The organism is Embleya sp. NPDC056575, assembly GCF_042793325.1.
Classification (GTDB): Bacteria; Actinomycetota; Actinomycetes; order Streptomycetales; family Streptomycetaceae; genus Embleya.
In genome coordinates this window covers 57672-114083 of record NZ_JBHTVA010000019.1, presented here as the reverse complement: position 1 = coordinate 114083, position 56412 = coordinate 57672, and the positions used below count along the sequence as shown (strand labels likewise).

General features: G+C 70.6%; 56 protein-coding genes and 1 pseudogene (2 of these 57 running past the window's edge). 37 read left to right on the top strand and 20 right to left on the bottom strand.

What is annotated here, in order from left to right; all coding sequences use genetic code 11:
* From ACFRCG_RS17535 to ACFRCG_RS17510, 6 genes are all read right to left on the bottom strand, one after another.
* Positions 1-439, bottom strand: partial view of a sensor histidine kinase gene (locus ACFRCG_RS17535; protein ID WP_380032416.1) — the 5' portion only. 812 nt of this gene lie to the left of the window's left edge; only the first 439 of its 1251 coding nucleotides appear in the window; its start codon is at positions 437-439; its stop codon lies beyond the left edge, outside the window.
* A gap of 186 nt (positions 440-625) precedes the next feature.
* Entirely contained in the window at positions 626-1201 is a 576-nt protein-coding gene (locus ACFRCG_RS17530) for a hypothetical protein (RefSeq protein WP_380032415.1), read from the bottom strand.
* A 298-nt stretch (positions 1202-1499) separates the two neighbouring features.
* Complete coding sequence (locus tag ACFRCG_RS17525) at positions 1500-2849, bottom strand: hypothetical protein (RefSeq protein WP_380032413.1); 1350 nt, start codon at positions 2847-2849, stop codon at positions 1500-1502.
* Positions 2850-3293: 444 nt separating this feature from the next.
* Positions 3294-3899: a transcriptional regulator gene (locus tag ACFRCG_RS17520; protein WP_380032478.1), complete on the bottom strand. Its 606-nt coding sequence runs from the start codon at positions 3897-3899 to the stop codon at positions 3294-3296.
* Between the two features lie 126 nt (positions 3900-4025).
* On the bottom strand, positions 4026-5186 hold the full coding sequence (locus tag ACFRCG_RS17515) for a pyridoxal-phosphate dependent enzyme (RefSeq protein WP_380032411.1): 1161 nt from the start codon (positions 5184-5186) through the stop codon (positions 4026-4028).
* Positions 5187-5907: 721 nt separating this feature from the next.
* Positions 5908-6993 carry an ArsR family transcriptional regulator gene (locus tag ACFRCG_RS17510; protein ID WP_380032409.1) on the bottom strand — a complete coding sequence of 362 codons (1086 nt, stop codon included), beginning with the start codon at positions 6991-6993 and terminating at the stop codon, positions 5908-5910.
* A 458-nt stretch (positions 6994-7451) separates the two neighbouring features.
* Here ACFRCG_RS17510 and ACFRCG_RS17505 point away from each other — a divergent pair, with 458 nt between their 5' ends.
* From ACFRCG_RS17505 to ACFRCG_RS17480, 6 genes are all read left to right on the top strand, one after another.
* Entirely contained in the window at positions 7452-8453 is a 1002-nt protein-coding gene (locus ACFRCG_RS17505) for a helix-turn-helix domain-containing protein (protein WP_380032407.1), read from the top strand.
* Positions 8454-8676: 223 nt separating this feature from the next.
* The gene (locus ACFRCG_RS17500; protein ID WP_380032406.1) at positions 8677-8856 is read left to right on the top strand and encodes a hypothetical protein; all 180 of its coding nucleotides are present in this window, start codon (positions 8677-8679) and stop codon (positions 8854-8856) included.
* A 101-nt stretch (positions 8857-8957) separates the two neighbouring features.
* Complete coding sequence (locus tag ACFRCG_RS17495; protein WP_380032404.1) at positions 8958-9509, top strand: MauE/DoxX family redox-associated membrane protein; 552 nt, start codon at positions 8958-8960, stop codon at positions 9507-9509.
* A gap of 22 nt (positions 9510-9531) precedes the next feature.
* Positions 9532-10068, top strand: coding sequence for a hypothetical protein (locus tag ACFRCG_RS17490; RefSeq protein WP_380032402.1), 537 nt, complete (start codon positions 9532-9534; stop codon positions 10066-10068).
* The gene (locus tag ACFRCG_RS17485) at positions 10065-11927 is read left to right on the top strand and encodes an ABC transporter ATP-binding protein (protein WP_380032400.1); all 1863 of its coding nucleotides are present in this window, start codon (positions 10065-10067) and stop codon (positions 11925-11927) included. Before ACFRCG_RS17490 ends, ACFRCG_RS17485 begins: the two co-directional genes overlap by 4 nt.
* Entirely contained in the window at positions 11924-12391 is a 468-nt protein-coding gene (locus ACFRCG_RS17480) for a S26 family signal peptidase (protein ID WP_380032398.1), read from the top strand. Before ACFRCG_RS17485 ends, ACFRCG_RS17480 begins: the two co-directional genes overlap by 4 nt.
* 89 nt (positions 12392-12480) lie before the next feature.
* Here ACFRCG_RS17480 and ACFRCG_RS17475 read toward each other — a convergent pair whose 3' ends face one another.
* Together ACFRCG_RS17475 and ACFRCG_RS17470 are read right to left on the bottom strand one after the other, a co-directional pair.
* Positions 12481-13053, bottom strand: a complete 573-nt coding sequence (locus ACFRCG_RS17475) for a dihydrofolate reductase family protein (protein ID WP_380032396.1) — start codon at positions 13051-13053, stop codon at positions 12481-12483.
* Between the two features lie 221 nt (positions 13054-13274).
* Positions 13275-14081 carry an alpha/beta fold hydrolase gene (locus ACFRCG_RS17470; RefSeq protein ID WP_380032394.1) on the bottom strand — a complete coding sequence of 269 codons (807 nt, stop codon included), beginning with the start codon at positions 14079-14081 and terminating at the stop codon, positions 13275-13277.
* Positions 14082-14236: 155 nt separating this feature from the next.
* On the opposite strand from ACFRCG_RS17470, the gene ACFRCG_RS17465 reads away from it, so the two are divergent.
* A complete protein-coding gene (locus tag ACFRCG_RS17465; RefSeq protein WP_380032392.1) occupies positions 14237-14941 on the top strand; it encodes a TetR/AcrR family transcriptional regulator in 705 nt (234 codons plus the stop codon).
* A 146-nt stretch (positions 14942-15087) separates the two neighbouring features.
* The gene (locus tag ACFRCG_RS17460) at positions 15088-15396 is read left to right on the top strand and encodes a chaplin (protein WP_380032390.1); all 309 of its coding nucleotides are present in this window, start codon (positions 15088-15090) and stop codon (positions 15394-15396) included.
* A gap of 558 nt (positions 15397-15954) precedes the next feature.
* Here ACFRCG_RS17460 and ACFRCG_RS17455 read toward each other — a convergent pair.
* Positions 15955-17022, bottom strand: coding sequence for a hypothetical protein (locus ACFRCG_RS17455; RefSeq protein ID WP_380032388.1), 1068 nt, complete (start codon positions 17020-17022; stop codon positions 15955-15957).
* Between the two features lie 555 nt (positions 17023-17577).
* Here ACFRCG_RS17455 and ACFRCG_RS17450 point away from each other — a divergent pair.
* The 3 genes from ACFRCG_RS17450 to ACFRCG_RS17440 all read left to right on the top strand — a co-directional run bounded on the left by ACFRCG_RS17450 (position 17578) and on the right by ACFRCG_RS17440 (position 20427).
* Entirely contained in the window at positions 17578-17886 is a 309-nt protein-coding gene (locus tag ACFRCG_RS17450) for a helix-turn-helix domain-containing protein (protein ID WP_380032386.1), read from the top strand.
* A gap of 900 nt (positions 17887-18786) precedes the next feature.
* Positions 18787-19740 (top strand): hypothetical protein, encoded by a 954-nt coding sequence (locus ACFRCG_RS17445; protein ID WP_380032384.1) that lies wholly within the window; start codon positions 18787-18789, stop codon positions 19738-19740.
* A 348-nt stretch (positions 19741-20088) separates the two neighbouring features.
* Positions 20089-20427: a hypothetical protein gene (locus tag ACFRCG_RS17440; RefSeq protein WP_380032383.1), complete on the top strand. Its 339-nt coding sequence runs from the start codon at positions 20089-20091 to the stop codon at positions 20425-20427.
* Positions 20428-20660: 233 nt separating this feature from the next.
* Here the strand turns inward: ACFRCG_RS17440 and ACFRCG_RS17435 are convergent, their stop codons facing one another.
* Positions 20661-21581, bottom strand: a complete 921-nt coding sequence (locus ACFRCG_RS17435; protein WP_380032381.1) for an NADP-dependent oxidoreductase — start codon at positions 21579-21581, stop codon at positions 20661-20663.
* Positions 21582-21858: 277 nt separating this feature from the next.
* Here ACFRCG_RS17435 and ACFRCG_RS17430 point away from each other — a divergent pair, with 277 nt between their 5' ends.
* From ACFRCG_RS17430 to ACFRCG_RS17415, 4 genes are all read left to right on the top strand, one after another.
* On the top strand, positions 21859-22530 hold the full coding sequence (locus ACFRCG_RS17430) for a S16 family serine protease (protein ID WP_380032379.1): 672 nt from the start codon (positions 21859-21861) through the stop codon (positions 22528-22530).
* Positions 22509-23000: an SRPBCC family protein gene (locus ACFRCG_RS17425; protein ID WP_380032377.1), complete on the top strand. Its 492-nt coding sequence runs from the start codon at positions 22509-22511 to the stop codon at positions 22998-23000. The genes ACFRCG_RS17430 and ACFRCG_RS17425 overlap by 22 nt, the downstream gene beginning before the upstream one ends.
* Positions 22997-24628, top strand: coding sequence for a phytoene desaturase family protein (locus ACFRCG_RS17420; RefSeq protein WP_380032375.1), 1632 nt, complete (start codon positions 22997-22999; stop codon positions 24626-24628). The genes ACFRCG_RS17425 and ACFRCG_RS17420 overlap by 4 nt, the downstream gene beginning before the upstream one ends.
* 510 nt (positions 24629-25138) lie before the next feature.
* Complete coding sequence (locus ACFRCG_RS17415) at positions 25139-25960, top strand: LPXTG cell wall anchor domain-containing protein (protein ID WP_380032373.1); 822 nt, start codon at positions 25139-25141, stop codon at positions 25958-25960.
* A gap of 120 nt (positions 25961-26080) precedes the next feature.
* On the opposite strand, the gene ACFRCG_RS17410 is transcribed toward ACFRCG_RS17415, so the two are convergent.
* The gene (locus ACFRCG_RS17410) at positions 26081-27007 is read right to left on the bottom strand and encodes a helix-turn-helix transcriptional regulator (RefSeq protein ID WP_380032371.1); all 927 of its coding nucleotides are present in this window, start codon (positions 27005-27007) and stop codon (positions 26081-26083) included.
* A gap of 56 nt (positions 27008-27063) precedes the next feature.
* Between ACFRCG_RS17410 and ACFRCG_RS17405 the strand changes: the two genes are divergently transcribed.
* Both ACFRCG_RS17405 and ACFRCG_RS17400 read left to right on the top strand, forming a co-directional pair.
* Positions 27064-27531 carry a hypothetical protein gene (locus ACFRCG_RS17405; RefSeq protein ID WP_380032369.1) on the top strand — a complete coding sequence of 156 codons (468 nt, stop codon included), beginning with the start codon at positions 27064-27066 and terminating at the stop codon, positions 27529-27531.
* A complete protein-coding gene (locus ACFRCG_RS17400; RefSeq protein WP_380032367.1) occupies positions 27528-28112 on the top strand; it encodes an NIPSNAP family protein in 585 nt (194 codons plus the stop codon). The genes ACFRCG_RS17405 and ACFRCG_RS17400 overlap by 4 nt, the downstream gene beginning before the upstream one ends.
* Positions 28113-28153: 41 nt before the next feature.
* Here the strand turns inward: ACFRCG_RS17400 and ACFRCG_RS17395 are convergent, their stop codons facing one another.
* Together ACFRCG_RS17395 and ACFRCG_RS17390 are read right to left on the bottom strand one after the other, a co-directional pair.
* The gene (locus tag ACFRCG_RS17395) at positions 28154-29287 is read right to left on the bottom strand and encodes an NHL repeat-containing protein (protein WP_380032365.1); all 1134 of its coding nucleotides are present in this window, start codon (positions 29285-29287) and stop codon (positions 28154-28156) included.
* 322 nt (positions 29288-29609) lie between these two features.
* On the bottom strand, positions 29610-30146 hold the full coding sequence (locus tag ACFRCG_RS17390; protein WP_380032363.1) for an SRPBCC family protein: 537 nt from the start codon (positions 30144-30146) through the stop codon (positions 29610-29612).
* Between the two features lie 64 nt (positions 30147-30210).
* On the opposite strand from ACFRCG_RS17390, the gene ACFRCG_RS17385 reads away from it, so the two are divergent.
* Entirely contained in the window at positions 30211-30795 is a 585-nt protein-coding gene (locus ACFRCG_RS17385; RefSeq protein ID WP_380032362.1) for a TetR/AcrR family transcriptional regulator, read from the top strand.
* A gap of 239 nt (positions 30796-31034) precedes the next feature.
* Here the strand turns inward: ACFRCG_RS17385 and ACFRCG_RS17380 are convergent, their stop codons facing one another.
* Both ACFRCG_RS17380 and ACFRCG_RS17375 read right to left on the bottom strand, forming a co-directional pair.
* On the bottom strand, positions 31035-33068 hold the full coding sequence (locus tag ACFRCG_RS17380) for a hypothetical protein (RefSeq protein WP_380032360.1): 2034 nt from the start codon (positions 33066-33068) through the stop codon (positions 31035-31037).
* 255 nt (positions 33069-33323) lie between these two features.
* A pseudogene (locus ACFRCG_RS17375) lies at positions 33324-33653 on the bottom strand (hypothetical protein); the annotation flags it as partial.
* On the opposite strand from ACFRCG_RS17375, the gene ACFRCG_RS17370 reads away from it, so the two are divergent.
* From ACFRCG_RS17370 to ACFRCG_RS17360, 3 genes are all read left to right on the top strand, one after another.
* Positions 33604-34671 (top strand): RNA polymerase sigma factor, encoded by a 1068-nt coding sequence (locus ACFRCG_RS17370; RefSeq protein WP_380032358.1) that lies wholly within the window; start codon positions 33604-33606, stop codon positions 34669-34671. The pseudogene ACFRCG_RS17375 and the gene ACFRCG_RS17370 overlap by 50 nt on opposite strands.
* 267 nt (positions 34672-34938) lie before the next feature.
* Positions 34939-35232: a hypothetical protein gene (locus ACFRCG_RS17365; RefSeq protein WP_380032357.1), complete on the top strand. Its 294-nt coding sequence runs from the start codon at positions 34939-34941 to the stop codon at positions 35230-35232.
* Positions 35233-35467: 235 nt separating this feature from the next.
* Positions 35468-35710 carry a hypothetical protein gene (locus ACFRCG_RS17360; protein WP_380032355.1) on the top strand — a complete coding sequence of 81 codons (243 nt, stop codon included), beginning with the start codon at positions 35468-35470 and terminating at the stop codon, positions 35708-35710.
* A 190-nt stretch (positions 35711-35900) separates the two neighbouring features.
* Here the strand turns inward: ACFRCG_RS17360 and ACFRCG_RS17355 are convergent, their stop codons facing one another.
* Complete coding sequence (locus ACFRCG_RS17355; RefSeq protein ID WP_380032353.1) at positions 35901-36446, bottom strand: hypothetical protein; 546 nt, start codon at positions 36444-36446, stop codon at positions 35901-35903.
* Between the two features lie 102 nt (positions 36447-36548).
* Here ACFRCG_RS17355 and ACFRCG_RS17350 point away from each other — a divergent pair, with 102 nt between their 5' ends.
* The 11 genes from ACFRCG_RS17350 to ACFRCG_RS17300 all read left to right on the top strand — a co-directional run bounded on the left by ACFRCG_RS17350 (position 36549) and on the right by ACFRCG_RS17300 (position 47143).
* Positions 36549-36785 (top strand): hypothetical protein, encoded by a 237-nt coding sequence (locus tag ACFRCG_RS17350; RefSeq protein ID WP_380032351.1) that lies wholly within the window; start codon positions 36549-36551, stop codon positions 36783-36785.
* A gap of 839 nt (positions 36786-37624) precedes the next feature.
* Positions 37625-38752, top strand: a complete 1128-nt coding sequence (locus tag ACFRCG_RS17345) for an FAD-dependent monooxygenase (protein WP_380032349.1) — start codon at positions 37625-37627, stop codon at positions 38750-38752.
* 62 nt (positions 38753-38814) lie between these two features.
* Complete coding sequence (locus ACFRCG_RS17340; RefSeq protein WP_380032347.1) at positions 38815-39933, top strand: alpha/beta hydrolase family protein; 1119 nt, start codon at positions 38815-38817, stop codon at positions 39931-39933.
* Positions 39934-39960: 27 nt separating this feature from the next.
* Positions 39961-40902 carry a VOC family protein gene (locus ACFRCG_RS17335; RefSeq protein WP_380032345.1) on the top strand — a complete coding sequence of 314 codons (942 nt, stop codon included), beginning with the start codon at positions 39961-39963 and terminating at the stop codon, positions 40900-40902.
* Between the two features lie 17 nt (positions 40903-40919).
* Positions 40920-41381, top strand: coding sequence for a lipocalin-like domain-containing protein (locus tag ACFRCG_RS17330; protein WP_380032343.1), 462 nt, complete (start codon positions 40920-40922; stop codon positions 41379-41381).
* Positions 41381-41842, top strand: coding sequence for a cupin domain-containing protein (locus tag ACFRCG_RS17325; RefSeq protein WP_380032341.1), 462 nt, complete (start codon positions 41381-41383; stop codon positions 41840-41842). The genes ACFRCG_RS17330 and ACFRCG_RS17325 overlap by 1 nt, the downstream gene beginning before the upstream one ends.
* Positions 41843-41900: 58 nt before the next feature.
* Positions 41901-43517 (top strand): bifunctional 3-(3-hydroxy-phenyl)propionate/3-hydroxycinnamic acid hydroxylase, encoded by a 1617-nt coding sequence (locus tag ACFRCG_RS17320; protein ID WP_380032339.1) that lies wholly within the window; start codon positions 41901-41903, stop codon positions 43515-43517.
* Entirely contained in the window at positions 43514-44632 is a 1119-nt protein-coding gene (locus ACFRCG_RS17315; protein ID WP_380032337.1) for an alpha/beta fold hydrolase, read from the top strand. Before ACFRCG_RS17320 ends, ACFRCG_RS17315 begins: the two co-directional genes overlap by 4 nt.
* Before the next feature lie 153 nt (positions 44633-44785).
* Positions 44786-45766 carry an AraC family transcriptional regulator gene (locus ACFRCG_RS17310; RefSeq protein ID WP_380032336.1) on the top strand — a complete coding sequence of 327 codons (981 nt, stop codon included), beginning with the start codon at positions 44786-44788 and terminating at the stop codon, positions 45764-45766.
* An 86-nt stretch (positions 45767-45852) separates the two neighbouring features.
* Positions 45853-46290, top strand: a complete 438-nt coding sequence (locus ACFRCG_RS17305) for a hypothetical protein (RefSeq protein WP_380032334.1) — start codon at positions 45853-45855, stop codon at positions 46288-46290.
* Positions 46291-46429: 139 nt separating this feature from the next.
* Positions 46430-47143: a hypothetical protein gene (locus ACFRCG_RS17300; protein WP_380032333.1), complete on the top strand. Its 714-nt coding sequence runs from the start codon at positions 46430-46432 to the stop codon at positions 47141-47143.
* A gap of 194 nt (positions 47144-47337) precedes the next feature.
* Here the strand turns inward: ACFRCG_RS17300 and ACFRCG_RS17295 are convergent, their stop codons facing one another.
* Entirely contained in the window at positions 47338-47712 is a 375-nt protein-coding gene (locus ACFRCG_RS17295; protein WP_380032332.1) for a hypothetical protein, read from the bottom strand.
* 395 nt (positions 47713-48107) lie between these two features.
* On the opposite strand from ACFRCG_RS17295, the gene ACFRCG_RS17290 reads away from it, so the two are divergent.
* Positions 48108-49385 (top strand): wax ester/triacylglycerol synthase domain-containing protein, encoded by a 1278-nt coding sequence (locus ACFRCG_RS17290; protein ID WP_380032330.1) that lies wholly within the window; start codon positions 48108-48110, stop codon positions 49383-49385.
* Positions 49382-50452, top strand: a complete 1071-nt coding sequence (locus tag ACFRCG_RS17285) for an NAD-dependent epimerase/dehydratase family protein (RefSeq protein ID WP_380032328.1) — start codon at positions 49382-49384, stop codon at positions 50450-50452. Before ACFRCG_RS17290 ends, ACFRCG_RS17285 begins: the two co-directional genes overlap by 4 nt.
* A 93-nt stretch (positions 50453-50545) precedes the next feature.
* Here the strand turns inward: ACFRCG_RS17285 and ACFRCG_RS17280 are convergent, their stop codons facing one another.
* Entirely contained in the window at positions 50546-50866 is a 321-nt protein-coding gene (locus tag ACFRCG_RS17280; RefSeq protein ID WP_380032326.1) for a hypothetical protein, read from the bottom strand.
* 159 nt (positions 50867-51025) lie between these two features.
* Between ACFRCG_RS17280 and ACFRCG_RS17275 the strand changes: the two genes are divergently transcribed.
* The gene (locus ACFRCG_RS17275; RefSeq protein ID WP_380032324.1) at positions 51026-52255 is read left to right on the top strand and encodes a hypothetical protein; all 1230 of its coding nucleotides are present in this window, start codon (positions 51026-51028) and stop codon (positions 52253-52255) included.
* Positions 52239-53009, top strand: a complete 771-nt coding sequence (locus ACFRCG_RS17270; protein WP_380032322.1) for an alpha-ketoglutarate-dependent dioxygenase AlkB — start codon at positions 52239-52241, stop codon at positions 53007-53009. The genes ACFRCG_RS17275 and ACFRCG_RS17270 overlap by 17 nt, the downstream gene beginning before the upstream one ends.
* A gap of 74 nt (positions 53010-53083) precedes the next feature.
* Here the strand turns inward: ACFRCG_RS17270 and menC are convergent, their stop codons facing one another.
* Together menC and ACFRCG_RS17260 are read right to left on the bottom strand one after the other, a co-directional pair.
* Entirely contained in the window at positions 53084-54193 is a 1110-nt protein-coding gene (gene menC / locus ACFRCG_RS17265) for an o-succinylbenzoate synthase (RefSeq protein WP_380032320.1), read from the bottom strand.
* Positions 54190-55008, bottom strand: coding sequence for a hypothetical protein (locus ACFRCG_RS17260; protein ID WP_380032318.1), 819 nt, complete (start codon positions 55006-55008; stop codon positions 54190-54192). The genes menC and ACFRCG_RS17260 overlap by 4 nt, the downstream gene beginning before the upstream one ends.
* 124 nt (positions 55009-55132) lie before the next feature.
* On the opposite strand from ACFRCG_RS17260, the gene ACFRCG_RS17255 reads away from it, so the two are divergent.
* Positions 55133-56412, top strand: partial view of an amino acid adenylation domain-containing protein gene (locus ACFRCG_RS17255; protein ID WP_380032317.1) — the 5' end (the start) only. It continues 2014 nt past the right edge of the window; the window shows 1280 of its 3294 coding nt (coding positions 1-1280); the start codon lies at positions 55133-55135; the stop codon falls past the right edge of the window.

Genomic DNA, 56412 nt, shown 5'->3' with positions numbered 1-56412 from the left:
CGAGCATCAGCGGCGCTCCGACGATCACGGCCAACCGGTACAGCGAGCCCGCGACGTCGGCATGCGGCCGTTCCAAGAGGATCACCGCGTAGACGAGGCCCACCACCACCGTGCCCACCACGACGTCGCGGTCGCGGCGCCGACACGCGGCCAATTCGAACAGGGCGACCGCGACGAGCACCTTCGCGGTGATCGGGGGCGAGTCCCCGACGATCTCGGCGAGGACCAGGAGCAGCGATTGGGCGAGCGTCACCGCGAGCGGCCTGGCCCGACCGCCCGGGCTCGCCGCCAACCCCACCAGTCCCAGGCTCCAGTCGACCGCCGACGGTCGTGCGCCGGACTGGCCCAGGGCCAACCAGCCGATCCCGACGAGCACCAGCACGAGATGGGCACACAGGTATCGGTCGCGGACGAGGGGCGGTGTGATGAAGGAGCGCACGGCTCAACACTAGGCGGCGGCCCACGGCCCGACGTACTCCCCGAGAAGGCCGCACGGTCGGCCGATCGGACCAGGGATCGTCTCCGCCCGGAGGGCGCCCGCACCGGTCCGGCGCTACGATCGCCGGCCCGGACGCGGTGGGACGCGGTTCGATCCGCGCAGGAGTGGCGTGGTGGGTGTTCGCCGTCAGGGGGCGTACAGGTCGGCGATCAGCGGGGCCAGGTCGGTGTTGATGCCTCGAACCAGGGCGTCGATCGCCTCACGGGCCCGGCTGTACACATCGGGATCCTCTTTTCGGGGCAGCCTGGGCAGGTCCCAGCCGCCCGCGGGGACGACGACGGTCGCGGTCGCCACCACCACCGGGCTCGTGCGGCTCGGTTCGCCGACCGCCCGATACGGCCCGGCTCCGGCGTCGTGCACGTCGACGGCCCAGTCTCCGGCGCGGGGCTTGCGGGCCAGCGCCTGGTGACGGATCGGCAGCACGGCCACGGCGATCGGTCCGCCGTCCTCGTAGTCGACCTCGATCCGGATCTGCGCGATGTCGGGGCGGAGCCGGACGTACCCCGGCTCCATGATCGGCTCGGTCGCCACGCGCCACGCCCAGGCGACGAACTCGCCCACGTCGTCGACCGCGTAGTCCAACTCGGGCAGGTTCTCTCGCAGGTACGCGTCGTACCCGAATCCGTCGGCGGTCCGGACGCGGTCGTCCTCCGCGTCGATGCGCACGATCGTGTGGTCGTTCCACTCGTGGCTCGTGGTCACTTGCTTCCCTTTCCATCGGATGGGCTGTGTCCGCCTCGACAGGACGTGGTGCGGGGCGGATCATCCGCCGACTCTCGTCGCAAGGCGCCAAGTGTGGTGGAACGGATCGACGAGGCACAGGAGTTCGGGCGCACAGTCGATTCTTGGCAAGTACGTCATGGGCGTCGCGTTCGGCGGCGATGCCGGAGACATGAGAACCACGGCGATGCCGGGCCCCGCGTATGCCGGAATGCGGGCGCGTCCCATGACGTCCGCCGGGTCGGTCGGCGCACGACCCGGTCGGAGCCCGGCCGCTCGATCAGCCGGCGGCGAACGCCTGTGTGCCGAAGCCGATGGGACTGATGCCGGTGACCAGTATCCGGCCCTCGACGAGGTCGACGATCGAGTCGGCCTGGATGCCCTTCCGGGGTTCCGCCCGCGGCGCTTCGCTGACCGTCGTCATCCGGCCGTCGGCGGCGGCGTAGGAGCCGAGCATGATGCCCTGTAGCGACGGGGTGAGCACGAGCACGCCCTTGTCGTCGGAACGCACCAGGATCGGGCGGTCCCAGTCGGTACCCGGGACGTTCCACAACAGCCTGCCGGAGGTCAGGTCGAACGCGACGACACCCGGTCCGCCGACGCGGGTGTCGAGGTCCTTCGCGGTTACCGCGTACAGCGTATTCCCCACGACCTGAAACGGGGACGTCTTGTGATCGTGGAGAGTCCGCGCACCCAGGGAATCGACCGGTCCCTGCGGGCTTTCGAGGGAGAAGGCGCCGATCCGGGTGCCGTCGCGGTCGAAGCGGACGATCTGCGGCGCGAAGTCGTCCCCGAGGGTCCGCGGGAAGAGCAGCGTCAACGGCTGCAGAGCCACGATCTCCGCGTCGGCGTCCTCGGACGGGCCGTCGACGGGCGTCGGTTGCGCGCCGATCTGCCGCCCGGCCGCATCGAGCGTGACGAGTTCCGGATCGTGCCCCGAACCCCGCTGGTTCGAGTCGCTGATGACCGCGACCAGGTCGGGCCCGGTCTTCATCGCGGTGTTGTGGACCGGCGCGATCAGCCTCGTGTCCGGGAACACCGACGGGTCCTTGGACCGGTTCTCCCATGTCCACGCCGTCGTGCCGTCACCGACCCGGAAGGCGATCACCGACGTGGGCGTCATCACCGCGACCAGGTCGTCGCCGACGAATCCGATGGACGCCGAGTACCAGTGCCAGGGGCTGCCGTCCTTGCGCTTCTTGCCCGCGAACTCGACGGTCCGCAGGACCGTCCCGCCTTTCCGGGTGTCCACGAACGACAGTTGTTTGCACACGCCCGTGCCGGTGCCGTCGTCGTACACGGTCCACGCGATCCCACCGACGCCGTCCTTGTTGACACCCTCGGTCATCGCGCACGGCTTCAGGCCCGGCGCCGGCGGCGTGACCCTGCCGATCTCCCGCCCCGTCGCGATGTCCAGCATCGTCACGGCGGTGCCCCGGACGACGAACAGCGTCGACCCGGACGCCCAGGTGCCCAACGCCTTGTCGCGCGGCACGTCGCTGTTCTTGTTCTTGTTCGGGTCGAAGTCGTCCGGCTTGTACTCCCCTATCGACTTGCCCTCCGCCGGCGTCGCCCACACGGGTACGACATTGCGCGGTACCGACGGCACCTCCGGCGCCCTGGACGGCATCGCGGACGCGCCCGCCGGCGCCGCCGCACGACCGCCTTCCGGCTCTCCGCCCCCACCGCCGCCCCCGCTCGAGCACCCGGCCACCCCCGCCCCCGCCAGTACGACCGCGACCGCGGCCTGTACCAACGAGCGACGGATTCCACGGTTCCCTCGCACACGAGGGGACTTGCGACCTGCGGACCTGGCGGCCATGAATGTGCCCTTACATCGGATACTCGCGAAGGTGCATCATGCGGCGGGCACACGCCACATCGCCACACGGCGCGCGATCTGGACGACCCGGCGACGCCGTGTCCTGGCGACGGTGATCGCCGCGCGCTCGCCCTGCCGCCGGCCGGACTCCCGGAGCGCGGCGAGTGGCATCGGTCGGGATTCCGGGGCGGTCCGCGCGATGCGTGCCGAGCGGATTTGTGGCGTGGTGCCGGGGCCATGCGCCCTCGGCCGTCACTTGGCGTAGTTGTAGACGGTGGCCCGGGAGACGCCGAGGAGGTCGGCGATGGCCTGTGCCGAACCGACGACGTCGAAGAAGCCGTCCATGTGCAACTGCCTGACGAGTTCGCGTTTCGCGTCCCGAGGCAGGCTCCGCGGGGTGGTGGACCGGTTCGCGGCGAACGTCTCGATGACCTCGCGAAGCTCGCGTGCGGCGCGGTCGCGCAGAGTCTCCAGTGCCTCGCCGCGGTGCTCGATCCCGGTCGCGACGAGGTTCGCGAGGGTGAGAGTCAACGGTGACAACGCCGAGACGTCGAGGTTGAGGCACAGCGCCGCGACGTAGACGCCTTTGCTGTTCTTGATGCCGATGGAGGTGCTCTTGACCGGCCGTCCGTCCGGGAACCGATTGGGATAGTTCTGGATCACGCTCGGGTAGTTCGGGTCGGCGATCCGGCGCAGACCGAGTTCGGTGGCCGAGTCGCCCACCTTCCGGCCGGACAGGTTGTTCTCGATGATCCGGATGGCTTGCCGTGGCTTGCGCAGGTCATGGAGCACCACCTCGCACAGTCCGGGGAACATCCGTCCGACCGCGACCGCGATCTTCTCCGCCTCGGCGAGCAGGTGCTCGTCGTCCGCGGCGGTGGCTCCGTCGCCGGCCCTGCCGTGGTTCTCGTTCGTGTCCTGATCGCCGTCGGTGGCACCCACCTGGACACTCCCCTCTCTTCTCCCGCCCGGCGGCTGTCGTCGCTATCGGTGCGTGTCTTGATCGAAGACGGAAGCCATCTTCTCGGACGATTTGGCGCCGGCGCCGGTGAGAACCACCACGGTGCTCTCGTCGGCACCGATGGTGCCGTCGGCGATGAAGTGATCCAGCGCCGCGACGGCGACGCAGCTGGTGGGCTCGGCATACAGGCCGCGAGACGCGAGCTTGCGAACCGCCGCTCGGATCGCTTCCTCGGAAACCGCGACGGCCGCGCCGCCGGACCGACGGATCGCCTGAACAGCCTCGGGTGAGCGGGGCGGGTCGGCGATCGAGGCACCCTCCGCGATGGTGGGCATTCGCTCGCGGCGGGTGGTCGGGGCCGGAGCGTTGACCGCGTCCGCGATGGTGGCCCAGTGTTCGGGCTGCCCGACGAGCAGCCGAGGGCGGTGCTCGATCTGACCTGCGTCGAGCAGTTCGCCGAACGCGATGTCACAGCCGAGGATGTTGCTTCCGGCGCCGGCGACGAGGACGACGTTGTCGGGAGCGGCGAACCCGAGGTCCTCCCAGATCTCGTAGGCGATCGTCTTGATGCCCTGCAGAAAGAACGGGTGCCAGTTGTGGCTCGCGTACGTGATCCGCTCGGACTGGCGGATCGCCTCGTTCGACACCTGCTCGCGAGTGCCGCCGACGAGTTCGATCTGCGCTCCGTGGGCACGAGATTGCACGATCTTCGCGGCCGAGGTCGATTCGGGCACGATGATCTTGGCCCGGATACCGGCGGCCGCGCTGTAGGCCGCGACGGAGGCGCCGCCGTTTCCGGAGCTGTCCTCGAGCACGCGGCTCGCGCCCTGGCCGACCAGGTGCGAAATCATCACCGACACCCCGCGGTCCTTGAAGCTCATGGTCGGGTTGAACCACTCGAGCTTGAAGTGCACCCGCCGACTGTCCCAGGTCAACGGCACCATCGGGGTACAGCCTTCGCCAAGGCTGACACGGTGCTTCGGATCGACGGGGATCGCCGCCTGGTAGCGCCACAGCGACCGCTCCGAGGTGACGATCCGGTCGGGAGTCATGCCGCGGAGGGTGCTGAGCGCCAGTGGGGTGCCATCGTCACCACGCCAGCGTGGGTCGGTGACGTCGTAGCGGTTGCCTGAACGGTCGTAGAGAAACGGGGCGGTCGCGGCGGACATGTCACTCGTTGTCATGGCTTTGTCCTTCCGGGTCGGGGGCGGTGGTCCGGGGCGGTGGTCCGGGATGGCGTGCCGCGGTCATCCACGGAGGAGGACGGCCGTTGGGGCTGCCGGACGACTTCGCGTACGTCCGCCTGGTCCGCTTCGCCTGGACGATCGCCGGTGGCGCCGGGCAGAGGCCGCCGGCGACCGGTCTGTGCGGAAGACGATGAACTCGGGATTTGACCTTCACCAACATATAGACACTGATTCCAGATTTACAATCTGTGTCCAACATTCGCTGTGGTGACTACGCCGCCAAGGCGGCGACGAGGGCGGCGGCGAGCAGCGGGGCCACCGTCACGTCCTCGCACGTACGGGCGCCGCACGGTGTCGGATGGTGGTGGTCGCGCGAGTGTCGCGGGTGAGGGCCCGGACGATCTCGGTGCGGATCGGCGGACCGGTCAGAGCCTCGATCCAGCCGAACCCACCCGCGAAGTTGCCCGGGACTGGCGAGGGTCGACGGTCCGGGCGGTTGTGCTCGGCCGGGGTCGTGCACCCGCTCGCGCCGCTCCTCGACCAGGCACCCGCCTCTCGCCGCAGGGGTGTTCGCAAACCCCCGCAGCCCCGACCCGGACGTCCGCTGCCGGCACGAAACGGCCCCGGACCGGCGACATCGGCTCCTCGGCCATGGTGTGCGGACGGGGCATCATCCGCACGTCCGATCCTTCCCGGCGGCCGTTGAGTGCCTCGGTGGTTACCCGTGAACGGCGGGCGAGGCGGCCGGCTCGGGGATCGCTGGGGTTGCGGAGCGAGGCGTGTGAAATTGGTGCGGTGCTCCGTTCAGCAGTGCCGTGCCCAGGGGGGTGAGTGCGTGGAGGACGGTGCCGCCGTGGCGGGTTGTGGTGATGAGGCCGCTCTCGCGCAGGATCGTGGCGTGTTCGCTGGCGGTGGCCGCGGACATGGTCAGACGTTGCGCGAGTTGTCCGGTCGTGCAGTGCCCGTCGCCGACGGCCTCCAGGGTTCGGGCGCGTGTACGGCCGAGAAGGGCCGCGAGCGCGTTGGGGTTTCGTGTGGTTTGCGGATCGGCGAGAAGCTGCGCGGCGTCGGCCGCGGTGCGCATGACCGGGAGGAACACGACGGTCTGTTCCCCCTCGTCGCCGCCGAACTCGTAGGCCAGGGGATATTGCGCGAACACGGAGGGCACCAGTTGCAGTCCTCGCCCGCCCAGGACGACGTCCCGCGTCACCGGGCCGCGTCCGACTTCCAGGTACGGGGGCCGCCAGCGGAATCCCGGGGGCAGTCCGGCGAGCATGGCCTCGACCCCGTGTGTCGCCAGTGCGCGAGCGCGGTCGGCCTGTTCGGCCAGGAATCGCGGGTGGAGGCGCGACCAGTGGGGGGCGATCGCGATGCGGTGATGGTTCCTGAGGAATCGCATCAGGTCCCTTCGCCTGGACCGGTCGTGGGCGAAGTCCCCCATGCCCGCGCCGGGCCCGCGGTCGGGACGGCCGGTGTGCAGGGCTCGGATCTTCTCCCCGTACGCCAGTTCCGTGTGCAGGTGGTCCGGTTCGGCCGCCGACAACGCCTCCAGTCCCTCTTCGAGGTGGGGCGTGGCTCCGGTCACGGTGAACAGGTCGAGCGCCTGACTGTCGAACAGGGTGGCGAACGGGTGCACGGCCCCGGCGGACTCGCCCCGCACCCGGGTTCGCCAACCGCCGAGCAGGGCATGGGCGTTGCCCCGGCTCAGCGTCGTCAGGCTGAGCATCGTCTCGCCCAGAGGGCCCCAGCCGTCCACCACACGGGTCCGCGTCAGATCGGCGGCGGTGAAATGGATACGTAACATCGCTTCCCCGTTCTGCGGCCATCGGCTCGGACGAGTCTCACCGCCGCGCGTTCGAAGCCACAAGAACCACTTTCGGTCGTTCCTCCGCCACTGCGGCGGCGATCCCCCGGCAAGGAAACCGGTCGGTCTCCGCCTGGATTCGCACCTGGGGTGGGTTGAGCCCTGAATGCTTCGGTATCGATGCACCGGGTCCGGAACCACCCGCCCCTCCCATTTCCGGACGGCCGTCCGACCAGCGACATTCGGTCCGGGCCGAAAGCCTTCGTCGCCGTCGGTGTCGACTCGGGAGACTTCACCCAGGCGCGAGGCACAAGACATCGTGTCCCGCGTCCCTGGCGCAGAAAACCCCCACAGAGCACCACCGGTTGCTCGCGAATCGTCGAACGGCGACCCGGTGTTCGGGACATGAGCCGGTCTATGCCCGGTCGCGCCGGGGAGTCCGCTATCGGAGGCTGGGAATGTTGGTGACGGAGTTCAGCACGGACGTCGTGGCAGCGCCGGACAGGTTCGCGTTGTGGGAGGACACGGCGGAACGGTCGCACATGCGCAATCGGCTGCACAGCAAGGACCGCAACGACTTCCGCGCCGGGATGCGCGCCTTGGACCTGGCGGAACTGGGGGTGGCCGCACTCGCCTACTCGCACCTGGAGATCGCCCGGACACCGCAGCTGATCCGGCAGTCCGACCCCGACGTGTATCAGATCAACTACTTTCTCGGTGGACACGGGGTCGTCTCCGCGGGCAAGCACGACACGGCACTGCGTACCGGCGACCTCTTGGTGATGCACAGCGGCCGCCCCTTCCGGGGCGAGGTCCACGCCGATTCCGGCAGATGGTCACACATGACCGTGCAGTGCCCGCGGGAATTGTTGCCGTTACCCGCGAAGACGGTCCAGCGCGTGCTCGCCGTCCCGATCAGCGGGCGCAGCGGCATGGGCGGGGTGTTCGCTCGTTGGTTGTCCGATTTGAACGCGCGCGCCGACGAGTTGACGCCGGCCGATGTCCCCACTCTGGCCTCGGTCACCCTGGATCTTTTGGCATCCGTGTTGGCGCGCCGCGTGGAGTCGGAGGAGATGCTGAGCCCGCAGGCTCGAAGGACGGCCCTGCGGGCCCGGGTCGTCGCGTTCGTGGAACGGCGCCTGGTCGACCCGGATCTCACGCCTCGGGCGGTCGCGGATGCTCACCACATCTCTCTGCGTCATCTCCAGCAGCTTCTCGCGGAGGAGGACACGTCACCGGCGGCCTGGATACGCCGGCGCCGTCTGGAGCGTTGCCGCCTCGATCTGGCCGACCCTCGCGCGAGCGCCCACCCGATCCAGGCCGTCGCCGAACGCTGGGGCTTCACCAACCCGGCCCACTTCAGCCGGCTGTTCCGGGCGACCTACGGCATGCCGCCGCGAGACTTCCGCAATCTGGTGCTCGCGGCATGCGCCAATGGTCAACAACCCTGCGCGGAATGACTGCTCCGGGTGCTGCGGCCCTCGACATCCTGGATTCCTCGGCGAGAGCGGCTGCGGACGGGAAGCAGCCACGACGAAGCCGGCATTGGGCCCCGTGCTCACGCCGCGCCGGCATGGGCATCGTTCACCCGCCCAATTCTCGCCGAGGCAGGCCCGGATCCCTCGTTTCCCCGTCGGACACTTCCCTGGCGGGCTGCGAGGGCTGACACGAGAAGGAGTGGTCATGCTCGACAAGATCGGAAATCTCGGCACCTTACTGCTGGAGCGGTTCCTCCCCTCCACCGACGCGGAAGCGCTCTCCTGCACGGTGCAGTGCAACTCGCGTCACCACTGGCAGGAGCTCTGCTGCCGCAACGGCGGGGGCTGCTACTGGAGGGGCGACGAGTCGATCAACCGCTGCTGACAGCGCGGTTCCAGTGACCGGGGAGGGCGCACCGCTCGGGACGCCCTCCCCGGCACGACGGGTCTTTGGCCGACGGATCCCCAACGCTGAGAGAGGCGGCGATGGACTACTTCGCTTACGGCGTGCGCGGGTTCGTGATCGCCGTGTTCCTGATCGCCGTGGTCGGCAAGGTCGGCAGGGCCGGGGCATTCGCCGCCTTCGTCGACTCGTTGCGGCCCCTCGCCGTGGTGCCCGAGTCGGCCGTACGGGCGGTGGCGCTCGCGGTGGTCGTGGTGGAGGGGGCGATCTGCGTCGCGCTGGCGTGGCCGTACGCCCCGGCGACACGGGCGGGCCTGGCGGCGGCCACCGCCCTCCTCGCGGTGTTCGCCGTGGTCGTCGCCCGGTCGATGAGCAAAGGAACCACCGTGCTCTGCCGGTGTTTCGGCCGCTCGGCCGCGCCGCTGGGTCGGGTGCACGTCGTACGCAACGGGCTGCTGGCGTCCGTCGCCGGCGCGGGCACCGCGGCGGTGGCGGCCGGCCCGGCGGGTGGATCGCACGCCGGAACGGCCGCGGTGGCGTGGAGCGCGGGCGTGATCGTCGGCGGCCTGGCCACCGTGTTGGAGGACCTGGCGAGCCTGTTCCGACCCGCTGTTCCTTCTCTCCCGACCGAGTGAGTAACCGACTGAGAGGTGCCGGATGGCTGCTCTGACCGCGGCAGTGGTGCTCGTTGGCGCCCTGTGTGTACTGGATCTGCTGCTTACCATCGGAGTGATCAGGAAGTTACGGGGATACGGCCCGACCGGACCCACACCGGGCCGGGGGATGACGCCGCTGCGCCCCGGAGAGGAACTGCCCGCCTTCACCGCCGTTACGGTGGACGGCGAAATGGTGGACCGGTCCGTGCTGCCGGACGAGGCCCTGATCGCCTTCCTCTCGCCCACCTGCGCGCCGTGTCGCGCGAAGCTGCCGGAACTCGTCGCGTATGCCGCCGCCGAGCCCGCCGGCCGGGACCACATGCTCGCCGTCGTCGTCGGCGAACCGCACGAGTGCGAAGGGTTCGTCCGGGAGTTGAGCCCGGTGGCCCGGGTCGTCGTCGAGCCGAAGGGCGGTCCGGTGTGCGCGGCCTTGCGCGTGGACGCGTTCCCCACGAGCCTTCGCGTGCGCACGGAACGGAACCGTTCAGTCGTCCTTGGTGAGGCGGCGGAGCCGGCGCGGAAGGTGTCCTCGCGATGAATCCACCCGTACCCGCACGGCGGGGCGGGCTGCGTCTGGCCGTCTCCCTGGCACTCGGGGCCGCTCCCGTCGCGTGCGTGCTGTTCGGCGTGCTGACTCTGGCCACCGGTCTGTTGACGGTCGTCACGGCGTGGTTGACCAAGTCGGTGCTGGACAACCTGGGTTCGGACCAGGGCACGAGCGCGCTGCTCGCCCCGGGTGTCGGCCTTGTGGCCGTCGGGACCGCCGCCGCCCTCGTGCCACACGTGTGCCGCTATCTGTCCGCCGAGGTGAACCGGCGTACCGCACTGCGCGCCGACGCCCGGCTCTTCGCGAAGGCGGCGGGCTTCCCCGGCCTGAACCGCTTCGAGGACCCGAGGTTCCTGGACCGACTCCAACTGGCGCGGCGCGGCGGTGGCCAAATCCCCGCGCAGGTGTTGAACGCGGCGCTCGGTCTGGCGCGGTCCGCGATCACGGTCGCCGGGTTCCTGGGTTCCCTCCTGGTGCTGAACCCGCTGTTGGCGGTTCTGGTGGCCGTCGCCGGAGTGCCGACACTCTGTGCGGAGCTGGCCTTGGCCCGCCGACGGGCGAATGTGGCCTGGCATGTCGGGCCGAGGGAGCGACGGGAATGGTTCTACAGCAGTCTCCTGGTGGATGCGGACGCCGCGAAGGAGGTGCGGCTCTTCGCCATCGGCGACTTCCTGCGGGACCGGATGCTCACCGAGCGGCGAACAGCCAACGCGGCGCGACGGGCCGTGGACCGGCGCGAGGTCGCCGTGCAGTCGGGCCTCGGGCTGCTCGCCGCGCTGATCACGGGCGGAAGTCTGCTGTGGGCGGTGCTCGCGGCGTCCCGGGGCCGGTTGTCGGCGGGTGACGTCACGCTCCTGGTCGCCGCCATCGCCGGCACCCAGTCCTCGTTCGCCGCGCTGGCGCAGGAGGCGGCCCGCGCCAACGAGTCGCTGTTGAACTTCAGTCACTACCAGTACGTGATGGACGCCCCGCCCGACCTGGTACTCGCACCAAAACCCCGGCCACTGCCCGCCCTGCGCCGCGGCATCGAACTGCGCGACGTGTGGTTCCGGTACTCGGAGCAGCACCCATGGGTCCTCGAGGGCGTCGATCTGACGATTCCCCATGGGAGTTCGATCGCACTGGTGGGCCTCAACGGGGCGGGCAAGACGACGCTGGTCAAACTGCTGTGCAGGTTCTACGACCCGACCCGGGGCGCCATCCTGTGGGACGGCGTCGACCTGCGCGAGGTCGATCCGGCAAAGTTGCGCGACCGGATCACCGCGGTATTCCAGGACTTCGTCCAGTACGACCTGACGGCGGCGGAGAACATCGCACTGGGTGACCTGGACGCGCTGGACGACGAGGAGCGGATCGTGGCGGCTGCCCGGCAAGCCGGGGCGCACGGCACTCTCGAAGCGTTGCCGGAGGGCTATCGCACGCCGCTCACCAGGACGTTCTTCATGGAGGCGGACAAGGACGACCCCGAGTCGGGCGTGCTGCTCTCCGGTGGCCAGAGCCAGCGGCTGGCCCTGGCGCGGGCCTTCCTGCGGGGCACGCGGGACCTGATGATCCTCGACGAGCCGTCGGCGCGACTGGACGCCGAGGCCGAGTACGCGATCCACACCTCGATCACGAGGTACCGCCGCGGCCGAACCAGCGTCCTGATATCCCACCGGATGGGTTCGCTCCGCAACGCCGACGTCATCGTGGTCCTGTCCGAAGGGCGCGTGGTCGAGCGCGGTGACCACGCGCGACTGCTGGCGCTCGGCGGCGAGTACGCGCGGCTCTTCGCCATCCAGGCCGCGGGTTACCTGCCTGACGCCGACGGAGCGCCCGAGGGAACAGCGCTGACGGAGGTGTCGCCGTGACCGGTCGGCGGAGCGTCCGATGGTCGTCGCTGACACCGGCCGTCCTGGCGGCCTGCGGTGCGTACGCCGCCCGTCGGCTGCTCGTCGTCACCGTGCGCGGGACGAGCATGATCCCCACGCACCACCACGGGGATCGGCTGCTGGTACGCCGGACGCGCACGGTGCGCCGGGGGCAGGTCGTGGTCGTGCTTCGCCCCCGGTCGCCGGCGGTCTGGCGGGAGGACCGGCGCAGTCCGCTGATCGTGAAGAGGGTGGCGGCGGTACCGGGAGAACCACTGCCGCGTGGGACGGTCCCGCCGTGCACGGAGAGCCGTGACGGGCGGGTGCCTCCGGGATTCGTGGTGCTCCTCGGCGACAACGCCGCCGCCAGTGTGGACTCGCGCCAGTTGGGCTTCTTCCCGTGCGGTGACGTGGTCGGCGTGGTGGCGCGATCCCTGCCCCGTCTCGTGGACGCACGCCGGTGAGCCCCTACCCTTTCGACGGTCTCGTCGGCGTCCTGCTCCTCGACGACCGGACCTCGACTGTGCCGGTGGCGGTGACGGTGGAACCTCGGTCAGTGGACGACGTCGAAGACGTTCTTCTGCAGGCCGTTGGCGTACGCCTCGTGCTCGACGAGCTTCAGCTTCTGGGTGTCCTTGTCCGTGGCGCTGAACAGGCGCTTGCCCGCGCCGAGAAGGAGCGGGAACACGAGCAGGTGGTAGCGGTCGATCAGGCCGGCGTCGGACAGGGCCTGGTTCAACGTGGCGCTGCCGTGCATGATGATCGGGCCGCCGTCGGTCTGCTTCAGTGCGGCGACGTCCTCGAGCGAGCGCAGGATCGTGGTCTCGCCCCAGTTCCCCACCAGGTCGCCCTCGGACAAGGTGGTGGAGACGACGTACTTCGGCATCACCTTGTAGTCGGCGAAGTCGGCCATGTCCGGCCACACCGCGCTGAACGCCTGGTAGCTGACCCGGCCCAGCAACATCGCGGTGGCTTCCTGCTGTTCACGGCCCTTGATCTCGAACGCCTCGGGAACGAACTCGATGTCCTTGAAGGTCCATCCGGAGTTGCGGTAGCCGGGTTCCCCGCCCGGGCCCTCCACGACGCCGTCGAGCGAGACGAAGGCGGTGCTGATCAGAGTACGCATCGAAGGTTCCTCGGTGTCTCGTTGCCGTTTCCGGCGAGTTCGGTCGGTGTGCGCGCGTTTCGCGGCGCACCGGTCATGATCTTGGACTGTGGGTCGCGGGGAAACTCATCTTCCCCTGTTCGAGTTCTTCGGGCGCCCGGCTGTGCTCGTGGCGGTGACACCCGCCATCGCGCCCCGGTCGGGCCGAGCGGCCGGGCCCGTGGCCTCCGCACGAAGGGTGCTCAGGCGAAGAAGTCGACGAGAACGGGCGCGAGGACAGCCGGGGCGACGTCGTGGGTCTGGCCCGGCAGGCTGATGTGGCCGGCGGCGGGGATCGCGGCGGCGACGGCGCGGGCGGGGGCGCGGAGGGTCTCGGGGCTTGCGTCGCCGTCGACGGCGAGGACGGGCACGGTGATGTCGGCGAGGAGCCCGGCGGGGACCCCCGCGCCGGTGTCGATGCCCAGCGCCGCGGCGTCGTAGGCGAGGGTGGGCGCGACGGCTTCGAACGCGGGCCACATCGGGGCGGCGCGCATCTGCTCGACCGCCGGGGCCGGAGCGCCCGCATAGAGCATGAGTTCGGCGACGGCGTCGCCGTGCCGGTCCTCCGCGAGCGCGGTACGGAGGTTTCGGACGTAGCCGGCGAAGTCCGCGGCGCCGGCCTCGTCGGTGGTGAACGGGGGCTCGTACACGGCGACCTTGCGCACGCCGATCCCGGCGGCGGCGGCGCGCAGGGCGAGCGCGGAGCCCGACGACATCCCGACGAGGTGCGCCGTCCCGCCGGCCGCGGCGATGACCGCGGCGAGGTCCTCGATCTCGCGGTCGACGTCGAACGGCGCGGTGTCGCCGCTGGCGCCGCGCCCGCGCCGGTCGTAGGTGAGGACCGTGTGGTGGGCGGCCAATTCCGCGGCGAGGGCGGGGCCGGGGCCGAAGGCACGGTGGCACAGGGCACCGTCGACGAACACGACCGCGGGACCGGTCCCGGTGGAGGTGTAGGCAATGGGCGTGCCGTCCGCGGAGACGACGGGGGCGGGGGCGAGCGTGACGGTCATGACGAGCCTTTCGAGATGGGCGCGGGGCCGGTGTGCAGGCGACGGACCGCTATTGTGGACAACGTCCACATGGTGCGGGCGGTCGGGACCGGCCGCCGCAGCGGATGCCAGGATCCTGCCACACACATGTGGACGCCGTCCACAATGGAGGAAGCGTGCCCGTCGACCGCCCCGAGCCCCCGTCCCGCTCGCGCAGCACCTATCGGCACGGCGATCTGCGCCGGGCGCTGATCGAAGCCGCTTTGGAACTGGCCCGCGCCGGAGGACCCGACGCGGTGGTACTGCGGGAGACCACCCGCCGTGTGGGCGTCGCCCCGAACGCCGCCTACCGCCACTTCGCCGACCGCCAGGCCCTCCTCGCCGCCGTCGCGCAAGCCGCCATGGCCCGACTGGCGGTCACGATGGAGACCGAGATCGACGCCGCCGGCGCCCACTTGGCCCAGGACGCCGACCGGCTCTCCGCCGCCCGCACGCGCTTCCGCGCCGTCGGACAGGGCTACGTCGCCTTCGCCCAGGCCGAACCCGGTCTGTTCCGGATCGCGTTCACCTTCCACTCCGACATGGCCCGGGCCGAGGACGGCACCGCCGCCGGAACCGCGGGGCGCACCCCGTTCCAGATCCTCGGCGACGCCCTCGACGAACTGGTCGACGCCGGAGCACTCGACGAAACCCGCCGCCCCGGCGCCGAGTTCCTGGCCTGGTCCGCCGTCCACGGCCTCGCCGCGCTACTCGTCGACGGCCCCCTGCGCGGCCTCCCCCCAGCCCAGGCCCGCGCGTCCACCGACGACCTCGTCGACATGATCGAACACGGCCTCCTCACCCCACCGACAACCGCCGACCGCCCGGGCATGCATGGGTGAACGTCCCTACGGGCGACCGGATCGGCGCGTGTGCTCCTTGGCGAATGGGTGACGTCGCGAGAGGGCCGCAACCAGGGGCGATCGGTGTCGTTGGGAGCGGTACAGGGTTTCGCATGGGACGAGGCCCCGAAGGAATGGGAGTGTGTGTGAGCGGGTTCAAGAAGGGCACCGTGCTGGTTGCCGGTGCGGCGGCCGTGGTGATGGCCGGTGCAGGTGCCGGTGCCGCGCACGCCGCGGCCGACGCGGACGGTGCGGCGGTCGGCTCCCCCGGTGTGGTGTCGGGCAACAACATCCAGGTCCCGGTCCACGTCCCAGTCAACCTGTGCGGGAACAGCATCGACGTGATCGGCGTGCTCAACTTCGCGTTCGGCAACACCTGCCTGAACGTCGACGGCGACCACGACGAGCACCACGGCGGTCACCAGGCGCCGGAACACGGCGGCCACCGGGGCTGACCCGCCCGACTCGACCGTCCTCCACGTCCGAGTCCGCGCCGCGACACCCTCCGGCCCTCGCGTCTGCATCCCGCGAGGGCCGGAGCACACCCGCGACCCAGCGACCGGAGTTCGGCTGGACCTCACCGCCACCGGCGCGGACCGCACGGTCGGTTTCGACGAACTCGTCCAAAATCACGCGTCGCGGATTCCGAGGGTGGACGTCTCGTACGTGGGCCTGGTCGCGTGCGAACGTGTCGACGACACGGTGGTGCTCGTCGCGGTCGCCACCTTCCGGCCGGCGCAGGTCACGCTCCCCGGCGACCGGCAGTCGCGCGTGTTGAGCTTCGCGGACGCGGCCGGTCGGGGGACCGCGACACCGACCACGCGGCCCCCCTGGTCACGGCACGCGACTGGTGCCGGGCAAGGCCGGCTCGGCCACCGACCTGCCTCCTCGCCCGACCGTGGTGGGCGTCGAGCCGCCGCCTCCACGCCGAGAACTCCGGTGCGTGAATGATGCGTTCGTACGGCGCGTGGGCAGGTGCAGCGTTCGCCGAGGTCATCCTGCGGCATGGTGGGTCAGCCGGCGCGTGCGGTCCACTTCGGTGGCGTCCACAACCTGGCATGGGTGCCGCCGACCTGGATCAGTGTTCCGGTGTGCCGGTCCTGACGCGTCGGGCGGAACCCGTCGATCGCGAACACCTGCCGTCCGCTGATGGTGTCGACGCCCCGCAGACCGGCCTCGTCGGCGATCAGCAGGTGCTCTCCGTCGGTGAAGAAGCCGAGATCGCCGACCGGCCAGGGGAACGTCGCGATCGCCTTGATCCATCGCACGCCCGGCGAGCGCGGTTCGATCGAGGTGGGGTCGAGGACGTGGACGGTACCGCTGCCGGCGTCGTCCCGATGGTCGTACACCGCGATCCGCCCGTCGTCGATCCACACCACCGGCCGGTTCCATCCCGAGACCTCGGGATACACCGCACGGCTGGGCCCGTCTTCGCACTCGTACGGGTTCTCGTGCAGCCAGGCGGTCAGGCTCCACACCGCCGGCATCCCCCACGGCTGCCACACCCAACCGCCGTCCAGGACACGAGTCCCGTCGGGACTCGGCGACAGCGCGCCGTGGAAGTAGTCGAAGTCGTACTCCGCATCGTCCTCGTCCGCAACCCGGCCGTCCCGCGCCGTGAGCACCTCGCCGGACGCGGGATCGGTGACATCCAACCGGTTCCAGTCGGTGCGATGCACGACAACCGGCCGGCCGTCGTGTTCGGCGAACGCCAACGCGAACGCGACGGTCCCACAGCAGTAATCCCCGCCGTCCAGCCTCAACGCCGGGGAACCGGTGGTGAGATCGACGACGGTGCCGTACCGACCGCGGTCATGAACCACCGCCGCCCAACGGCCACATCGAGACACATGAAGCCGCAGCCGAACGCCGCCACCGTATTCGGACGCCGGCCTCTGCTCCCGATACCGGGCCACGTCCCGCACCTCGCCGGTCGTCGGCATCCACCGCGCCAGCCGTCCGTCCTCGGACAGCACCAGCCACGCCGACGCCGCGTCACCGGGAGCCGCCGGCAACGCCGCCACATCCACGACCGGCCGCAGCACGTCGGGAACCGCCACGTCCACCGTGACCGTCGCCATATCGATCCCCTCCGTGCGCCCCTGCGCTCCCCGGCGGCAACGTGAACAGCAGCTGATACGGCACCGTATCGGCAAAGTCGGCGAGCGTCGCGATGCCGGTCACGACGGTGAGGCCGGCACGGATCCGGTCCGTGTCGGGCTCATTCCCGCGCGGTTCCAAGACCACGAGTGTGAACGTCCTGATCCGGGCGGAGAGTTCACTGCGATGGGGTGGACCGCCTTCACGTCCGGGACTGCCCGAACGAGTTGGCCCGACCGGCGCCGTCAAGCCGTGGCCGAGCGGGCCGGCGGCGTGTTGTGGGCGCAGCTCGCGAACTGTCCGGCCGCGCGGACGGCATCAGCGGTGCGCCGGTCCGCCCGGGCGAGTCCGCGTGACGGCGGGGATCCCGGCCCGCGGCCGGATAAGTTGTGGGAAGTACGGAAAATGCTCGGACACGACCGTCCTACGACCACGGTTTCGTATCTCGCTACCGCTCACGCGGACCCGGAGGCGGCGAATCCGGCCTCCTCCCGGCGGGCCGGCCAGCAACTTGTGATGGACAAGGGGAATTTGCGGTGAAGTGGAATCTGCGCCGGGTGGCCGCCAAGCGCGACATCCGGCGGCTCAGTGACCTGCTGGCCGCGTTCCGACAGGTCGGTTTCAAGCCGCCGTTGAGCAAGTCCGCCGCCTTGTGGAACGCCCAGCCGATCTCGGTCCGGCTCGACGACCTGGACAAGATATGCGCGGCCCTGGGCTGTACGGTCGCCGATCTGCTGGAGGCCGAGCCTCCGGCCGTCGGCGAAGGAGACGAACGGGAGAGCGGCCGCCGGGCGACCGGTTCCGGTGACGACCAGGGTGGGCCGGCGCGGCCGACTCCACGCTGAAGCGGGGGCGGCCCGCGGGTCCGCGTTCGTGCCGGGCAACCGACGCCGGCTGGGGGCGCGTTCCCGAACAATCCTTACAGGGGGCGTGCACGCCCCCGCAGGGCGCGCGAAGGCGCGCACTTGCGGTGTGACTTCGGATCGTAGTGGGCCGAACGCTTCGATCGCGCCGCTACTCCGGGCATTCAAACCAACTCGATGGGTAACCCAAAGGTGTGGCGACATATTCGGCCACTCCTGAATCCTCCATCGCACTCCCGGTCCGATGAGCCACACGGTCGGAGCGAACCGGGGGGGCGACGCGTGGACCAACCCACCCGCCGAGCAACAGGGAGCGAGGCAAGCCATGCCCACATGGCCTGCCGGCCGGCTGTCCGACACCGGATGTTCCGGCCATACGAAGGAGTTCGACGCACCGAAACACGTGGTATCTCACAGGTTCTCGGCGTTGCCGCCGCCCTGTCCGAAAGTTTCCCACGCCGCGTACCCCGACGAGGCGACTCGGACTTCGCGGTCGCGATCACCGTCGCCACAAGGCGGTCCCGGCCGAGGTGTCGCCCCGATTACTTGGGGCCGAGGAACGGATCCGGTACGCGATCCTCCAACCGCCCGAACGTCCCCGCGTCCCGGCCTGCCGGCAGCCGTCCCGCCTTCGACGACCGCCGCCGCCCCACCTCGGCGGCACGCTCCTGATCACGGTCGTCGTCGAGCGGGATCCCGGACGTCTCCGATTCGTTTCGCCAAGTTCAACGATGCCGGTGCGCCGGGGCGTTGCCGGGCGGGGCGGGCAGTGACCAAGCTCGCCGCACCCGCGCGGACCGGATACCGCTGGGTCACGCCCCGCCGCCGCGGGGTCGACGTCCGCCCCGCCGTCGAGCAGCCTCCCGAACGCGTCCGCGTCGGTTGCGGCGCCGAACCGGCAAGCGACCGGCCGCCGGCCAAAAGGAATCGGATCCGCGCCGCGAACTCCCCGCCCACGTCTTCGTCGACGCGATACGCGCGGTCGCCGACATGACCGGGATCGATGTGAACGCGGTGTACGGCTCCGCCGCGGCGACCGAAGCACACCGGCACCCCGGGGGGCGGGTCACCGTCGGGAACACGGACTTCGACTTCGCCCGCGTGCGCCGCAATGCCCGGGCGCGTGGCCCCGACCCCGACGTCCCCGACGGCTTCCGGGGCAACGTCCTCGCCCGGGATCCGACCCGGGACATGCGGATCCGGTGGCGCCGCGACGGCGCGGACGGCCCGATCCCGGCCCGGGCGTGGATCACCGCATCCCGGGGGCCGAGTTGCGACACCGCCGTCACCCACCACGTCGACGCCGACGTCCACACCCGCGCCCGAGTGCGTACCGACACCCGACCCGCCCCGCACCCGCCGGAGGACGACGCCGCCCGCACCGACCCCGGCACCCCACGCGGTGACGCCGACCATCCGGCGCGCGCCGTCGACGCCCGCGTCGATCGGATCGCCCGCATCCGGTTCGAGCACCTCGCGACCCACGAACTCCACGAACGCGCCGAAGCCTCGGCCGGAATGCGCGCCCGACCGCTCGCCGAACCGCTGATCTCGAGAGCGCGGCGGTACGCGGTTCACGCCGACGGGACCGAGCACGACGCATGCGAGCGCGTCGTGGAGGCGAACGCCCGCCTACACGCCACCGGCCGCACCCCCGCACGGATCGTCGCCGGGATCCGGGCCGTACGCGCCCGGACGACGCCCCGGGGGGGAGAGTCGGCGCCGCCACCCCGCCGGGCGATGCGTTCCTCCTGGTCACATGTTCCGGAGACACGTCGTCCGGCAGCAGGTGAGGCAGGAGGGATGACGCCAGTGAGGTCACAGGAAACGCAGTAGGAATGGCAACCGGACAGGCAGCAGACAGGGCAACCCCGGCGCCCGAGCGGCGGGTTGGGGCTATTCCCCACGGCATCCCACACGCACGCCGCACGTCCGGACGAATGCACGAAGCCCGCTCACGGGGGATCGGGGCGTCGTCTCCACAGGCGACCGGCCAGGCGATGCCCGAGCCAACGGAGCAGCCCACTCCCCGACGACTACGGGGCCGGGAGGTCGAACAGCGGGCACCTCCCGCCGGCCCGCTCCACGACACGCTTCGACAACCGCCATACCCGCCTCCGCGACCGCCGAAAAAGCCGGCCGACCGGATCAGTGGTGAAACCGTCCCACCCGAAAGGTCGCGCAGTGCAGGCCCCCAACCACCTCTCTCCTCTCACTCTCGGAGCCGGCTCTCTGCTCGCCGCGCTCGTCGGCGCGCCCACGTGGATAGCCATCGGCTCCTTCGTCCTGGCCGTCCTGGGGATCCTGGCCGCCGCCATCCCGGCCTGTACCGCGTGGATCAATACGCGGAGTCGCTGCGCGGATCGCCGTCGCCACTTCACCGCGCTGGAGAACGCCGCCGGTTCCCTGAGCCCCCAGGAGCGCACCGCCGCGATCACCGAGGCCATCCGGATCCAGGACGCCACCGAGCCCACGGCCGGCGAACCGCCACCGCCGCTCCCAGGCAGTCCGCCGGACCCCTGATACCTCGTGTTCGCGCCGCGGGTCTGCGTCGGCCGCTCGGTCGGAGCCGGCCTTCGAACGACGGCCCCAACGCGTGCCGGCGACGCAGCAGTTCCGCCTACGGCTCCCGCACGGGCCCTTTCGCATCCGGAACGAACATCGCGTCGGCCGGCGTCACGGCGTCACGGCGTCACGGCGTCACGGCGTCACGGCGTCACGGCGTCACGGCGTCACGGCGTCACGGCGTCACGGCGTCACGGCGTCAGCACGATCTTGCCGCGGGTGTGGCCCGTCCGACTGGCGTCCCAGGCCGCACCAACCTCCTCCAAGGGGTACGTGGCGGCAACCTCCACGGTCAACCTTCCCCGATCGGCCAACTCCCCCAACTCGGCGAGCTTCGCGCCGTCCGGGCGCACCCAGATCCAGTGCCCTCCGTGCCGGTCCACGCTGTTGTCGGCGGTGGACGCATGCCGCCCGCCGGGCCCGAGCACCGCCAAAGTCGTGTCCAACTGCCCGCCGACGAAGTCGGCGACGGCGGTGACTCCCTCCGGCGCCAGTGCGCGGACCCTTTCGGCCAAGCCGTCCCCGTACACGACGGGTTCGGCCCCCAGCCCGCGCACGAAGTCGTGGTTGCGCTCGGACGCCGTCCCGATGACTCGCGCCCCGCGTTCGCGCGCGATCTGAACCGCGAGACTCCCGACCCCTCCCGCCGCGGCGTGGATCAGCAACGTCTGTCCGCCGCCGATGTCGAGTCGCTCCAGTGTGCGCAACGCGGTCAAACCCGCCAGCGGCAAGCCTGCCGCGCCCGCCCAGTCCAGTGCCGCCGACTTGCGTGCCACGGAACCCGCCGCGACGGCCACGAGTTCGGCGTACGTACCGCCGTGCACCATGTCCTTGCGGGCATACGACATCACCTCGTCGCCGATCTCGAACTCCGGCGTGTCGGGTCCGCGCGCCACGACGACCCCGGCCACGTCCCATCCCGGGATCACCGGGAACACGGCGTCCAGCATGCCGTCGAGCCCGCCGGTCATCAGCTTCCAGTCCACCGGATTGACGCCGGCCGCCTTCACGGCGATCAGGACCTGCCCGGGTCCGCACTTCGGATCGGACACCTCCCGCACCGACAAGCCGAAGTTGTCGGTGCCATAGGCGTTGTACGTCACCGCTCGCATGCGAAGGGCCTTCCCTGTCGGAAGTCGCGGAGCGCCGTGGTCGACGCCCTCGGTAGCCGGGATGATCACCGGACGGCTCCCCCGCCGCGCGCCGGACGATCACCGCGCGTCCCTGTGCAAGGTGCCGCCGATCGTGACGGTGGACATCGCCCGCTCGAATCGCCCGCGCTTACCCGAGCCTTGGCCCACACAATCGCCCCACTCCGGCGCGCGTGGCGGATTCACTCGCTCGGCGAGACCGCCGAGCCGATCGAGGGGTGCGGCTCGCGAGCTGCCGGTGGGGCGCATCGGGCGGCTTCGCGAGGTCGCCGACGCGGTCGGTAAGGGTCGGCCGGTCGTCGAGATCTCCGGCCCCGCCAGGGTGTACCCGACCAATGGCCGGTTCCTGTTGACCACGGTCGGCGTCGGCGCACGCGGCGAGCGGAATCGCCTCGGTTCCCTGCTGCGCGCATGGCAGGACAACGCCACGGCCGCGGCGCTCACGTACCTCGGTATGTCGACCGAGCAGGCGAGGCCCGCTTTTCACACCGGCAAGGTCGGTGGGCCGAGCGCCGGGTTGTTTCTCGCCCTGGGGATCGTGGACAAACTGTCCGAGCAGGACCTCACCGGCGGACGCACCATCGCCGGCACGGGCGCGATGGACGCCGACGGACGGGTCGGCAGGATCGGTGGTCTGCCGATGAAGCTCCTGGCCGCGAAACGGGACCACGCGACCGTGTTCGTCCTCCCGAGGGCCGAGTGCGGCGAAGCGGACCGGGCGGGCAGCGGCGGACTGCGACTCGTCCCGGTGGAGACGCTGTCCGGCGCGGTCGACGCGTTGAACGCGCTCAGGACGGGAGGCCACGTCGCGTCGTGCCGAGCGGCCGGGCGGTGGCGCTCGACCCCGGCCGTCGGGATACGGCCGGCAGGGCCGGGTAGTCGCCGGGTATGGCACGAAGGCAACAGCTGATCGACGCGGATCCCGCACGCGTGTGGGGCGTGCTCGCGGATGCCCGGCGGTACGCGGAGTGGGTCGTGGGCACCCGGCAGGTCGAAAGGTTCGACGATACGTGGCCGCGTCCCGGCGCTCACCTGGTCTACGCGGTCGGGCTCGGGCCCCTCACGTTCCGGGACGAGTGCATCGTGCGGTTGTGCGTGCCGGGCGAGCGTCTGGAGTTGGAGGCCGTGGCCTCCCCCTTCGGAACCGCCCGCATCGGCATCGAACTCCTGCCCTGGGACACCGCGACCCTGGTCCTGGTGGACGAGCATCCGCTGCGTGGTCCGGCCGCGCGTTTGCACGGCCCGCCGGGCGAGGCCCTGTTGCATCTGCGCAACCGCCGGATGTTGCGCAACCTCGCTCGGGTGGTGGAGAAGGAGCCGCGGACCGCCACCGAACGCGGAACCTCGGGCTCGCAGGCCGCCAACGGGAACAGCGGATGACCCACGACGCCGACGCCGTGGTGATCGGGGCCGGGCCGAACGGCCTCGTGGCCGCCAACGTCCTCGCGGACCGGGGATGGCGGGTCGAGGTGTTGGAGGCCCGCGCGGTGCCCGGTGGCGCGGTCCACAGCGACCGCGGGGTGCATCCGGACTTCGTGAGCGACACGTTCAGTTCCTTCCATCCCCTCGCGGCGGCCTCGCCGGCGATCACCGCGCTGGACCTGCACGAGTTCGGGCTGCGCTGGAGCCACGCCCCGGCGGTCCTGGCGCATCCACTCGGTGACGGCCGGTGCGCGGTGCTGCGGCGCGGTGTCGATGCCACCGCCGCGGGACTGGCGGCCGACTTCGCCGGCTCCGACGCCGACGCCTGGCGGCGACTGTCCACGCTGTGGGAACGTCTGGATCCGCATGTGGTGAACGCGCTGCTCACCCCGTTTCCGCCGGTTCGATCCGGTCTGGCGCTCGCGGCGCGGCTGGGTGTGGCGGACGGTTTGCGGTTCGCGCGCATGCTGGCCCTTCCGGTGCGCAGGCTGGGCGAGGAGGAGTTCTCCGACGCCGGCGCCGCCATGTTGTTGACGGGTTGTGCCCTGCACGCCGATCTGTTGCCGGAGGCGGCCCCGAGCGCGGCGTTCGGGTGGCTCCTGGCCATGCTCGGGCAGCAGTACGGCTGGCCCGCGCCGGTGGGCGGTGCCGGCGCGCTGGCCGACGCCCTGGTCCGGCGCCTGACCGCGAAGGGGGGCGTCGTGCGGTGTGGGACGCGGGTGACGACGGTGGTGGTGCGCGGTGGCACCGCGCTGGGCGTGCGCACCGAGGACGGCAGCGCGGTACGGGCGCGCCGGGCGGTACTCGCCGACGTTCCCGCGCCGACGTTGTACGGGGGCCTGGTCTGCTGGGACGATCTGCCCACCCGGCTGCGCGACGACGTGCGGCGATTCGCCTGGGACCCGGGGACGTTCAAGGTCGACTGGGCACTGAATGGGCCGATCCCGTGGACCGCGGCCGGAGCGGCCGAGGCCGGCACCGTACACGTGGCCGCCGATCTCACGGAACTCTCCGACTACGCCGTGCAGGTCGGTTCCGGGCGACTGCCCTCACGCGCGTTCCTGCTCCTGGGACAGATGACCACCACCGACCCCACCCGCTCCCCCGCGGGAACGGAGTCGGCATGGGCGTACACGCACGTTCCCCGACACGTGAGCGAGGACCTGGGCGGGCGTCTGACCGGACGCTGGGACACCGCGGAAACGGAGGAGTACGCCGACCGCGTCGAACGGCGGATCGAAACGTTCGCACCGGGATTCCGCGCCCGGATCACCGCACGGCGCGTGCATTCCCCGTTCGCTCTGGAAGCGGCGAACGAAAGCCTGGTCGGCGGTGCCCTCAACGGCGGGTCCGCCGCGCCCCACCAGCAGTTGGTCCTTCGCCCCGTCCCCGGCACCGGCCGCGCCCGCACGCCGATCCGCCGGCTGTACCTCGCGTCCTCCTCCGCCCACCCCGGCGGCGGCGTACACGGAGCATGCGGCGCGAACGCCGCCCGAGCCGCCCTGAACGCCGACCGCCGCGCGCTCACCCGCATCGTCGGCCGATCATCGACCCGGGTCGACGATCCCGGCGGGAGAACGCGCTGATCACGCGGAACCCGCCGAGGAGCATGCGCCGGCGACCCGCACGCGGATATGAGCCGCGCCGCGACTTCACCGGCATCGCCTGACGGACATCCATTTCGCGCGGACCAACCGCCTTCGGGCGGCCGGATGTTGCGCTCGACCGGGTGACGGGCGGGCCGGCGCCGGCGATCGAGCGAAGAAAGTTCCGTTCCCGTGCCGAATCCGTCATCCTCCGTCACGGTCGGAGTCGAATGTGCTCACGTATTGATAATCGGCGATACACATCGGGTATCGCCGCGTTCCGCGACAGGTCCACAGGATGGCATTAATGCCATGACCTTGTAACAACAACTCTCCGTATGCGTCGAAAGCGAAACACAGCTGCTCATTTCGGAGCGCGATCGGGCTTGGTCGAGGCATCCGTTGTCGGCAGTATTTCGCCGCGTAGGCCCTTCGACACGACCGCGCCCGTCCGGGTCGGTCACGTCGACCCCGGGGCCTCGCTCATTACACATTCGGGGAGCTCAAACCGTGTCACAGTCAGTCAACAAGAAGGCCAGGAGCGCCGCTCTCGTCGGCGCGCTCGCCTTCGCGGCGCTTCCGCTCGTGGGCGCCGGCACCGCGCACGCGACCGGGGATTCGCAGGCGCCGCAGTGCACCAAGGTCACCGACACCTCGTTCGTCTACACCGTCAACGACGGCGCTCCCGTGAAGTCCGGCATCGGCAGCAAGCAGATGCCCGAGCGGCCCAAGAAGGTCGTCGTCAAGCTCAGCGACGAGTTCGCGTCTCTGCTCGAGCAGGGCTGCAAGTACCCGGTCCAGCTGTCGACGTACTCGACCCAGGGCCCGAACTGGGCGACCTCGGGCACGCAGAAGTTCATCGGTTGGCAGACCGACACGATCACCAAGCAGAACAAGGCGGTGACGTTCGACGCCACCAAGTACCCGGTGCCGTGCTTCGTCCAGTACGACCTGCTCGGGAACCACAAGAAGTACGACGGCGGCCAGTACCCGCTGCCGCACTACGACGACGTCTACATGGACAACCTGCTCGGCGGCTGGAACGGCGGCACGAACGAGAAGTGCACCGGCACGCCGACGCCTTCCACCCCGGCCACCTCCAAGCCGCCGACGACTCCTCCGCCCGCCACGTCCACGCCGTCGACCGGCTCGGCTCCGACCACCGCCGCGCCGGTCACCACGACCGCGGCTCCGGGGACGAAGTTGGCCGAGACGGGCGGCGACAGCAACGGCACGGCCATCATCGGCGCGTCCGCCGGCGGGGTGCTGGTGCTCGGCGGCGGTCTGTTCTACGTCAGCCGCCGCCGTGGCAACCGCGGAACCGCGGCCTGACCCGACGGTGAATAACGCCCGGCGCCGACATCGGCGCCGGGCGCAAACCTCTCGCAGGAAAGGCCACCGGGACGTCGGACGCGCTGATCGCACGCCACGCACCCGGTGTCGGTGTCCGGGTCAGCTCTCGTAGCGGGTGCTCAGGGTCCGTATCGTCGCGGCGATGCGGTCGCGGAGGGCGGCCGGGGCGAGGACTTCGATGTCCGTGCCCAGTCGCAGGAACTCTCCGTGGGCCTGGTCGATCGACTCGATGGGTACCCGGGTCTGCGTCCATCCGTTGCCCGTGGGTGTCACGCCCAGGTGGCGCGCGCCTCGCGGGGTGAGGCGTACCAGGGCCTGTCCGGTGTGCCGTCGGGTGCGGAAGTCGGCCAGGTAGCCGTTCCAGTATCCGGCCAGATCGAACCCGTCAACGGCGAACTCGTCCTCCAGCGAACGGAGTTCGAGGATCTGGTCGATCCGATACGTGCGGATCCCGGACGGCCCGGCGGCCACCAGGTACCAGCGGCCGGCCTTGAGGACGAGCCCGTAAGGCTCCACCCGCCGCTCGATCTCCTCCGGTGCTCGCCAGCGCCGGTAACGCAGTATCACCGCCCGCCGCGCCCACACCGCGGTGGCGACCGCGGCCAGATGCGGCACCCGGTCGACGGGGTCGTACCAGCCGGGGGCGTCGAGCAGGAAACGTTCCTGGATCCGCTCGGCCTGCTCGCGCAACTCCGCGGGGAGCGCGGCCCGCAACTTGAGCCGGGCGGTGGCCAGGGCCGCGCCGAGGCCGAGTTCGGCGGCGGCGCCCGGGAGCGCGGCGAGGAACGCGGCCTGTGCCTCCTCCGCCGTGAGCCCGGTGAGCCGGGTTCGGTATCCGCCGATCAACCGGTAGCCGCCCGCGTGTCCGGCGGCGCCGTACAGCGGGATGCCGGCGGCACCGAGCGCGTCGACGTCCCGGTAGATCGTGCGGACGGAGACCTCCAACTCCTCGGCCAGTTGCCCGGCCGTCATCCGGCCGCGGTTTTGCAACAGCAGGAGCAGGGTGACCAACCGACTCGCACGCATGTGGCCCAGTATCCACTGACAGCGGATGTCAGGAGAGTGCCTCTAACCTGCGGCGCATGGACGACTTCGACTTCCTGCACGGTTGTTGGGACGTGGGCAACCGTCGCCTCGCCGACCCGCTCGGCCCGGGCCCCGACACCTGGGAGGAGTTCCCCGGTCATGCCACGGCACGGCCGCTGTTCGGGGGTGCCGGCAACATCGACGAGATCACTTTCCCCACCCTCGGTAGACAGGGCGTGACCCTGCGACTGTTCGACCGCACGACGGAGCGCTGGTCGATCCACTGGGCCGACAGCCGGACGGGCCGACTGGATCCACCGGTCGTCGGTGGCTTCAGCGGCGACCGCGGCGACTTTTACGGCGAGGACGCCCACGACGGCCGCCCGATCCGCGTGCACTTCACCTGGTGGCGCCTCGGCCCGGATATCGCCCGCTGGGAGCAGGAGTTCTCCGCCGACGACGGCCGCACCTGGGAACTCAACTGGATCATGGAATTCACCCGCACCGAGGGGACCGGCGCGTGAGCATCGTCGAATTCCGGCAGTACACCCTGCGACCCGGTGCGAGGGAGACGTTGATCGAACTGTTCGAGCGCGAGTTCGTGACCGGGCAGGAGGCGGTCGGGATCACCATCGGCGGCCGATTCCGCGACCTGGACGACCCGGACCGCTTCGTCTGGATCCGCGCGTTCCCCGACCTGACCCGCCGGCGACTCTCGCTGGAGGCGTTCTACACGGGCCCGGTGTGGCGACGGCACCGCGACGCGGCCAACGCCACCATGATCGACTCCGACGACGTGCTGCTGCTGCGGGGGCCGGGTCACCTGCCGAAACCCGGTACCCGCGAGGTGGCCGCGACCGTCTGCCACCCGCCCGACGCGGCTGCCTTCGACGCGTACGCCGTCCGCCACCTCGGCCCCGAGCACGCGCTGCACCGCACCGAGCACGCCGAGAACGACTACCCCGCGCTGCCGGTCCGCGCCGGGGAAGACGTCCGGCTCTGGTTCGGCCCTGCGGCGCCCCTGCCATGGCCGGCCCGACGTCTGCGGCTGGAACCCGTGACCGTCCGGTCACGAACTCGCACGAGCGGCCGATCCGACATGTGAGCGAACTCGTCACGGCGGTGCCGGCCCCGGGCAGGTCGCCGTCATGCCTCATGGCCTCCCGCGGAACTCGGTGCCTGCGAGTGTGGGCCCGGGGGTGCGGGTGAGTGCCGCCGATGTGGTGATCGGCCCTGCGGCGCCACGGCGATGGCTCGCACGCCGTGATTGCCGCTGCAGGTGACGAACAGTGTCTGCTCCTCGGAAAGTACCGCCGCCAGTGGGTCGCGGAGCTGTGCCGAGGTGGCGGGGCCGCCGTCGCCGGAGTAGCCGCCCGTGCCGGTGCCCGCCACGGTGGAGATCGTGCCGTCGTCGGCGACCTTTCGGATGCGGTGGCTCCAGCACTCCACGATGTAGAGGTTGCCCGCGCGGTCCAGCGCCAGGCCGGTCGGACCGCTCAGTTGTGCGGAGGTGGCGGGTCCTCCGTCACCGGAGTGCCCGTCCTGCCCGGTGCCGGCCACCGTGGAGATCCTGTGGTCGGTGGAGACCTTGCGCACCCGGTGGTTGCGCAGCTCGGCGATGTACAGGTTGCCGGCGTCGTCGAGCGCCACCCCGTGTGGGTCGCTCAGCCGGGCGGACGTCGCGGGACCGCCGTCGCCGGAGTACCCGCCCCTGCCGGTGCCCGCCACGGTGGAGATCCTGTGGTCGGTGGAGACCTTGCGCACCTTGTGGCCGTCGCGGCAGGCGATGTACAGCTCGCCCGCCCCGAGCGCCAGACCCACGGGGCTGTTGAGTCGAGCCGAGGTGGCGGAGCCCTCGTCTCCGCTGTGACCGGCCTGCCCGGTGCCGGCCACCGTGGAGATCCTCCCGTCGGTGGAGACCTTGCGCACCCGGTGGCCTCTGTACTCGGCGATGTAGAGGTTGCCCACGTCATCCGATTCGAGCCCGGAGGGGCTGTTCAGTCGAGCCGACGTGGCACGGCCGCCGTCGCCGGTCGATCCGGCCGTACCGGTACCGGCGATCGTGAAGATCGTTCCGTCGGTCGCGATCTTCCGCACCCGGTGGTTCTCGGAGTCGCAGAGGTACAGGCATCCCGTCGCGCCCCGCACCATGTAGCTCGGGCGGTACAACTTCGCGGAGGTCGCGGGTCCTTGGTCACCGGAGAAACCCGATGCTCCCGTGCCCGCGAACGTGGAGATGGTTTGCGGGACAACGTCTGCGGAGCGTTCGAGGACAGTCATCGTTTTCAGCCTTCCGTGCCGTGGCAGTGAGCCGCCGGCCGAAAGCCGGGATCGATCCGCGGATGCCCTGTGACGAGCGGGCGACGGCGGGGCCGACGACGGGTTCGGACTGGACGCCCGGCGGCTGGGCCCACCCGAGGGGGCCGGGCACCGAGCGAATGGGGGGACGACACGGGCTCGCGGGCCGACGTCCTCCGCCACGCCCCATACTTCCGGGGACCGCACCGGCACACCCTCCCGACTACTCCATACGGGTGAACGCAGGGACGAACTGTGCATGGCCGGCCACACGTGTGGTCCGTGACGCGCGGCGTCCATGCCGTCAACCCGTCCGCAGGCCTGTCGGCGCCGATGCGCCCGGGGACCGACGTGCGTTCCGCGCGCCGAGGTAGCGCAGGAGCCGAACATAGGTGCTCCGCTCGGCACGACCGCCACCCGCCGGCTCGAAGGCGGACTCGGCACGGTCCAAGCAGTCCTCGACCAGAGCGTCGTGCAGCCGGCGAAAGACCAGCGGCCACGAAAGCCGGGCGCTGCCGTGCAGTCGCATCGCGATGACGTGGCGAATCACGGTGCCGCCCGGCTCGGCGGGCTGGACGACGAACTCGTGCGTGCCGTCGAAGCCGCGCGGGGCCGAGAACCGGAACCGGACCCACTGCCCGGGCACATAGGCCTCGACGGAGTAGCGGATGGGGCCGTGGCCACCCCGTGAGCCGACACACAGACCGCGATCCAGCACCATCCTGGGCCAGGACCGGCCGGGCCACAGCGGGTCGTCGGCGCTCGCCAGACGGTCGATCAGTGCGCCGACCTGCTCGCATGGCGCCTGGATCCGGCGTTCGTGGACGTTCAGGACCGCCATTGGCGCCCCTCCCAAGGGTATTAGATGCTCTCCTCTAATTGAAATGGAGAGTACTCTCTATTTCATGGCCAGGCCACCTCGCTACGACGAAACAGACCTCCTCGAGGCCGCGGTACACGTGGCCGCCGCCCACGGACCGGCCGCGGTCACCATGGCGGCAGTCGCCCGAGCGTGCGGCGCACCCAGCGGCTCGGTCTACCACCGCTTCCCGCAACGGGCCGTCTTGTTGGCGGAGTTGTGGCTGCGCACCGTCGGCGAGTTCCACGAGGGCTACTTCGCCGCGCTCGCCTCCCACCCCGAGCCGCACGACGCGGTCGGCGCGGCCGCACGGCACGTCGTCGCCTGGAGCAGGGCGAATCCCGAGCGGGCTGCCGTGTTGCTGTACGGGGCCGGCGCCTTCGGCCGGGAGGAGTGGCCGGAGCGGCATGCGCGCCGCCTGGGCGACGCGAACCGGCGGGTTCGCGAAGTGTTGTCGGAGTTGGCCGTCCGGCTGGACGCCACCACGGCCGCGGACTTCGAGCGTGTCGTGCTGGCGGTCGTCGACCTGCCGCTGGCGCTGGTACGGAGGCACCTGCGGAATGGGACGGCCCTGCCCGAATTCGCCGAGAACCTCGCGCAAGAGAGCGCGGTGGCCCTGTTGCGGCCTTGAACAGGCCACGCCTCCAAGGGAGTTGCCCATCCCCACGCCCGCGACGGGCCGCGCCCGAGGCGCCGCGGACACCGGCGCGCCGCCGACGGTGGGAGACGGGGCCCTCGGGCCCCCGACCGGCGCGGGAACGGGCACGTGCGGGTGTTCACCGCGGCCCGGCCCGCGAGGGAGTTCGACCCACGGCGCCTCGACGGAGGGCTCCACGGGCGTCTTTGATTGCCCGTCGCGTGGTCGTGGTGTCAGTTCGCGGGGACGAACTGTGTTCCGAGTTGGTCGTCGAGGCGGTGGATGAGGTATTCGAGTTGGCCGGCGACGCGGCGCTTGAGGGCGTCCAGGGTCGGGGGCGCGTGTTCCTCCGGGGCCGTGGTGTCGGCGACCCGGCCCTCGATCAGTGCGAGTACGCCGGTGCTCGGGTCGTACAGTGCGGCGCGGGGGCGGGTGTGGAAGCCGTCGGCGTTCGGCACGTAGGTGAGGAATCCGCGGAAGTCGGCCAGGCCCTTGACCCGTGGACCCGGATAGGGCTCGGAGGTCTGCTCCTGGTTTTCCTGGTATCTGCCCGTCGGCTTGAGGGTGCATTTGCCGCTGCCGACGAGTTGTACGAAATAGTCCCTGGCGAGGTCCCGGAAGTCGTTGCGGACGTACCAGAGGGTGATCGTGGTGGCGATGTCGTCGGCGAGATAGGACTTCGCGGCGAATTGGGGTTGGGGATGGAGCCAGGTGTCCCAGTGCTTGCCTTTGAGTTGGTCCACGCACGGGGTGCCGGGGTTGGGTACGGTCTCCAGTGTGCCGCCGCCGAAGCGGTTGTTGTTGTCGACGATCGGTGGCCTGACGGTGAATCCGGGGATGTTTCCGTCGGGCAGCACCTCGGCAAGGCGGGCGAACGGCGGCTCGGCGGCGGCGAGTTGCAGGCGGTAGACCTTGAATCCGTTCGCTCCTTCGGCGATGGAGGCCCCCACTTCCATGAGCAGGGGTTCGTGTTCCCACGCCGCCAGGATCGCCCGGATCATCCCGGGGCAGTGCTTCTCGCACAACTCCTCGATCTCCTTGCCCGCGGCCGATGCGACCTGTTCCGGGCTCCAGCCCTGGCGGCTGACGGCGACGGCGAGTCGGGTGCCGAGTTTGCGCATCGCGTCGCCGCACTCGCGTGCGCCCGCGACGAGTCGGCCGGTGATGTCGGCGGCGGAGGGGTTCGCCTGCTTGGAGATCTCCGTCCCGTGCTTGTACAGGCAGGCGAACGCCTCGGCGGCCTCGTGGGTCACCGCCACCGCCCGGACCACGGGATCGGTCGGTTCGGCGGGCAGCATGCCCTTGAAGGTGGCCGTGGCCAGATCCAACAGCGGGGTCGCCGCGTCCAGGGTCGCGGTGATCGCCGCGCCGGCGGTCAGCCTCGACAGGTCGACCTTGAGTCGGATCATGCCGCCGGCGGGCAGGAACGCGACGGGCAGGTTCTGCGCCGCGGCCATGGTCCGGGCCAGGAGCGTATACGGATTGTCCGGATCCGGCTTGGCCTCGACGAACCGCACGCCGGGGGGCAGATCGAGCAGGAAGGGCGTGAAGTGCGGATTGCTCACGTACAGATCGAGGGTTCGTCGCGACGCGTCGGTGACGTCGAATCTGGTGCACGTGATCGCGCCCGGTACGAACTTCTCGACGTCGAGGGCGAGGGTGAGCGCCGGATACGCGCACTCGACGGTGGGCGGGTTCGCCACACGTTTGCCGATGCCCAGGACGCCGTCGGTGCTCAGCAGGTTCCTCGCCTTGGTCACGGTGGTCGAGATCGCGCTTTCGACGTCCCACCAGCCGATTCCCCAGAGCGAGAAGCGGTCCGTGCCCACCGAGACCCGATGCCGTGCCGTGTCCACGTGTTCCGGCGTCAGCGCCTGCCACTCGTTGCCCTCGTAGCGCAACACCCTTAGGTTCTCGACCTGTTGCGGCGTCGCCTGGGCCGGGTAGTCCAGGGTCACCACGGCCCGTCCCTTGGCGAGTTCGCCGCCCCGTACCTCGATCCTGGTCGGCTTGCCGAAGAGCTTGTACGCGCCGCTCGGCGGCGGCGCGTCGTCGACGGTACTCAGGTGCAGGACCGGCGAAGCCCCCTTGAATGCCTTGGCGGGTGCCGAAACGGACACGCCCCCTTGGGGGTTGGCCCCCTCGACGGAGTTCTTGCCGTCGCCATCGCCTCCACCGCCCGACGTGCATCCGGCGACCACGGCCACGGTCACCGCGAGCACCACCGCCGTCCGAACGCGCGCCGCGGCCCACGACCACGCCGTCATGTCCCCCACCATCCCCACTTCACGCCCGTCACGGCTCCACCGGACGTCTCCGCCACGCCCCCCACGAGCGCGCATCCGTCGATCATGCGCGGAACAGCCCCGATCCGAGGGCATGTTCGGCCAAACCGACGAACGAATCACACAACGAATCGGCAACACACAACCGGTATCACCCCATTCACGTCACCTGCCCCTGCGGCGACCGCCTTCCACGACGCGGGCGCCGCCGCCTACGGCCCCGGGCAGCTCCCGGGCTCAGGCCCTGGTCATGGTGGACGTGTATCCGCCTCCGCCGGGGTAGACCCACTCACCGGTCATCACCGTGTCGTCGGCGTTGAAGGTGCCCCGGAAATACGCCGGACTGCCCTTCGCCCCCGCCCAGATGGTGAGTGTGTCGCCGACGAGCTCGTAGACGTAGTCGAACGTGTTGCCGTTCGAGTCGTAATACCGCGACACCACGTCCGCGCCGGCGGGCTCACCGAACGGACGGAGGTTCCCGATCACTTCCAGGCCACTGACCGGCTCACCGAACTGGGTGAGTTCCACCTGCCGGCTCAGGAAGAACCCACCGGGCATCCACTCGTACGGCCTCACCCTGTTGCTGCTGTGCTGCCACCCCGTGCTGAGCCCCGACTCCCAGGTGGCACTCACGCTGCGCGCGGTCGCCGGCCTCACAACCGCCGAAATCGCGCACGCCCACGGAACGACCGAGGCGACGATGGCGACGCGGATCAGCCGCGCCAAACGGCGACTGGGGGACGCCGGAGCCCGCTTCACCCTGCCCACCGACACGGACCGGGCCTCCCGGATGAGCGCCGTCATGCGCGTGCTCTACCTCGTTTTCAACGAGGGCTACACCGCCTCCGCAGGAGGCGAACTCGCCCGCGCGCGGCTGACGAGCGAGGCGATTCGGCTGACCCGGATGCTCGTCGACGCGGTGCCGGACGACGACGAGGCGACCGCCCTCCTGGCGCTGATGCTGCTCACCGAGTCGCGACGGCCGGCCCGCACCGGCGACGACGGCGCGTTGATACCGCTGGACCGGCAGGACCGCTCCCGGTGGAACCGCGATCTGATCCGCGAGGGCACCCGCCTGATCGACGGCGTCTGGCACCGCCGTGAGACGGGCCCCTACCGACTCCAGGCGGCGATCGCGGCGCTGCACGCCGCGGCCGCCACGCCGGAGGCGACGGACTGGCCGCAGATCGCGATGCTCTACCTGTGGCTGGAACGGCTCGCCCCGACCGCGCCGGTGCGACTGGCCCGGGTGGTCGCCGTCGCACGCGCGTACGGCCCGGTTCGGGGGCGGGCGCTGCTCGACGACCTCAACCGGCGCCACGCATTGGATCGGGATCCGCTCACTCGCCGCCGCGAACGCGCGGTGCGTGCCCACCTCGCACATGCCATCGGCGACACGGCGGCCGCGAGGACGCTGTACCGCGAGGCCGCCGCGCTGACGGACAACGGGGTCGAGCGCCGCTACCTGCTCGACGAAGCCGACCGTCTCACCCCACGAACCGATCACCCGTCCCCGGGCGACGCCCGCGACGTGCCGGCGACACCGAAGGGGACGTCCCACCTGCCCCCCGAACCCAGCGAGTAGCGTCGGGGCCGGCGCGGTGGCCCACGCTCCGTTTCCGGCCCCCACCGCTGAGGAAGCCGACCTTGGGCATCAGGTGGGCGGTAGCGAGTTTGGCGGCGCGGTCGAAGGCGGCCTCAGGGTTGCAGGTGAACATCGTGTCGGGCGCGCGGTCCCGGGGGGATTGTGGGGCCCGGACGCCCACCGCGCGACGCGTGCTGCCGGTGGGGTGGGGCGGACCGACGGGCGGATCGTCGCCGCAATTCCCCGAGCACCGAAGGCGGGCGGAGGTTGACCTCGACGGTGGCGTTGCGGCCCGGGGAACAGGTCGGGATCGACACCGCGCGTCTCGATGTCCCGGCCCTGTTCGAGGACGGCACGTGGTGGATCCCACGTCGCCTGGAACGCTGTTACGCCGACTTGACCGACCCCGCGCTGCGTCATCGCACGATCGGCGAGATCGCCGCCCGCTGGGGGATGCGGCCCGGCGACGTCGGCCGCGTGTTCCGCAACGCCTACGGCGCCGCGCCCCACGAGATCCGAGCGCGTGCTCGGGACGCGGACGGTCCGCGCGCCGCAGGCTGACGGGCGGCGCGGACGGCTGCCCGCCCACCGGTGGCCGGTTCCGATGCCGGGACCGGTCCGGACGTCGCACAAGTGGGCCGGGCTGTGTGGGAACACGCGCAAGGGTCATGCCGCGAATTCCTGCCGGGGCCGTGCGCCCGATGCGGAGAAGTGCCGCGCTGCGTACGGATGACGCCGTGATCCGGCCCGCGCCACAGTGAGGGAGCACCACGAGGTACTACCGAAGGGCATTCTCGTGAAGAAGAAGACCGCCGTTCGCGCCTCGTTCGTGCTCGCGTCCGCCGTCGCGGGACTGGTCGCGTTCTCGGGCGCCGCACACGCCACCTCGACTGTGGCACCGTCCTACAACAACTCCTCCAACGGTGTGAGCCTGCCATACGTACCCGGGGCGAGGTATTCGGCCACGAACCCCGGTACCGCGGGCGAATACACAACCCTTCCGGACTGGGCGGTCGCCCGGCTGTCGGTGTACCCGTAAGCCCTACCGCCGACGCGCCGCGGTCGAGTCGAGGAAGCATGCCCGAGGAACGAGTCGGGGTCCGCGCGACCTCGGTCGTCGTGGCCGCGGACTCCTGCGTGTCACGACGCCGACGGTGCCGTAACGGGGGTGTTCGTACGCCTCGGGGACCGTGCCCGGGAAACCACCGCGGGTAGGGCTGTGGGCCGCGTCAGGGCCGGCTCGGGCGCGGCCGGACGGGTCCGGGGCCGGGCCGGGTTCCTTCGCGCTGCTCGACGAGGAGGGTGTTGAGTGCGGCGCGCAGAGTTGCCGTGTCGACGTCGAGCAGAATCGGCAGCTTCACGGGCGGGAGCGGACCTGCGGCGCTGCCGCGTTCGACCAGCACGTAGCTTTGCGGTGCCCGACCCGCGGCGATCCCGGTCCGGAACTCGGCCACGTCCTCCCACGCCACGACGCGCCGCCCGCGGACCGCGATGCCGTCCGCGTCGACCCGCAGCCGCACACGCGGCACGACCAGCCAGATGATCCACACGACGACGGGCACCAGCGGCACCGCCATGACCGGGACGAGCACCTTGGGCATGTCCGGATTCGGACTCGCGAACGACCCCGCCATCGCCGCGAGCAACGGCACCGTACAGCCGGCAATGGCCGCGAGTGCCTTCGTGGAGGTCCGCGCTTCGAACGCGCCGTCGCGCCGAACGCCGTCGGCGACGCGACGCATTGCTTGCCATTCGTCCAGCGGGCTGCGCTCCATGCGGCCACGCTAGCGGCACCGACGCCACCTGGTTCTTGACGCGTTCGATCATCCGGCGGGGGTGGTGCGAACCGCGGGCGGCCTGGAACTAGGCTTCAGGGCATGATGTTCGGCACTGATCGCACCGTGGAGAGCCGGCTCGTCCGGGTGGAGCAGAAACTCGATCTGATCCTGCGACACCTTGGCGTCGAGGACGATGACCCGGACCTCGCCGAGGTGCGAGCACTCGTGGTCGAAGGCAAAACGATGCACGCGATCAAGGTCCACCGGGAGAAGACCGGCGTAAGTCTCAAGGAGGCGAAGGACGTGGTCGACGCCATCAAGGCGGGACGCCGCTGACCTCCGGTACCGCGTCAGGTTCCCGCCTCACAGGGGCGCGCGGCCCGACCCGGCACTGGAACGGTCCCCGCCCGCGTCGGCTCGCAGCGCACCATCGGGCGTCTTGAGTCGATCACCGCCACCCGCGAGGATGGTCGCGCCACGCTCGGTCGTCGAACCCCCACCCCGGAGGCGGAAGTGCGCACACGTGTGAAGCGTCGAATGGTGCTGGGCATCGCGTCGATCGCGCTGGGCGGTGGCGTCGTGATCGGCGCCGCGGCCCAACTGGCGAAGATGATCGTGCCCGGCGCGGCGTGACGAAGGGCGCCGGGCCGCGGGCGTGCACCCGCCCGCGCCCGGCACGGCCGGAGCCTCGCCCTCCGGCACAGACCGAATCCGCAGGTCACCAAGCACAGACCGACCCTCTCGATCGATGCCGCACCCCCGGCGTGCCTCTGAGTTGGTCCGGGTTCAGGGGTGACGGTCATCGGGTGGTGGAGCCGGCGGGGCGGGTTCATTTCGATGTCGTTGTCGACTTCTTCGAGGCGACCGCGATCTGTTTCGTCCGACACGGATGGGGCGAGATCGCGGACTGCGCGGTGGAGGTGGCGCACCCGATGGAGGGCGGGCGTGCGGGTCGTCACCGACGCGGTGTTGACGCCGGAGCACCGGTGGTTGTGCGTGGCGCCCGGTGCGGAAGCTCGGCGCGGTTTTCCGGAACCACCGCCCCACCACCCACCCCCGGAATCAGCCGCTCGCACGATCGCCTGCCGGTGGTGGATGGCCGCCGCCCGATTCGGATAAGGCCGAGCGCCGACGCGTCCTAGGGTTCCGGGGAAATCGGCGCTCTGGAGGCGTATATGGACGGCTATCGCGGTGCGCGGACGGCCGTGATCGTGGGTGCGGGAGTGGCCGGTCTGACCGCGGCGACCGCGCTGGCACGCGACGGGTGGCGGGTCGAGATCGTGGAGATCGGCCCGCCGGAGGCGACGTCCGGGTGGGGGTTGTGCCTGACCGGTCCTTCGCTGCGCGTGCTGGACGAGTCGGGTCTGGCGGACGCGTGTGTGGCCGAGGGCTTCGGCATGAACACGATCACGCACGTGGACGTGAACGGCGAGCGGGCGGACGAGATCCGGCTGCCGCGGCTCATCGGTGCGCGGCGGCCGGCGATGGTCGGCATCGCGCGCCCCGTACTGCACCGGATCCTGCGCGCGGAAGCCGAGCGGTGCGGCGTGGAGATACGCCACGGAGTGACCGTTGCCGCGGTGGAGCAGGAGGGCGAGGCGGTCCGGGCGCGGTTGTCGGACGGGACGGTCCGCGAGGTGGCGCTGCTGGTGGGCGCGGACGGGATCCGCTCGACGACGCGGGACCTGCTGGGGCTCCGGACCTCTCTCGACTTTCACGGGCAGATGGTCTGGCGGGCTCTGGTACCCCGCCCGCCGTGGGCCACCGGGATCCACCAGTTCGCCGGGAAGACCGACACGGCCGGCCTCGTGCCCCTCTCGGACACGCAGGCGTACGTGTTCCTGACCGAGAACGGGGTGGAACGCGGCGTCCTGCCCGACACCCGACTCGCCCCGCGCCTACAGGAGTTGCTGGAGCCCTTCCCCGGTCGGGTGCGGGAGATCCGCGCCATGGTGTCCGGGTCGGCATCGGTGGTGCGCCGCCCGGTCCTGACGGCGCTCCTGGCGGGCGCCTGGAATCGGGGCAACAGCGTGGTCATCGGTGACGCCGCGCACGCGCCCGCACCGCAGATGGCCAGCGGCGCCGCCCTGGCCGTCGAGGACGGCCTCCTGCTGGCCCGGGAACTCGGGCGGCACGCATCGGTCGGCGCGGGGATTCGGGCGTTCGTCGGCCGGCGTACGCGGCGCTGCCGAACGCTCGTGGAGACCTCGGTGGCGATCGTCGGCCTGGAACAAGCGCGGCGCCACTTCGAGGCGTATCCGCTGGTCGATTCCTGCCACCGGCTGATGGCCGAGCCCGCGTAACCAACCGGCGCGAACGGCGTCTTCGACGACCCGCCGTTCGCGCGACGGACGAGGAGAGACGGATGTCCGCCACGACTACCCGAACCCTGCCCGAGGCGCGGCAGTGGCTGCGCGAGCACCTGGAGCAGCGCAAGAACCCTTTCAACGCCATCGGGCACGATGCCGCCGCGCGGCACATCGAAACGCTTCCGGGCATCGATCCCCAGTCCTGGGCCGGGCATTGGCTGGCCGGGGCGGAGGTCTTCGCGGCCCGGGCGCGCACGGCCGAGCAGAGCGGCGACCGCGACGAAGCGCTGGAGAACTGGTGGCAGGCGTACCAGTTCGCGTTCCTGGGCCGATACCCCTCCCCGCTGCACCCGGCGAAGCAGCACGCGTACGACCGAGCGGTGGAGTACTTCGGCCGGGTGTCCGCGCTGGAGCGCGTGCCGGTTCGGCACGTGACGTTGCCCTTCGGCGGGCGTGCCGGCGAGGGGGACGTGCTGCGGTTCTTCGTGGCACGTCCACCCACGGGAGCCGTGCGCCCTCCGGTGGTGATGATGTGGGGCGGGATCGACGTGTGGAAGGAGGAGAGCTACGCGCGCGGCCGACTGCTGCGCGAACGCGGGTTCGCCACCCTGCACATCGACATGCCCGGGGTCGGGCAGTCGCCGGTGCACGCCGGCCGGGACGCCGAGCGGCAGTGGGATCCCGTCTTCGCCTGGCTGCGCGAGCAAAAGGACCTGGACGCCGACCGGGTGGCGGCACTGGGGCTTTCGTTCGGCGGCTACTGGGCGATGAAACTCGCCCACACCCATCGCGAGCGGTTGGCCGCCGCCGTCAACTGGGGCGGGGGCGTACACCTGACCTTCCAGCCCGAATGGCAGGAGCGCAGCCGCGACGCCTCGTCCTATCTGATGGACCTGATGCCGGCCAGGGCCCGCATCTTCGGCGGCAGCACCTTCGAGGACTACGTCGACCGCTGCGCCGAGTTGTCCCTGCTCGACCAGGGCGTGCTGGACATGCCGTGTTGCCCGCTGCTTCTGGTCAACGGCAGGGACGACCTGCAGAACGCTTCGGCCGACGTCTTCCTGGCCCTCGAGCACGGGGGCGCCAAGACGGCCCGAATGTTCCCCGGCGGCCACATGGGCGAAGGGCCCGTGCTGCCCACCGTCGTGGACTGGCTGACCGAACGACTGAGCTGACCGGCAGGGCTCGAAGAGGAGAGCACCATGAACAACAGCAGTGCAATCACCCACCTGCGGCACATCGACATCGCCATGCCGAACCTCGCCGAACAGCGCCGGTTCTACACCGAGTTGTGGGGGCTGACCGAGACCGCCGGCGACACCGGCGTCTCGTTTCTCGCGGCCGAGGGCTCACCGGAGCAGTACGTGGTGCGGCTGCGCCAGGATGCCCGCAAGCGTACCGACCTGATCGCCTTCGGCGCCGCCGGCGCGGACGATGTCGACGCGCTGGCCGTACGACTGACCGCCGAGGGCGTGCGGTTGGTCCACGAGCCGCGGTCGCTGGACACGCCCGGCGGCGGCTACGCGGTCCGCTTCTTCGACAACGAGGGCCGCGTGGTCGAGGTCTCCGCCGACGTCGCCGCCCGTCGACACCGCAGGATCGAGCGCCGCGAGTCGGTTCCCGTGCGCCTGTCCCATGTGCTGATGAACTCTCCCACCCCGGAGGCCACGGTGGCCTGGTACATCGAGCACCTGGGGTTTCGTCTCTCGGACACGATGTGCGTGGGCGACCGCGGCGAGATCATGTGGTTTCTGCGATGCAACAACTTTCACCACAGCTTCGGCATCGTGCGCGGGCCGCACGCGGCCTTCCACCACGCCTCCTTCGAGATGCGGGGCATCGACGAGTTCATGCGCGGCACGGGCCGGATGCGGCGCCGGGGCGTCGAGCGGCTGTGGGGACCGGGGCGGCACCGTGCCGGTGACAACTCCTTCAGCTACTTCCTCGACCGTGCGGGCAACACCGTCGAATACACCACCGAGTTGGAGGTCCTGGACGAGGACACCTGGCACCCGCACGTCTTCGACCTGCGCGACCCCGCCAACGCGGACCAATGGGGCACGGCCGAGGAGATGAACGAGTTCATCGCCGCCAAGTCCCACAACGACGTCGATCCGGGGCTGTTCACGGCCCCGCCGATGTGAGCGCAAAGGAGAACGGCGTGGAACCCGCGTACTTCCGGCTCGTCGGCAGTTGGCGGTTGGCCGACTGGAAGGTCTTCACCGAGGCCGGGCCGGTCGACCCGCCGCTCGGCCCGGCCGAGCGCTGCACCGGCCTGCTGATCTACACCCCGGAGGCGACGATGAGCGCCCACCTGACGCTGATGGACCGGCCCCGCTTCGCCGACGCCTCGCTCGACGGCGGCAGTTCGCGGGAGAAGGCCGCGGCGTACGGCTCGATCATCTCGTACGCCGGCACCTGGGATCTCGACGAGGCCACCGACACCGTGGTGCACCACGTCCGGATGGCCACCTTTCCCAATTTCGTGGGCATCGACCTCGAGCGCGTCTGCGTCTTCGAGGACGACGACACGCTCAGGCTGGACACACCGCCGATGCTCATGGGCGGCGAGGCCCGTGCCAGTTACGTCCTGTGGCGGCGCACGAACGGAAGGAACGGCTGATGCGCGAGGTCCGCCGGATCGTCACCGGGCACACCCCCGCGGGCCGGCCGGCCATCGTGGAGGACGCCGTGTGCCCGCATGTACAGACCACCGCCGGCGCGCGGGTGGCCAACCTGTGGGTGCACCGGGGGACGCCGCGCAACAGCGGCGTCTACGCCGACCCGGTCGGGCCCGACGTGCCGCTGCCGCCTCCCGCCGGCGGAGGCACGCTGCGCGTGGTCGAGTTCGGGCCGCGAGAGCCGGGCCGCGCGCCGTACACGCACCGGACCGAATCGCTCGACTACGCCGTCGTCCTCGCCGGTGAGATCGTGGCCGTCGTTGGTACGGACGAGACCGTCATGCGGCCGGGCGATGTGCTGATCCAACGCGGTACCAGCCACGCCTGGGACAACCGGTCCGACGCCGCGTGCACCATCCTCTTCGTGCTGCTGGACGCCGAACCGCTGACCGAGGGGCCGTAATCGCGCACCACGGCCCGCCGGTAGGGCCGTGGTGCCGTTCCATCGCACTGGAGACGACATGACATCCCACCCCGGCACGCCCTGGGACTACGACATCATCCAGATCGGCTGTGGGCCGGTCGGGCAGACCATGGCCGCGCTGCTCGGCCGGCGCGGCCACCGGGTCGGCGTCTTCGAACGTTGGCCCGCGCCGTACCCGCTGCCCCGGGCCGGTCACGTCGACCACGAGACCATGCGCGTCCTGCAGTCCGCGGGCGCCGCACACGACTTCGAGCCGCACGCGATCCCCGTCCGGGACTACGACTGGCTCAACGCCGACGGCGACCTGCTGCTGCACCTGGACTGGAGCCGGCCGACCCCGTCGGGTTGGAGGTCCGACTACCTCATGTTCCAGCCGGACCTGCAGGACGCGCTGCTGGCCGCCGTGCGGCGCCGGCCCTCGGTGGATGTGCACTGGGGTTGGAATGCCACCGGGTTCACGTGGCACGACGATCATGTCGAGGTCACACTCGCCCACGGCACCGTCGTCGACGGCGCCTGGGTGCCCGACGGTGCCACTCGCGGCGTCACCGCGGCCTGGCTGATCGGGGCCGACGGCGCCAACTCCACCGTCCGCGAGGCCGCCGGAATCGGCCGGCAGGACCTCGGCTTCGAGGAGGACTGGCTGGTCGTCGACATCGAGCCGAAGGATCCGGACCTGCGGATCGACATGCCCGAGGCGGCCCAGTACTGCGACCCCGCGCGGCCGGTCTCGCTGTTCCGATGGCTCGGCCGCGCGCACAGCCGCTGGGAGTTCATGCTGCTGCCCGGCGAGAGCGCCGAGGAGATGAGCGAGGAGGCCCGCTGCCGGGAACTGCTGTCGCGGTGGGGGATCACCCCGGCCGAGGCCACCATCATCCGGCGCACCGTCTACACCTTCCGCTCCCTGATCGCCGACACCTGGCGCCACGGTCGCGCCCTTTTGATCGGCGACGCGGCGCACCTGATGCCGCCGTTCATGGGTCAGGGCATGTGCTCGGGCATCAGGGACGCCGCCAACCTGGCGTGGAAGCTGGACCTGGTGCTGCGCGGGCGGTACGACGCCTCCCTCCTCGACACGTACACCGCCGAACGCCGCCCGCACGCGCACCGGGTCACCACCATGTCGATGGAACTGGGCCGCATCGTGTGCGTCTCGGACCCCGAGCGGGCCGCCGCGCGCGACCGGGCGTTTCTGGCCGGCGACGTGCCCCCGCCGGCGCCGTTCCCGGTACTGACGGACGGGCTGCTGCACCGCGACGCACACGGCGCCGCGGCCGGACCGGCCGGCACCCTCGGCGTACAACCACGCGTGCACTGGGAGCAGCGCACCGGCCTGTTCGACGACGTCGTCGGCGACGGCTGGATCCTGATGAGTCTGCTACCGCCCGACCGACTCCCCCTCGACGCGGAGCACCACGCCTTCCTGCGGCTGCTGGACACCCGCGTCGTGCACATCACCCGCGCCAAGGCCCCCGGCGCCGTGATCGACCTGGACGGCGACGCCACCCGATGGCTCACCGAACACGACGCCGAACTCGCGCTCGTACGGCCCGACTTCTACGTCTTCGGCGCGGCCCGCGCAGACCTGGCGGGCGTACTCGTCGACTCCCTGCGCGACCGACTGCGCCGGTACACCCCGAAGGTGCCCACATGATGGGCGACCGCCGCGCGGCCACCGACCCCGACGTGCTCGCCGCCAATCGGGCGCACAAGCGGGCCATGCCGCTGCAACGCCTCCTGGGCAACGGGATGGACTGGGCGGACGCCGTGGAACTGCACGCTCGGGCCGACCGGGGGGAGGCGTGGCACCGAGCCGCCCTCGCCCTGGGTCTGCGCGATGCCGAACGCGCCGATTCCGCCCTCGCGTGCGGACACCGGCGGACCGCCCGCGACTGGTACCTCGCCGCAGCCGCCTGCTACCGCTTCGGCCAGGTCCCGCTGCCCGACAGCGATCCGGACAAGGTCCTCCTCTACCGGCACCTCATCGACGCCTTCGGGCGGGCCGGCGCTCTGCACGATCCCCCGGTCGAGCGCATGTCCCTGCCCTGGGGCGGCGGACAACTGCGCGGCTGGCTGTTGCGGCCACGGACCGCGCGTCCGCCCACCGTGATCGTCGTCGGCGGTTTCGACGGCTGGCGCGAGGAGTACTACAGCGGTGCCGTTCACCTGCTGGATCGGGGTGTCGCGGTTCTGCTGGCGGACGCTCCCGGGCAGGGCGAGAGCAGGCTGTTCACCGGCCTGACCCTGGGCCGCGACTTCACCGGGGCCTTCTCGGCCATGGTCGCCTGGCTCGGCGGCGACCGCGGGCTCGGCGACCGCGTCGGCATCTGGGGCAACAGCATGGGCGGCTTCCTCGCGGCTGCGGCCGCGATCGACGACGACCGCATCGACGCCTGCTGTGTCAACGGGGGGACCGTCACCCCGGGTGAATTTCCCCGGCGCTACCCACGCGTGGCGGACAAGGCCCGACTGCTGCTCGGCGCCGCCGACACCGACCGGGCGCTGGAGGCCCTGGCCGAGTTCCGTCTGAGCGCCGCCGACCTGTCCCGCCTGACCTGCCCGCTCCTGGTCCTGCACGGCACCCCGGACCCCGTCTTCCTCGTCGAGAACGCCCGCGCCCTGTACGAGGGCGCCGCGAGCCGGGACAAGGCCTGGCACGAATGGCCGGACGGTGACCACTGCCTCTACAACCACCCGCTGGAGAAACACACGCTGGTCGCCGACTGGTTCGCCGACCGTCTCGTGGCAACGACGACGGATCACCGCTGATCCGGCACGCGGCCGGCCCCGGTGTGCCGCGTCGGCCCGCGCCGTCCGCCGAAGCGGCAACCGGCCATCGGTTCGCACGCCCCGGCGCGCACCGGGACTCGACTCCGCCGACCGCCGTGATCGACAATGGCCCCCGGGAGGTGAACCCACATCGTGCCGACCCCGCTGCGCAACCACCTCATCACCAGATCCCGAAACCCCGCCGACCTGCTCAACGCCGCCACCCGCCTGTTCGGCGGCTCGATCACCACATCGCCTCTGGACGAGCTGTGCGGCGGCGATCACGAACTGCGCGGCGTCGCCGCGCACGACTTCGCGGTGGGCTACTTCGCCTCGCCACTCGACGTGCGCGTCGCCTCGACCAGGGGCCGTGACCGCGGCTCGTACTTCGTCAACATCGGTGTCTCCGGCACCATCTCGGCATCGTGCGGCGGCCTGCGCGCCGGCCTCGACGAGGCGACGGCGGGAGTCGCCAACCCCGGGGACACCCAGGAACTGCGCCCCCTGCGCGGCCAAAGGACGCGGTTCCTGGGGCTGCGGATCGCCGCCGCCCTGGTCGACCAGGAATTCGCCGCGCTGACCGGACGTCCCCCGGTGTCCACCGTGCGCTTCGATTTCGCTCTCGACCTGGCCGAGTCCAAGGGCCGGACGGTGCGGCTGCTGGTCGGTTCCCTGCTCGAACAGTTGGACTCGGGCGACCCGCTGTTCCGGCGCGAGGAGCTCCAGCGCAGCCAGGTGCGTTGTCTGGTCACCGCCCTGCTCCTGGGCCAGCCGCACTCCCACACCGGCGAGTTGCACGACGGTCCGCAACCCGGCTACCCGCGCTCCTTGCGGGCAGCGCTCGCGTTCATCGAGGCGAACCTCGCCGAGCACATCAGTCTCGGCGACATCGCCGATGCCGCGGGCTGCAGCCCGCGGACGCTCGGCTCCGCGTTCCGCGACAGGCTCGGCCTCTCGCCCATGGTCTACGTCCGCAACCTGCGGCTCGACCGGATTCGGGAGAACATCCTCGCCTCCACCGACCCCGTCGGCACGATCGCCTACCGGTGGGGCGTCTCGCATCTCGGCCGCTTCGCCGGCGAGTATCGCGACCGTTTCGCCGAACTGCCCTCCCACACCGCGCTCCGCAGGTAGCCCGACGCCGTCCCTCGCCGACGGCGCGAGCCGATCATGCGGGGGTGTCCGGTCGAGCCGTGCGCCGGTGGCCGTACGGTGCCCTTGTGATCACCTCCATCGAACTCATCGCCCGTTCCGAGGCCGCCGGCGGAGCCCTCCCGCTGCTCACGCTCGACGAGTTCTTCGTGGGCAACCACGCGCAGGACTCCCTCGCGCCGAACCGATGGGAGGTGGACCGTCGCGCCGACGCACGTCCCGAACTCGCGGAGATCCACCGGCGGTTGCGTGTTCTTCAAGAAGCGCCCGACGTCGCGTGGATCCGCGTGCAGCCGCATGACGACCTCGTCTGTCGCGACGGCGTCGTGGCCGAGGCCGTCGCGGTGTGCACGAGCGCCTCGACGCGGGAGATCGAACGCCGAGTGGATCACGAATCGTTGTGCGCCGACGGGGTGATCGAAGGATTCGTGTACCCGGTCGACCGGTTCACCGATCTTCCCGACAACCCCGAAGGCCACCGGGTCGTGTCCCTGGTCTGGGACTGAGCACCGAACCCGCGCGGCGGGTTCGCCGAGTGGGCCCCAGGTGGTGGCGATCCGAACAGGTGCGTTGTGGCGTGGCGGAGCGGGTTGCGAGTGTGCAACGAGCGCTTACCCGTGCGGAGTCGCGCGCCACGATGGGTGTATGTCTTCGCGCCCCGATACGCGGCCGATGGGTGGTTGCCTGTTGTGGCTCGGCCGGTTCGTCCTGGCCGTGATCACCCTGGCGGTCGTCACTGTCCTCGGCGGACTGTACGCGTGCCACCGGCAGTTCGCGGCGGCCGAGAGGGAGAAGGAGGCGTACGAGCGGCACCGCGCGGAGGAGAGGCGCGCCCGGGACGATCTGGAGGTGCCTTTCGGGGTCTTCGGCCGGCCGGCGAGTGCCGAGTTCGAGCGCTTCGGATTCGACCGGTGTTGGCGCGACACCACGACCCGACCGAAGCCGCAGGCGGGCATGATGGGCGTGATCTGCACCTCCACGGCCGTGCACTTCTACGGTGCGGACGATCCCACGACGTCGACGGCCGACTTCGTGCGCGAGGCGCGAAGGCTCGGGTTGACGCCGGACACGACGACCTGGGCGCGGCCACAACCGGTTCCGGACCTGCGCTTCCCGGACCCGACGCCGCCTCCGGGGGCGGGCGAGCAATACGGTCCGCCCGGGGGGAGCGGCCTGCGTGCCGAGCCCGTGCGCTGGCAACACGCCTACACCGAGCACCCCTTCGTCGTCCGCGCATCCGTGACGACCCACTACCGGGCCGAGCGCACCAAGCCGAAGCCCACCCCACCCCGCACCCCGATGTTCCCCCCGCCCCCCGCCACCTGCGCAGGCGGCCACCGCCCGTGGAGTTGCCTGTGACCCGCCGACGGCGGGACGGGTGGGCCGACTCGCTCGGGATGGTCTGGAACCGCCCCGACGCGACCGGGCGGCGGTCGCGGGCGAGGCTTGCGATGGGCGGTGGATCGTGGGCATCGATCCGGACGGAGCTCCGGGGTGGCTCTCCTCGGCGTCGGCCGCTGTTCGGCCGGGGGCAATGCCCTCGATCGTCGGCGCTACCGGTCGGGGTACGCGGCCTGCAGGCGTATGAACATCTCCCGTGTGTCGGCCGCGGAGAAGATCGTCACCTCCGCGTCTCCCGCACTCGCGGACAGGTTCCATTCGCCTTCCTCGTCTTGCCACGGACTGCTCATGTGCATCGTTCCGAAGCCGCGTTGAACCACCACGAAGGCGAAACCGCGACTCGACATCATGTCGCTCATACCGGAGCGCCCCATGAGCAGATCGGCGAGCGCTTCGGCGGCGTTGTCGCCGCGCACGAGGTCCGAGGACATGGCGAATTCCCGTGCGTGCAGATGCTTCAAGGTCACCGCCGTGTGCGTGCGGTCCTCGTCCCGCTGCCACGGTGGAACAGTCCAGTCGAAAGTCATACGCAACCTTCCCACGAGGGCCGGAAGGGCGGCCGGGCGAGGCAGGGTGCCGGCGCAGCCCCGAACTCTGCAACACCACACAGCGATGGCACGGTGGCGAGTATCGCTTCGGCGGTGTGCCGCGCGGGTTCGCCGGTTCCGCTGCGGCGAAGTCTCGTGCAGGAGGGGGACTTTCGCCGAATCGAGTGAGCGTCCGACGACGCGCCACGGCCGGTTGCCGGACGCACCGGCCCGGGTGATGCGGGCGATCGGTGCGCCGGGCAGCACGTGGCCGAACGGTGAACGCGGCTCGACCGCACCGGCGGTGCGGGTGCGATTGCGGTCAGGGGCCGCTTGTTCGCCCATTTGGTCCTGTATGTCATGTATGCGGCATGAAAGTTGGTACGCTCCCGGTCGTGACGTTGACACCCAGTTTTCGGGCGCACGGACTCGACCACATGTTCCTCGGATGGGAGGAGCGCGATCCGGGGCGCTCGGATGTCTCGGGAATCGCACATTTCGAGGGCGCCCCACCGCGTGTGGAGGATCTGCGCGCGTGGCTGGCGGGCTTCGTCGATGTTCTGCCGGGACTGACCTGCCGGCTCGTGGGCTCGTCACGGCGCGCCCGGTGGGTCCACGACCCGCACTTCGATCTCGCCCGGCACGTCGTGGAGGTCGAGGTGGCCGGGGACACGCCCCTCGAAGCGGTGGCGGCCCGCGTGCTCGACCGCCCGCTGGAACGGGATCGGCCCGACTGGGACCTGTCGCTGATCCACGGCTACAAACCCGGCTGCTACAGCCTGTGTTACCGCGTCCACCACTGCTGCCAGGACGGCGGCGCGGCGTCGCACACTCTGCGCACCGTGCTCACCGGCACCGGCATCGGCGCCGCCGCGACCGGGACGAGCCGGCCCGCACCGCTGCCGGGACGGGTGGTGCGGGCCGCCGCGCTGATGGGCCGGCAGCTGGGCGAGATCGCCGCGACGAGCGTCGTCGGGGCGGGCGCGGCGACACCGCTGTCGGGGCGACGTCGTCTCCTGTACGCCCACGTGGACACGGCACGCCTGCGGCGTGTGGCCCGGCCGCTCGGCGGCGGCCCGAACGAGGCCCATCTCGCCGCGCTCACCGGCATGTTGCACCGGTGGTCGGCGGCGTCCGGAGTGCGGCTGCGCCGGCCCGCGCTGTTCCTGGCCGTCGATGCCCGCCGTCCCGACGACCTGCCGTCGTGGGGCAACCGTGTGCTGGCCCTGCGATTGCCCCTGCTCGCCGCGTGCGATTCACCCCGGGAGCGTCTGGTGGACCTCATCGCCCGAGGCGCCGCCGCGCGGCGTCGTCGCGCGGCGGCACAGGACCTCGTGCGGTGGCTGCCCGGCCGCCTCTGCGGTTGGCTGCTGGGGCGGCAACTGCATCCCCGGCATGTGATCGGCGGCAGCACCACGCTCGTGTTCACCGCCGGCGCGGGCTTCGACCCGAAGTTCGTGGCCTTCCATCCCGCTCTGCCGCCCGGTCACCTGTTCGTGGCGGCCCTGCTCGTCCACGGCACGAGGGCACAACTGTGCCTCGTCGTCGACGAGGCGCTGCCCCTCGGGGAGCGGATGGCCGACTTCTACCTCCAGGCACTGGCCCACCTCGAAGCGCCGGCGCCGCCCGTCGTCCCGACACAACCGCCGCGGGCGGAGCCGATCCACTCGTGAGACTGCTGATCCTCGGCGGAACGTGGTTCCTCGGCCGTGCCGTGGCCGAGGAGGCCGTCCGGCGCGGCCTGTGCGTCACCACGTTCAACCGCGGCCTGTCGGGCCCCGACACACCCGGCGTCCGGGCCCTGCGCGGCGACCGCTCGTCGCCCGACGCCATGCCGAGCCTGTCGGCGTATGGCCCCTGGGACGCCGTGATCGACACCAGCGGCTACATCCCGCGCACCGTTCTGCACGGCGCGCGCAGCCTCCACGAGGCCGTCGACCGCTACGTGTTCGTGTCGAGCGCCGCCGCCTACCGCGACTGGCCCGAGCGGCATGTGAGCGACGAGTCGGCGATCCGGAACTGCCCACCGGACGCCACCGGTTCACCGCCGGGTTCCGTGCGGCCGTTCGCGCCGCAACGGTACGGAGAGCTCAAGGCGGGCTGCGAACGCGCCGTGCGCTCCGTCTTCGGCGACCGGTCGACGATGTTGCGGGCCGGCGTCCTGGTCGGCCCGTACGAATACGTCGGCCGTCTGCCGTGGTGGCTGCGGCGCGTGCGGCGCGGCGGGACCGTACTCGCCCCGGGGGATCCGAACCGGCAGGTGCAGGTCACGGATGTGCGCGACATCGCCGCGTTCGCCCTCGACGTGGCCGCGCGCTCGCAGGACACGTCGTTCAACCTCACCACGCCCCTCGACGGATCGCTCACCTTCGCCCGAATGCTCCACGCCTGCCGGCTGACCACCGGCTCCACGGCCTCCTTCGCGTGGGTGGACGACGGCCTCCTGCGGCGCTGTGGCATCAGTCCTTTCACCGAGTTGCCCCTGTGGCAGCCCGGACCCCGGACGTGGACCATCGCGGGCGAGCGCGCGCGTGCCGCCGGATTCTCCTGCCGTCCGATCGAGGAGACCATCCACGACACCTGGGCATGGATGACCACCGGCGACCCCGCCGTGGCACACCCCCGCCACGACGAACACGGAATGGAACCGGCGAAGGAGCGGCGGGTCCTCGCCACTTGGCGCCGGCGAAAGGAACTCGGGTGTGTCAGCCCCGCCGGGGCGGGCCGAACCAGGTGGTGAGGGCGGTTCGAAGTGCCGAGGTGCCGGGGGCGCCGGCGGGTTCGACCGCCGACGCTCGGGCGCGGGCCGTGTGCGTGGGCGGCCGGTCCGGTGTCACTGTTGTGGGAAACGCCCTTGGGCTTCGTGGTCCCGGGTCGACGCGATAGCCGCCTGTACTGCTTCCAGTAGGGCTTCCAGGCCCTGGGCCTGTTGCCACTCCCGGGCCGAGAGGTGCCATGTGTGCTGCGATGCCGGGGCTTCGGGCGGACCGGCGACGATCTCGATGGTCCGCCTCCCCTTCCGGTCGGGGGGCGTGACGCGCAGGGCCGTGTTCCGGATGTGGAAGCGCTTCGGATAGCCGCCGAAGATCTCCAGGATCCGGCCGTCGAATGTGTAGAACTCCCTGCCCGCCCTGGCCGTGATCTCGTCGTTCATGGGACGACGCTACTGGGGATGGCTCCCCGCGGATACGGCCACGAGCCCCCGGGGCGGGTCGGCTTCGGCGTGCGAGGCCCGTTGCCCGCCGTCGAACCCCCGTGAGAGGATCAAGATTTTGAGCAAATCATCAGGTTCTGCGAACGGCGGGTAGCGTTGATGTACACACCGGAGTCGGCGGAAGCCCGCATCGAGGATGCGGGCAACATCCTGGTCGCGCCTTCGGTGTTGCACGACAACGACTCGGTCGGGGACTTCTTCGGATCCACGATCACACCGGAGGATCTTGCCTCCGGTTCGCCCGACCTCGCGCAGAGGAATGTCTATCTGTGTGGCGATATATCCGGGATCAGCGGCCGTCAACTGCGCGCGGCTGCCCGGGTATTCGTCATCAGGGAGCTGTCACACGGCTACCGCGAGGACGTCGCCGAACCTTGGACGCTCGTCGACCTCGGCCGGGTTCCCCTCCGGGTGCACGGCGTCGGCGTGTACTATCGCCGCTTTTTCGGACTCGGCGCCGATCACTTCGGGCGGATCCGCGCGGAGCACGCGTTCCAGTCCCTGACGGAGTCCACCAAGCCTGGAACGGCCCACCGCAGCGGCATCTATCTGACGCCCGTCGCACAAAACGGTGACGAACTACATTTCCGCCTGCTCCGGTGCTCCACGAATCTCTCGGGGCCGACCGAGAACTTTCGCTTGACCGACACGCACATCGTCGAGGCCCTGAACCGCGAGGCCGCCACCGTCTTCCGGGACCAGGCACCCCTGAACCACGTCCTCGCTCAGACCTACCACAACACCCTTGCCACGGCCGAGCGCAAACAGTCCAAGGCCAAGATCTCGGCCCATGCCGACAAGACCAAGGACATGCCGGCCAACGGCATCATGGCCTTCTGTACTTTCTACGACGGGCTGGACAAGCTGCAGCCTCTGGCCGAAGACGCGTTCGACCACGGCGTGAAGGGCGTCAGCGGCCTGACCAGGCTCCGCTTTCACCTCAAGGAGCCGACGGAGGGTCGCGACGGGGTGGCACTCCCCTCGCGGTTCACCCTGACCCTCCATCCCGGCTCGGTATTCTTCATGCCACTGTCCACCAACCGGCTGTATACACACGAGATTCGGCCCTCGACGTTGGACGCCGAACTCCTCCCGACCCGCCTGGGATACGTGGTGCGCTGTTCGAGTGCCGAAGCCGTGCACAAGAACGGCCACACGTTCCTCAAAGTGGCCGAAGACCTGGTGCAGCTGGCGCCGCCCACACCGGCCGGCATGGACGAGTTGCGCAGGCTGTACGCGGAGGAGAACCGGACCACGTCCTTCATCGACTACGGTGACGAGTTTCTTTTCAGCATGAACACGGGAGACTACGTTGCCCCGCGAGTCTAGAATCCCGGACGAAATCCTCTCATGCACTTTGTCCACCGAAAAGAATCTCTTCGCGGAGCTGTCCGCGTCGGTTCATTGGGAAGACGTCGGAAAAGGCCGGCGAGGCGCCGTACTGACCAAGGTCGACGAGGCCGGTGGTGTAGCCCTCGTACGCACCACCACTCGATACAACAACCCGGCGCAGCGTTTCCGAGCGGTGCACGAACGGCTGGCACAACGGATTCAAGAGCGCACGGCGCTTTCCGCCGATCTCAACAACGCTCTCATCGAGATCTACACGAGCGCCTACACAACCATGGGCAGCCATTCCGACCAGGCCCTCGATCTCGCCGACGATTCGTTCATCGCCGTCTTCTCCTGCTACCGGTATCCCGACGCGAGCCCGCCGAGGAAGCTGATCTTCGCATCAAAGGCGCCCGGTGGCGAGAAGTTCGAGATTCCTCTCACCCACAACAGTATCGTCGTGTTTTCCGTCGACTCGAATCGGCGATTCAAACACAAGATCGTATTGGACACGCCCGACCGACAGACGGAAAATCAATGGCTGGGCGTCACGTTTCGCACGTCCAAAACCTTCGTTCGTTTTCACGACGGACACGCGTACCTTTCGCAGGGTGCGCGTCTCATATCGGCCGACGATGAGCAGAGGAAGGAGTTCTACCACCTGCGGCGCCGCGAGAACAACGAAACGGACTTCACCTACCCCCCGCTGTCATACACCGTCGGCGAGAGCGATCTGATGCCACCGGTCTGACCTCGACGGAACCTGGACGCGACCACCCTGTGGGGTTGCGGGCCCCGTGTGTGGTGTTGTGGTTTTCTCGGGGGTCACCTTCGGTGTAGTTCGGTTGTTGTTGTGGTGGCCGCGTTCAGTGCCGTCGGGATGGGTGTGACGCCGAGGCCGGGGGCTTTGGGGACGGTCAGGTGGCCGTCCTGCAGGATGAAGGGCTCTGTGATGTCGGTGGCGAAGTAGCGGTTCGAGGCGGAGATGTCTCCTGGCAGGGTGAAGTTCGGGAGTGCGGCCAGGGCTGTGTTGCCGGCTCTGCCCAGACCCGTTTCGAGCATTCCGCCGCACCACACCGGGATGCCGGCGGCGGCGCAGACGTCGTGGATTCGGCGGGCTTCGAGGTAGCCGCCGACGCGGCCCGGTTTGATGTTGACGATGTGGCAGGCGCCCAGCGCGATGGCGTCGGCGGCGGAGCGGGCCGAGACCACGGATTCGTCGAGGCAGATCGGGGTGCGCAGGGTGCGTGCGAGGGCGGCGTGGCCGAGCAGGTCCTCTTCGTCGAGCGGTTGTTCGATCAGCAGGAGGTCGAAGGCGTCGAGTCGGGCGAGGTGTCGGGCGTCGGCACGGGTGTACGCGGCGTTCGCGTCGACTTGCAGGAGGGTGTCGTCGCCGAAGCGTTCGCGGACGGCGCGGACCGGCGCGATGTCCCAGCCGGGTTCGATTTTCAGTTTGACGCGTTGGTAGCCCTGCGCCAGATAGTCCGCCACGGCGTCGATCAGTTCCGGGACGGAGTTCATGATGCCGACCGATACCCCGCTGGGGACGCGGTCGGCGACGGCACCCAGGCCGGCCGCGAACGACAGGCCCTGGGAGCGCAGTTCGGCGTCCAGGACCGCCATTTCGAGGGCGGCCTTTGCCATGCGGTGGCCTTTGACCGCGGCCAGCAGGGGCGCCACGGTGTGGGCGGTCACGGAGTCGGCCGACAGCAGTCGGGGCACCAGATGGCGCAGGAGGACGTCTTCGGCGCCCTCGACGTACTCCGAGGAATAGTCGGGGTCGGCACCGGCGACACACTCGCCCCATCCCTCGGCGTCCGGCGTGTTCACCTGCACCACCAGCGCCGAGCGCTCGTATTCGATGCCCAGGGACGTGCGGAAGGGGCTGACCAGCGGCAGGGAGACGCGTCGGAGGCGGACGTGCTCGATCCTCATCGTCCCTCGCCTCGGGTGAGTACGTAACCGCATGCCGCGCGGTCGAAGTCGACCAGTCGGGCGCCGTCGGCCAGCAGGGTGCCCAGGGTGTCCCGGAGGGCCAGGCGCCAGTCACGGGCGACGGACGGCTGCCGGAGCCGGAGGAGGTCGATGTCGGGCGGTATGGCGACCAGGACCGTTTCCTCCGCGACGGGAGCGCGTGCGGGCGCCTGGCCGCCGTCCTCGTCGCAGGCCGCCACGACCCGCTCGTCGCGCAGGTCCCAGCGCAGCATCAGCCGATCCGACTCGTCGGCGGCGTTGAGCCCGTCCGACAGGGGGCCGTAGTAGTCGGGCAGGTACGTGTCCGCCGTGCCGCCGAGTTTGTGGAGGTTGAAGTGGGCGTTGCGGGCGACGAGCGGGTCGAAGGTCCAGGTGATGTGATCGACGCCGTGCTCCAGGGCGTGCGCGCGTTGGTCCAGTTTGAGCGCGTAGCCGACATCGCGCCCGCGGGCGGCGACGTGGACGCCCGCGATGTGGCTGTGCATTCCGGGCCGGCCCGGTGGGCCCCACAGGCCGACGCACGCTCCGAGCAGCCGGTCGTCGCCGTCCGCCTGGTCGAACGCACCCACCACGTAACTCCCGGCGTCCGCCATCGCCTTGACGACGTCACCGGCGAGCGGCGGGCGGTCCGGGTCGGTCTGCCACACCTCGCCGAGGAAGCGCGCGCAGGCGTGACTGCTCGCCGTCGAATCCAACATCCGGATCCGCACGCCGGATTTCGTGCCGGCGCGTTGTGCGCTCGCTCGTGCCGTGGCTGCCGCCACACCGATGTCCATGACCCGCCATTATGCGCAACTCGCTTGCGTAGTAGGGGAATCGTGATCATCGTTAAGATCATCGTCGAGCGGATGCCAACTTCCCGTCACACCAATGATCCCTGAGGCGACCTACGTTGGGGCCATGAACCTCGGTTGGCGGGGCCATCGGCATCCCGTCCTTCTCAGGCCCGACATTTCTTTGGCGGACGCCGCCGTCCGGACACTGGCGGAAGTCGCCCGACGACTGGGACGGGAACTGACCCTCAGCGCACCGGCGTTCGACCCGAAGGCCGTCGCCGTCCATACGCACGACGCGTCCGACGACACGGCCGGGCCGACCGTGCGGGCACGGATCGACTCCGCCGGTCGGCTGTCGGTGGAACTGAGATGTCCTCCCGGCGACGTGTGGGAGCGGGCCACGGCGGCGGTCACCGAGATGCTCGGCGAACTGCTGGGCGCGGTACTGGCCGAACCGGACCTGGACCTCGGCGAGGTCGCCGCACTGTCCCAGGACACCGAGTCGGCGGTGCTGGGCCCGCTCGCGGGAAAACGCGTGGACCACGGCCCCTATCGCAGTGTCCCGGAACGGATTCTGGCCGTCAGCCGATCACTTCCGGATGCCGTCGCGGTATACGCCGCCGACGGCACGCTGACCTACCGCCGATTCGTGGCGCACGCCGCTGCCGTGGCCACCCGGATCCGCGCCGCCACACCGAAAGCCGGCGCATTGGTACCCATCCTCGTCGCCGACGGCCTCGCCCTGCCGGTGTCGTGGGCCGCCGCGATGCTGGCCGGGATCGGCTATGTACCGATCGACCCCCGCTGGCCCGCCGCGCGGATCGCGCACACCCTCGACCTGCTCGACGCGCCCGTGGTGTTGTGCACCGACCCGGCCGCCGCCCCCGCCGCCCATCGCGACCGGACGATCCGCATCGAACTCAGCGACAGCAAAGCGCAGTTGGCCTTCGACGACACGCCCGATCCGGCACCGCACGACGTCGTCTACGGCGTCTACACCTCCGGCACGACCGGAACTCCCCAGTGCGCGGTCAACCTGCACGGCGGCCTGGCGAATCGATTCGCTTTCATGGACCGCTGGTTCGGTCCCCCGCCGGGTCGCGAGGTGGTGCTCCAGAACACCCGGCATACGTTCGATTCGGCGTTCTGGCAACTGTTCTGGCCGCTGACCGCGGGCGGCGCGACCGTGGTTCCCACCTCCGGCGAGCATCTCGATCTGCAGCACACCATCGACCTCATCGACACCCACGCCGTGACCGTCACCGACTTCGTGCCGGCGGTGCTGGGCGCGCTGCTGACCCTGTTGGAGCGGCGGCCGGCGACGGTCGAGCGGCTGCGCTCGTTGCGACACCTCGTGGTCGGCGGCGAGCAGATCAATCCGCAGGATGTGCGGGCTCTGCGGAA

Bases quoted from the DNA above. Each gene is read 5' to 3' on its own strand.
- ACFRCG_RS17500 (WP_380032406.1), top strand. From the start codon at position 8,677: ATGCTCGACAAGATCGGAAATCTCGGCACCTTACTGCTGGAGCGGTTC.
- ACFRCG_RS17275 (WP_380032324.1), top strand. From the start codon at position 51,026: ATGTACACACCGGAGTCGGCGGAAGCCCGCATCGAGGATGCGGGCAAC.
- ACFRCG_RS17420 (WP_380032375.1), top strand. From the start codon at position 22,997: ATGACCCACGACGCCGACGCCGTGGTGATCGGGGCCGGGCCGAACGGC.
- ACFRCG_RS17470 (WP_380032394.1), bottom strand. From the start codon at position 14,081: ATGACCGTCACGCTCGCCCCCGCCCCCGTCGTCTCCGCGGACGGCACG.
- ACFRCG_RS17315 (WP_380032337.1), top strand. From the start codon at position 43,514: ATGATGGGCGACCGCCGCGCGGCCACCGACCCCGACGTGCTCGCCGCC.
- ACFRCG_RS17345 (WP_380032349.1), top strand. From the start codon at position 37,625: ATGGACGGCTATCGCGGTGCGCGGACGGCCGTGATCGTGGGTGCGGGA.
- ACFRCG_RS17395 (WP_380032365.1), bottom strand. From the start codon at position 29,287: ATGACTGTCCTCGAACGCTCCGCAGACGTTGTCCCGCAAACCATCTCC.
- ACFRCG_RS17320 (WP_380032339.1), top strand. From the start codon at position 41,901: ATGACATCCCACCCCGGCACGCCCTGGGACTACGACATCATCCAGATC.
- ACFRCG_RS17280 (WP_380032326.1), bottom strand. From the start codon at position 50,866: ATGAACGACGAGATCACGGCCAGGGCGGGCAGGGAGTTCTACACATTC.
- ACFRCG_RS17385 (WP_380032362.1), top strand. From the start codon at position 30,211: ATGGCCAGGCCACCTCGCTACGACGAAACAGACCTCCTCGAGGCCGCG.
- ACFRCG_RS17350 (WP_380032351.1), top strand. From the start codon at position 36,549: ATGATGTTCGGCACTGATCGCACCGTGGAGAGCCGGCTCGTCCGGGTG.
- menC (WP_380032320.1), bottom strand. From the start codon at position 54,193: ATGAGGATCGAGCACGTCCGCCTCCGACGCGTCTCCCTGCCGCTGGTC.
- ACFRCG_RS17335 (WP_380032345.1), top strand. From the start codon at position 39,961: ATGAACAACAGCAGTGCAATCACCCACCTGCGGCACATCGACATCGCC.
- ACFRCG_RS17380 (WP_380032360.1), bottom strand. From the start codon at position 33,068: ATGACGGCGTGGTCGTGGGCCGCGGCGCGCGTTCGGACGGCGGTGGTG.
- ACFRCG_RS17405 (WP_380032369.1), top strand. From the start codon at position 27,064: ATGGACGACTTCGACTTCCTGCACGGTTGTTGGGACGTGGGCAACCGT.
- ACFRCG_RS17300 (WP_380032333.1), top strand. From the start codon at position 46,430: ATGTCTTCGCGCCCCGATACGCGGCCGATGGGTGGTTGCCTGTTGTGG.
- ACFRCG_RS17390 (WP_380032363.1), bottom strand. From the start codon at position 30,146: ATGGCGGTCCTGAACGTCCACGAACGCCGGATCCAGGCGCCATGCGAG.
- ACFRCG_RS17260 (WP_380032318.1), bottom strand. From the start codon at position 55,008: ATGGACATCGGTGTGGCGGCAGCCACGGCACGAGCGAGCGCACAACGC.
- ACFRCG_RS17515 (WP_380032411.1), bottom strand. From the start codon at position 5,186: ATGACAACGAGTGACATGTCCGCCGCGACCGCCCCGTTTCTCTACGAC.
- ACFRCG_RS17495 (WP_380032404.1), top strand. From the start codon at position 8,958: ATGGACTACTTCGCTTACGGCGTGCGCGGGTTCGTGATCGCCGTGTTC.
- ACFRCG_RS17485 (WP_380032400.1), top strand. From the start codon at position 10,065: ATGAATCCACCCGTACCCGCACGGCGGGGCGGGCTGCGTCTGGCCGTC.
- ACFRCG_RS17490 (WP_380032402.1), top strand. From the start codon at position 9,532: ATGGCTGCTCTGACCGCGGCAGTGGTGCTCGTTGGCGCCCTGTGTGTA.
- ACFRCG_RS17475 (WP_380032396.1), bottom strand. From the start codon at position 13,053: ATGCGTACTCTGATCAGCACCGCCTTCGTCTCGCTCGACGGCGTCGTG.
- ACFRCG_RS17525 (WP_380032413.1), bottom strand. From the start codon at position 2,849: ATGCCGTCCAGGGCGCCGGAGGTGCCGTCGGTACCGCGCAATGTCGTA.
- ACFRCG_RS17410 (WP_380032371.1), bottom strand. From the start codon at position 27,007: ATGCGTGCGAGTCGGTTGGTCACCCTGCTCCTGCTGTTGCAAAACCGC.
- ACFRCG_RS17435 (WP_380032381.1), bottom strand. From the start codon at position 21,581: ATGCGAGCGGTGACGTACAACGCCTATGGCACCGACAACTTCGGCTTG.
- ACFRCG_RS17295 (WP_380032332.1), bottom strand. From the start codon at position 47,712: ATGACTTTCGACTGGACTGTTCCACCGTGGCAGCGGGACGAGGACCGC.
- ACFRCG_RS17425 (WP_380032377.1), top strand. From the start codon at position 22,509: ATGGCACGAAGGCAACAGCTGATCGACGCGGATCCCGCACGCGTGTGG.
- ACFRCG_RS17355 (WP_380032353.1), bottom strand. From the start codon at position 36,446: ATGGAGCGCAGCCCGCTGGACGAATGGCAAGCAATGCGTCGCGTCGCC.
- ACFRCG_RS17505 (WP_380032407.1), top strand. From the start codon at position 7,452: ATGTTGGTGACGGAGTTCAGCACGGACGTCGTGGCAGCGCCGGACAGG.
- ACFRCG_RS17510 (WP_380032409.1), bottom strand. From the start codon at position 6,993: ATGTTACGTATCCATTTCACCGCCGCCGATCTGACGCGGACCCGTGTG.
- ACFRCG_RS17325 (WP_380032341.1), top strand. From the start codon at position 41,381: ATGCGCGAGGTCCGCCGGATCGTCACCGGGCACACCCCCGCGGGCCGG.
- ACFRCG_RS17340 (WP_380032347.1), top strand. From the start codon at position 38,815: ATGTCCGCCACGACTACCCGAACCCTGCCCGAGGCGCGGCAGTGGCTG.
- ACFRCG_RS17455 (WP_380032388.1), bottom strand. From the start codon at position 17,022: ATGGCGACGGTCACGGTGGACGTGGCGGTTCCCGACGTGCTGCGGCCG.